General features: G+C 37.1%; 59 protein-coding genes (2 of these 59 cut by a window edge). 40 read left to right on the top strand and 19 right to left on the bottom strand.

Annotated elements, in window-relative coordinates:
• Positions 1-877, top strand: the 3' portion of a protein-coding gene (guaB, locus tag H3T46_RS01865) for an IMP dehydrogenase (RefSeq protein ID WP_198197252.1). 608 nt of this gene lie to the left of the window's left edge; only the last 877 of its 1,485 coding nucleotides appear in the window; its start codon lies beyond the left edge, outside the window; the stop codon is at positions 875-877.
• A 38-nt stretch (positions 878-915) separates the two neighbouring features.
• Positions 916-2,211: an RsmB/NOP family class I SAM-dependent RNA methyltransferase gene (locus H3T46_RS01860; RefSeq protein ID WP_198197251.1), complete on the top strand. Its 1,296-nt coding sequence runs from the start codon at positions 916-918 to the stop codon at positions 2,209-2,211.
• Here the strand turns inward: H3T46_RS01860 and H3T46_RS01855 are convergent.
• Entirely contained in the window at positions 2,208-3,452 is a 1,245-nt protein-coding gene (locus H3T46_RS01855; RefSeq protein ID WP_198197250.1) for a sodium:proton antiporter, read from the bottom strand. The two genes, H3T46_RS01860 and H3T46_RS01855, sit on opposite strands and share 4 nt — an antisense overlap.
• Positions 3,453-3,655: 203 nt before the next feature.
• Here H3T46_RS01855 and H3T46_RS01850 point away from each other — a divergent pair, with 203 nt between their 5' ends.
• Complete coding sequence (locus H3T46_RS01850) at positions 3,656-4,372, top strand: response regulator transcription factor (RefSeq protein ID WP_110438040.1); 717 nt, start codon at positions 3,656-3,658, stop codon at positions 4,370-4,372.
• A gap of 4 nt (positions 4,373-4,376) precedes the next feature.
• Here H3T46_RS01850 and xth read toward each other — a convergent pair whose 3' ends face one another.
• Complete coding sequence (xth, locus tag H3T46_RS01845; protein ID WP_155565496.1) at positions 4,377-5,171, bottom strand: exodeoxyribonuclease III; 795 nt, start codon at positions 5,169-5,171, stop codon at positions 4,377-4,379.
• A 449-nt stretch (positions 5,172-5,620) separates the two neighbouring features.
• On the opposite strand from xth, the gene uvrC reads away from it, so the two are divergent.
• The 3 genes from uvrC to H3T46_RS01830 all read left to right on the top strand — a co-directional run bounded on the left by uvrC (position 5,621) and on the right by H3T46_RS01830 (position 8,874).
• Positions 5,621-7,483 carry an excinuclease ABC subunit UvrC gene (uvrC, locus tag H3T46_RS01840; protein WP_198197249.1) on the top strand — a complete coding sequence of 621 codons (1,863 nt, stop codon included), beginning with the start codon at positions 5,621-5,623 and terminating at the stop codon, positions 7,481-7,483.
• Positions 7,484-7,577: 94 nt separating this feature from the next.
• Positions 7,578-8,156, top strand: coding sequence for a CDP-diacylglycerol--glycerol-3-phosphate 3-phosphatidyltransferase (gene pgsA, locus H3T46_RS01835; protein ID WP_110438037.1), 579 nt, complete (start codon positions 7,578-7,580; stop codon positions 8,154-8,156).
• Between the two features lie 85 nt (positions 8,157-8,241).
• Positions 8,242-8,874, top strand: coding sequence for a hypothetical protein (locus H3T46_RS01830; RefSeq protein WP_198197248.1), 633 nt, complete (start codon positions 8,242-8,244; stop codon positions 8,872-8,874).
• Here the strand turns inward: H3T46_RS01830 and H3T46_RS01825 are convergent.
• Entirely contained in the window at positions 8,871-10,121 is a 1,251-nt protein-coding gene (locus tag H3T46_RS01825) for an adenosylmethionine--8-amino-7-oxononanoate transaminase (RefSeq protein ID WP_198197247.1), read from the bottom strand. The genes H3T46_RS01830 and H3T46_RS01825 overlap by 4 nt on opposite strands.
• A 76-nt stretch (positions 10,122-10,197) precedes the next feature.
• Here H3T46_RS01825 and H3T46_RS01820 point away from each other — a divergent pair, with 76 nt between their 5' ends.
• The 4 genes from H3T46_RS01820 to rpmG all read left to right on the top strand — a co-directional run bounded on the left by H3T46_RS01820 (position 10,198) and on the right by rpmG (position 13,769).
• Positions 10,198-11,370, top strand: a complete 1,173-nt coding sequence (locus tag H3T46_RS01820) for a pyridoxal phosphate-dependent aminotransferase family protein (protein ID WP_155580438.1) — start codon at positions 10,198-10,200, stop codon at positions 11,368-11,370.
• Positions 11,371-11,372: 2 nt separating this feature from the next.
• Positions 11,373-12,038, top strand: coding sequence for an alpha/beta fold hydrolase (locus tag H3T46_RS01815; protein WP_198197246.1), 666 nt, complete (start codon positions 11,373-11,375; stop codon positions 12,036-12,038).
• On the top strand, positions 12,031-13,446 hold the full coding sequence (bioD, locus tag H3T46_RS01810; protein WP_198197245.1) for a dethiobiotin synthase: 1,416 nt from the start codon (positions 12,031-12,033) through the stop codon (positions 13,444-13,446). Before H3T46_RS01815 ends, bioD begins: the two co-directional genes overlap by 8 nt.
• Before the next feature lie 155 nt (positions 13,447-13,601).
• On the top strand, positions 13,602-13,769 hold the full coding sequence (rpmG, locus tag H3T46_RS01805) for a 50S ribosomal protein L33 (protein ID WP_008853818.1): 168 nt from the start codon (positions 13,602-13,604) through the stop codon (positions 13,767-13,769).
• 103 nt (positions 13,770-13,872) lie between these two features.
• Here rpmG and H3T46_RS01800 read toward each other — a convergent pair whose 3' ends face one another.
• Together H3T46_RS01800 and eno are read right to left on the bottom strand one after the other, a co-directional pair.
• Positions 13,873-14,202 (bottom strand): septum formation initiator family protein, encoded by a 330-nt coding sequence (locus H3T46_RS01800; protein ID WP_122123610.1) that lies wholly within the window; start codon positions 14,200-14,202, stop codon positions 13,873-13,875.
• A 35-nt stretch (positions 14,203-14,237) separates the two neighbouring features.
• Complete coding sequence (gene eno / locus H3T46_RS01795) at positions 14,238-15,527, bottom strand: phosphopyruvate hydratase (protein WP_155565487.1); 1,290 nt, start codon at positions 15,525-15,527, stop codon at positions 14,238-14,240.
• 208 nt (positions 15,528-15,735) lie between these two features.
• On the opposite strand from eno, the gene H3T46_RS01790 reads away from it, so the two are divergent.
• Positions 15,736-16,212: a DUF3429 domain-containing protein gene (locus H3T46_RS01790; RefSeq protein WP_196424247.1), complete on the top strand. Its 477-nt coding sequence runs from the start codon at positions 15,736-15,738 to the stop codon at positions 16,210-16,212.
• Here the strand turns inward: H3T46_RS01790 and kdsA are convergent.
• The 4 genes from kdsA to tpiA are packed head-to-tail and all read right to left on the bottom strand — an operon-like array spanning position 16,193 to position 19,806.
• Positions 16,193-17,029, bottom strand: a complete 837-nt coding sequence (kdsA, locus tag H3T46_RS01785; RefSeq protein WP_198197649.1) for a 3-deoxy-8-phosphooctulonate synthase — start codon at positions 17,027-17,029, stop codon at positions 16,193-16,195. The two genes, H3T46_RS01790 and kdsA, sit on opposite strands and share 20 nt — an antisense overlap.
• Positions 17,029-18,660, bottom strand: a complete 1,632-nt coding sequence (locus H3T46_RS01780) for a CTP synthase (RefSeq protein ID WP_155568129.1) — start codon at positions 18,658-18,660, stop codon at positions 17,029-17,031. The genes kdsA and H3T46_RS01780 overlap by 1 nt, the downstream gene beginning before the upstream one ends.
• Positions 18,661-18,716: 56 nt before the next feature.
• Complete coding sequence (secG, locus tag H3T46_RS01775) at positions 18,717-19,010, bottom strand: preprotein translocase subunit SecG (protein WP_155580432.1); 294 nt, start codon at positions 19,008-19,010, stop codon at positions 18,717-18,719.
• A gap of 40 nt (positions 19,011-19,050) precedes the next feature.
• Positions 19,051-19,806: a triose-phosphate isomerase gene (tpiA, locus tag H3T46_RS01770; RefSeq protein WP_198197244.1), complete on the bottom strand. Its 756-nt coding sequence runs from the start codon at positions 19,804-19,806 to the stop codon at positions 19,051-19,053.
• A 210-nt stretch (positions 19,807-20,016) separates the two neighbouring features.
• On the opposite strand from tpiA, the gene H3T46_RS01765 reads away from it, so the two are divergent.
• The 8 genes from H3T46_RS01765 to H3T46_RS01730 all read left to right on the top strand — a co-directional run bounded on the left by H3T46_RS01765 (position 20,017) and on the right by H3T46_RS01730 (position 28,164).
• Positions 20,017-21,939, top strand: a complete 1,923-nt coding sequence (locus tag H3T46_RS01765; protein WP_198197243.1) for a peptidylprolyl isomerase — start codon at positions 20,017-20,019, stop codon at positions 21,937-21,939.
• A 21-nt stretch (positions 21,940-21,960) separates the two neighbouring features.
• Positions 21,961-23,472 (top strand): anthranilate synthase component I, encoded by a 1,512-nt coding sequence (trpE, locus tag H3T46_RS01760; RefSeq protein ID WP_198185315.1) that lies wholly within the window; start codon positions 21,961-21,963, stop codon positions 23,470-23,472.
• 39 nt (positions 23,473-23,511) lie between these two features.
• Positions 23,512-24,114 (top strand): aminodeoxychorismate/anthranilate synthase component II, encoded by a 603-nt coding sequence (locus H3T46_RS01755; protein WP_198197242.1) that lies wholly within the window; start codon positions 23,512-23,514, stop codon positions 24,112-24,114.
• Positions 24,115-24,116: 2 nt separating this feature from the next.
• Positions 24,117-25,193 (top strand): anthranilate phosphoribosyltransferase, encoded by a 1,077-nt coding sequence (trpD, locus tag H3T46_RS01750; RefSeq protein ID WP_198197241.1) that lies wholly within the window; start codon positions 24,117-24,119, stop codon positions 25,191-25,193.
• 12 nt (positions 25,194-25,205) lie between these two features.
• On the top strand, positions 25,206-26,063 hold the full coding sequence (gene trpC / locus H3T46_RS01745; protein ID WP_122123602.1) for an indole-3-glycerol phosphate synthase TrpC: 858 nt from the start codon (positions 25,206-25,208) through the stop codon (positions 26,061-26,063).
• Positions 26,064-26,119: 56 nt separating this feature from the next.
• Positions 26,120-27,055 (top strand): lipoyl synthase, encoded by a 936-nt coding sequence (gene lipA, locus H3T46_RS01740; protein ID WP_155565478.1) that lies wholly within the window; start codon positions 26,120-26,122, stop codon positions 27,053-27,055.
• Between the two features lie 40 nt (positions 27,056-27,095).
• The gene (locus H3T46_RS01735; RefSeq protein ID WP_155565477.1) at positions 27,096-27,530 is read left to right on the top strand and encodes a type II toxin-antitoxin system RatA family toxin; all 435 of its coding nucleotides are present in this window, start codon (positions 27,096-27,098) and stop codon (positions 27,528-27,530) included.
• A gap of 187 nt (positions 27,531-27,717) precedes the next feature.
• On the top strand, positions 27,718-28,164 hold the full coding sequence (locus H3T46_RS01730) for a hypothetical protein (protein WP_198197240.1): 447 nt from the start codon (positions 27,718-27,720) through the stop codon (positions 28,162-28,164).
• Positions 28,165-28,232: 68 nt separating this feature from the next.
• Here H3T46_RS01730 and H3T46_RS01725 read toward each other — a convergent pair whose 3' ends face one another.
• The 3 genes from H3T46_RS01725 to H3T46_RS01715 are packed head-to-tail and all read right to left on the bottom strand — an operon-like array spanning position 28,233 to position 31,376.
• Positions 28,233-28,742: a CinA family protein gene (locus tag H3T46_RS01725; protein WP_198197239.1), complete on the bottom strand. Its 510-nt coding sequence runs from the start codon at positions 28,740-28,742 to the stop codon at positions 28,233-28,235.
• 34 nt (positions 28,743-28,776) lie between these two features.
• Positions 28,777-30,750 carry a lytic transglycosylase domain-containing protein gene (locus tag H3T46_RS01720; RefSeq protein WP_198197238.1) on the bottom strand — a complete coding sequence of 658 codons (1,974 nt, stop codon included), beginning with the start codon at positions 30,748-30,750 and terminating at the stop codon, positions 28,777-28,779.
• 26 nt (positions 30,751-30,776) lie between these two features.
• Positions 30,777-31,376 carry a YjbE family putative metal transport protein gene (locus tag H3T46_RS01715; protein WP_155565473.1) on the bottom strand — a complete coding sequence of 200 codons (600 nt, stop codon included), beginning with the start codon at positions 31,374-31,376 and terminating at the stop codon, positions 30,777-30,779.
• Between the two features lie 124 nt (positions 31,377-31,500).
• Here H3T46_RS01715 and purB point away from each other — a divergent pair, with 124 nt between their 5' ends.
• The 9 genes from purB to H3T46_RS01670 all read left to right on the top strand — a co-directional run bounded on the left by purB (position 31,501) and on the right by H3T46_RS01670 (position 38,376).
• Positions 31,501-32,853 (top strand): adenylosuccinate lyase, encoded by a 1,353-nt coding sequence (gene purB, locus H3T46_RS01710; protein WP_155565472.1) that lies wholly within the window; start codon positions 31,501-31,503, stop codon positions 32,851-32,853.
• 137 nt (positions 32,854-32,990) lie between these two features.
• Entirely contained in the window at positions 32,991-33,761 is a 771-nt protein-coding gene (purC, locus tag H3T46_RS01705; protein ID WP_198197647.1) for a phosphoribosylaminoimidazolesuccinocarboxamide synthase, read from the top strand.
• Positions 33,758-34,000: a phosphoribosylformylglycinamidine synthase subunit PurS gene (purS, locus tag H3T46_RS01700; RefSeq protein WP_155565471.1), complete on the top strand. Its 243-nt coding sequence runs from the start codon at positions 33,758-33,760 to the stop codon at positions 33,998-34,000. Before purC ends, purS begins: the two co-directional genes overlap by 4 nt.
• The gene (locus H3T46_RS01695; protein ID WP_110438010.1) at positions 33,997-34,398 is read left to right on the top strand and encodes a Rap1a/Tai family immunity protein; all 402 of its coding nucleotides are present in this window, start codon (positions 33,997-33,999) and stop codon (positions 34,396-34,398) included. Before purS ends, H3T46_RS01695 begins: the two co-directional genes overlap by 4 nt.
• A complete protein-coding gene (purQ, locus tag H3T46_RS01690; protein ID WP_155566818.1) occupies positions 34,398-35,096 on the top strand; it encodes a phosphoribosylformylglycinamidine synthase subunit PurQ in 699 nt (232 codons plus the stop codon). Before H3T46_RS01695 ends, purQ begins: the two co-directional genes overlap by 1 nt.
• Positions 35,096-37,306, top strand: a complete 2,211-nt coding sequence (purL, locus tag H3T46_RS01685; protein WP_198197237.1) for a phosphoribosylformylglycinamidine synthase subunit PurL — start codon at positions 35,096-35,098, stop codon at positions 37,304-37,306. Before purQ ends, purL begins: the two co-directional genes overlap by 1 nt.
• Positions 37,307-37,308: 2 nt before the next feature.
• Positions 37,309-37,536: a BolA/IbaG family iron-sulfur metabolism protein gene (locus H3T46_RS01680; RefSeq protein WP_110438007.1), complete on the top strand. Its 228-nt coding sequence runs from the start codon at positions 37,309-37,311 to the stop codon at positions 37,534-37,536.
• 24 nt (positions 37,537-37,560) lie between these two features.
• Complete coding sequence (gene grxD / locus H3T46_RS01675) at positions 37,561-37,890, top strand: Grx4 family monothiol glutaredoxin (protein WP_198197236.1); 330 nt, start codon at positions 37,561-37,563, stop codon at positions 37,888-37,890.
• Positions 37,891-38,010: 120 nt separating this feature from the next.
• Positions 38,011-38,376 carry a hypothetical protein gene (locus H3T46_RS01670; RefSeq protein ID WP_198197235.1) on the top strand — a complete coding sequence of 122 codons (366 nt, stop codon included), beginning with the start codon at positions 38,011-38,013 and terminating at the stop codon, positions 38,374-38,376.
• On the opposite strand, the gene H3T46_RS01665 is transcribed toward H3T46_RS01670, so the two are convergent.
• Complete coding sequence (locus H3T46_RS01665) at positions 38,373-38,768, bottom strand: YraN family protein (protein WP_198197234.1); 396 nt, start codon at positions 38,766-38,768, stop codon at positions 38,373-38,375. The genes H3T46_RS01670 and H3T46_RS01665 overlap by 4 nt on opposite strands.
• A 67-nt stretch (positions 38,769-38,835) precedes the next feature.
• Between H3T46_RS01665 and cls the strand changes: the two genes are divergently transcribed.
• Positions 38,836-40,272 carry a cardiolipin synthase gene (cls, locus tag H3T46_RS01660; protein ID WP_198197233.1) on the top strand — a complete coding sequence of 479 codons (1,437 nt, stop codon included), beginning with the start codon at positions 38,836-38,838 and terminating at the stop codon, positions 40,270-40,272.
• Here cls and H3T46_RS01655 read toward each other — a convergent pair.
• Complete coding sequence (locus H3T46_RS01655; protein ID WP_155569253.1) at positions 40,267-40,923, bottom strand: endonuclease/exonuclease/phosphatase family protein; 657 nt, start codon at positions 40,921-40,923, stop codon at positions 40,267-40,269. The two genes, cls and H3T46_RS01655, sit on opposite strands and share 6 nt — an antisense overlap.
• A 276-nt stretch (positions 40,924-41,199) precedes the next feature.
• Between H3T46_RS01655 and metC the strand changes: the two genes are divergently transcribed.
• Positions 41,200-42,423: a cystathionine beta-lyase gene (gene metC, locus H3T46_RS01650; protein WP_198197232.1), complete on the top strand. Its 1,224-nt coding sequence runs from the start codon at positions 41,200-41,202 to the stop codon at positions 42,421-42,423.
• Here the strand turns inward: metC and H3T46_RS01645 are convergent.
• The 4 genes from H3T46_RS01645 to H3T46_RS01630 form a co-directional block, all read right to left on the bottom strand.
• A complete protein-coding gene (locus H3T46_RS01645; protein ID WP_198197231.1) occupies positions 42,415-43,899 on the bottom strand; it encodes a YifB family Mg chelatase-like AAA ATPase in 1,485 nt (494 codons plus the stop codon). The genes metC and H3T46_RS01645 overlap by 9 nt on opposite strands.
• Positions 43,900-43,936: 37 nt before the next feature.
• Entirely contained in the window at positions 43,937-45,196 is a 1,260-nt protein-coding gene (serA, locus tag H3T46_RS01640) for a phosphoglycerate dehydrogenase (RefSeq protein WP_155568113.1), read from the bottom strand.
• 25 nt (positions 45,197-45,221) lie between these two features.
• Complete coding sequence (locus H3T46_RS01635; protein WP_347401001.1) at positions 45,222-46,007, bottom strand: inositol monophosphatase family protein; 786 nt, start codon at positions 46,005-46,007, stop codon at positions 45,222-45,224.
• Between the two features lie 210 nt (positions 46,008-46,217).
• Positions 46,218-46,715 carry a cytochrome c family protein gene (locus tag H3T46_RS01630; RefSeq protein ID WP_122123584.1) on the bottom strand — a complete coding sequence of 166 codons (498 nt, stop codon included), beginning with the start codon at positions 46,713-46,715 and terminating at the stop codon, positions 46,218-46,220.
• Positions 46,716-46,840: 125 nt separating this feature from the next.
• Between H3T46_RS01630 and H3T46_RS01625 the strand changes: the two genes are divergently transcribed.
• The 6 genes from H3T46_RS01625 (at position 46,841) to H3T46_RS01600 (ending at position 53,709) form a co-directional block, all read left to right on the top strand.
• The gene (locus H3T46_RS01625) at positions 46,841-47,572 is read left to right on the top strand and encodes a 3-deoxy-manno-octulosonate cytidylyltransferase (protein WP_198197230.1); all 732 of its coding nucleotides are present in this window, start codon (positions 46,841-46,843) and stop codon (positions 47,570-47,572) included.
• 12 nt (positions 47,573-47,584) lie between these two features.
• Positions 47,585-48,424 (top strand): prephenate dehydratase, encoded by an 840-nt coding sequence (locus tag H3T46_RS01620; protein WP_155565456.1) that lies wholly within the window; start codon positions 47,585-47,587, stop codon positions 48,422-48,424.
• An 82-nt stretch (positions 48,425-48,506) separates the two neighbouring features.
• The gene (gene dapA, locus H3T46_RS01615; RefSeq protein ID WP_122123581.1) at positions 48,507-49,394 is read left to right on the top strand and encodes a 4-hydroxy-tetrahydrodipicolinate synthase; all 888 of its coding nucleotides are present in this window, start codon (positions 48,507-48,509) and stop codon (positions 49,392-49,394) included.
• On the top strand, positions 49,395-49,877 hold the full coding sequence (gene smpB, locus H3T46_RS01610; protein ID WP_110437994.1) for an SsrA-binding protein SmpB: 483 nt from the start codon (positions 49,395-49,397) through the stop codon (positions 49,875-49,877).
• Between the two features lie 190 nt (positions 49,878-50,067).
• Positions 50,068-51,294 (top strand): acetate/propionate family kinase, encoded by a 1,227-nt coding sequence (locus tag H3T46_RS01605; RefSeq protein WP_155580413.1) that lies wholly within the window; start codon positions 50,068-50,070, stop codon positions 51,292-51,294.
• Between the two features lie 60 nt (positions 51,295-51,354).
• Complete coding sequence (locus tag H3T46_RS01600; RefSeq protein ID WP_198197229.1) at positions 51,355-53,709, top strand: phosphoketolase; 2,355 nt, start codon at positions 51,355-51,357, stop codon at positions 53,707-53,709.
• Between the two features lie 46 nt (positions 53,710-53,755).
• Here H3T46_RS01600 and H3T46_RS01595 read toward each other — a convergent pair whose 3' ends face one another.
• Positions 53,756-54,118 (bottom strand): hypothetical protein, encoded by a 363-nt coding sequence (locus H3T46_RS01595; protein WP_198195456.1) that lies wholly within the window; start codon positions 54,116-54,118, stop codon positions 53,756-53,758.
• Between the two features lie 285 nt (positions 54,119-54,403).
• On the opposite strand from H3T46_RS01595, the gene H3T46_RS01590 reads away from it, so the two are divergent.
• The 4 genes from H3T46_RS01590 to H3T46_RS01575 form a co-directional block, all read left to right on the top strand.
• Entirely contained in the window at positions 54,404-54,664 is a 261-nt protein-coding gene (locus H3T46_RS01590; protein ID WP_155580410.1) for a hypothetical protein, read from the top strand.
• Between the two features lie 115 nt (positions 54,665-54,779).
• Positions 54,780-56,048, top strand: coding sequence for a replication-associated recombination protein A (locus tag H3T46_RS01585; protein WP_232349991.1), 1,269 nt, complete (start codon positions 54,780-54,782; stop codon positions 56,046-56,048).
• Positions 56,049-56,053: 5 nt separating this feature from the next.
• On the top strand, positions 56,054-57,028 hold the full coding sequence (locus H3T46_RS01580; RefSeq protein WP_198197227.1) for an RluA family pseudouridine synthase: 975 nt from the start codon (positions 56,054-56,056) through the stop codon (positions 57,026-57,028).
• A gap of 128 nt (positions 57,029-57,156) precedes the next feature.
• On the top strand, positions 57,157-57,671 hold the beginning of the coding sequence (locus tag H3T46_RS01575) for an AsmA family protein (RefSeq protein WP_198197226.1). Its footprint extends 1,642 nt past the window's final position; the window shows 515 of its 2,157 coding nt (coding positions 1-515); the start codon lies at positions 57,157-57,159; the stop codon falls past the right edge of the window.

The raw sequence follows: 57,671 nt of genomic DNA, 5'->3' as shown, positions 1-57,671 counted from the left end.
TGTCAAGGATATGGAAAAATCAGTCGTTTATCCTTTGGCCAACAAGGATCAATATGGTCGCTTACGTTGTGCTGCTGCCACAGGTGTTGGTGAGGACGGATATAAACGGGCTGTCACGCTTATAGAGGCTGGTGTTGACGTTTTGGTCGTAGATACGGCACATGGACATTCCCAGGGTGTTTTGGACTCGATAGGGCGCCTCAAGAAAAATTATGCTGACGTTCAAATTATTGCGGGAAATATTGCGACACCAGAAGGTGCTCAAGCATTGATTGATGTTGGCGCTGATGCAGTAAAAGTTGGAATTGGTCCAGGTTCAATCTGTACAACCCGTGTTGTTGCAGGGGTAGGAGTTCCCCAATTTTCGGCAGTAATGGAAGTGTCTGAAATTTGTCATGCTGCCAATATTCCTTTAATAGCAGATGGTGGAATTCGCACGTCTGGCGATATTGTTAAAGCTATCGGTGCGGGTGCAGATGTTGTCATGATTGGATCTTTACTGGCAGGTACTGATGAAGCTCCTGGTGAAGTATTTCTATATCAGGGACGTTCCTATAAATCATACCGCGGAATGGGAAGTCTTGGTGCCATGGCTCGTGGATCTGCTGACCGTTATTTTCAACAGGATATCAAGGAAAGCCATAAGCTTGTTCCTGAAGGCATTGAAGGGCAGGTACCATACAAAGGGGCGGCAGAAGGAGTTATACATCAGATGGTTGGCGGCTTGAAAGCAGGTATGGGATATACTGGCAATGCGACGATTGAAGAAATGAAAAAAAATGTTCAGTTCCGTAAAATTACGGGAGCGGGATTGAGGGAAAGCCATGTTCATGATGTTGTAATTACGCGTGAAGCGCCTAACTATCATCATAATTAAATAATAAATTTGTCTATCAGATATTTAAGTAAAGACGTATGACCCCTTCAGCACAAATTTCGGCAGTGATTGAACTGCTTTTAGCTATTCAGAAAGAAAAATATATTCCGGCAGATTCAACAGCCAATCGGTTTTTCAGGCGGCGCCGTTATATTGGAGGAGGGGATCGTCGTTTTGTTTCAGGCAAAGTTTGGGAAATTTTACGTTGTTACCGAAAGTTGGAATGGTGGCTGAAAAGAATAGGTAGTCCGATCAATCCTCGTATGATGGTCGCAGCTTATTTGGTTTTGTCAGGAAATTCTATACCTAAAGTGCATAATTTTTATTCGGGTGAAAAATATGCTCCATTATTGTTGAATAGTAACGAAATTTTATATTTGCAATCTTTGGTAAACAAACCGTTTGTTTCCGATGAAATGTCCAAAGCGGTAATTTATGAAGTTCCAGATTGGGTATATCCTATCATAAATGGCCAATACGGGGATCAGACAGAAAAAGAACTTTCAACGTTGTTGGAACCAGCCACTCTTGATTTGCGCGTCAATTTTCTAAAAGTGGAAGATCGATATAAGGCTAGGGAGATTCTAGCATCTGAAAATATACAAACAGAATTAATGAATATTTCTCCATGGGGATTGAGAGCGCAAGGAAGACAATCCATAACATCCACAAATGCTTTCAAAAATGGTCTGGTTGAAATTCAAGACGAAGGTAGCCAATTAATTGCACTCATGACCGGTGTTAAATCGTCAATGCGTGTCCTGGATTATTGCGCGGGAGCCGGAGGTAAAACGTTGGCTATGGCGATGATGATGGAAAATAAGGGGCATATTATTGCATCAGATATTTTTCCCGCTCGGTTAAATGCCGCTCAAAGTCGTTTGCGAAGGGCAGGTGTTTTTAATTATGAAACCCATATTTTTGCTGAGGATGCAAAATGGTTAAAAAGGCGTGTTGAAAGTTTCGATCGTGTTTTGGTTGATGCACCTTGTAGCGGTACCGGAACTTGGAGACGTAATCCTGATGCGCGTTTAAGGTTTAAGGAAAATGATTTATTGGAACTTGTTGAAAAACAGGCCCACATTCTTGATTCTGCAGCGAGAATGGTAAAAAAAGGTGGAAGGTTGATATATGCAACCTGTTCAATATTACGTCAGGAAAATCAAGATCAAATCAATAATTTTCTGGAAAGAAATAACAATTTTTCACTCGTAGAGCCTGATACGATTCCAGAATTGTTACCCGAAGAATTTATGAAGAAAACAAGTTTTCAATTAACACCAGCGCAAAATCAAACGGATGGTTTCTTTTGCACGGTTATGGTGAAGAATTAATTTATTTCTTTTCTGTAAAAATAATTAACAACATATTCCATGGTTAATCCCTGAATTAAAACGGTTAACACTACGCACCCATAACAGATGAGCAGGATTTCATTTTTTGGAAATATATTGGGGAGAGATAAGGCTATTGCCAGGGAAATGCCTCCTCTTAGTCCTCCCCATGTTAGAATGGAAATCAAACCCTTCGGGTTTGAATCCTGATATAATAATACAAAACCACTTAGACTGAGGGCTATGAAACGTGTAATTGCCAGAAATGGAAAAGCCAGGAATGTGATAACCAGAATATGATAACTGAAAGGGATGATGACAATCTGCAACCCAATTATCAAAAATAGCATGGTGTTGAGGATTTCATCAATTACATGCCAGCAGTAAATAACCGAATCACTTTTTTCCGCAGGCTGTTTTTGAAGATGGTTACCGATCAATAAACCGCTTGCCACAACTGCAATGGGACCTGACATGTTAAGATCACTTGCGATAGAAAAGGTACCTGCCGCCAAAGCCAGTGAAAATAATATGGTAATTTCGTTGTGGGACAATCGTCTGATTATAAAAATAACAATGGTGGCGGTTATAATACCCAGAAGACCACTGCCAACAATCTCTTTTATGCTAATCAAGAATAGACTGGTTGTGGATGGGGTCTTTTGATGAATGATTACGGATAAAAATGTTGTAAAAGCAATTAAAGCTATACCATCATTGAAAAGACTTTCTCCAGCAAAAATTGCTTGTAACCGTTTGGAAAGGCCTAGTCTGCCGAACATACTGATAACTGAAACCGGATCTGTCGGGGCTATAATAGCGCCTAGGGTGAGACACCAGAGTAAAGAAATGGGAATAGAAAATAGATAAAACAGAACCCAAAAAACAAGACCGAGAAATAATATCGATAATAAAGTGCCAATAATTGATAAAGACGCGATATTATAGCGAGCTTTCCACAACTCATGTAATGAAATTTGCAAACTTCCTGCAAAAAGCAGGAATGCTAGAGCGCCATTGAGAAGCAAAGTGGGAAAATTGATTTGTGAGACAATTTTCTGTGCAAATGAATATCCGGAAACAAATGAAAGAAAATAATCCGAGATAAACAGGATTATTGAAAATATGAATGCGGCAATCATGATCCCTATGGTCATGGGAAGTTTGAGATATTTCAGGTTAATTGCCCCGCAAATTGCGGTAAGAAGAAACAATAAAGAAATAAGGGTCAGGATACTCATGTTAATTTCCCTTTATTATTTAGGTATAATTTTAGGGTAATTTGAGTTTAAGTAAATTATTTTTGAGCTATAAAATTGAAAATTTTTGTAATTTTTAGTTAAAAATTATTAAAAATTAACGTAATTTTGAGTATAAAGATACTAATCTCTAACTTCATCCTTATATGTAATAGGGATATGGTTTTAAAAGAAGGGTAAATTCAATGACAGGCATTCATCCTGTTTTAGTGGTTGATGATGATCCAAAGTTAATTGAAACGCTAACCGAACAATTGCAAGAAAATCAGGAATTTGAGGTTTCAAGTGCCTTAACGGTAAAAGAGGCTAAAAACAAAATTCTGGATTCTGATAAGCATTATGATGCAATCATATTGGATGTGATGCTTCCAGATGGCGATGGATGTGATCTATGTGCCTATTTACGTAAGGAAGGTTGCAGAACACCCATTATCATGCTGACAGGTTCAGATAATGAAGAGGATGTTGTAAGGGGGCTTGATGCAGGCGGTAATGATTATGTATCAAAACCATTTCGCATTGCCGAGTTACTGGCAAGATTAAGGGCACAGATGCGTATTTTTGCTAGTAGTGAGGATGCTGTTTTCACAATTGGCAATTATATTTTCCGTCCGTCTGCAAAGTCGTTGCAGGAACAGGATTCAAATCGTCGGATCCGTTTAACTGAAAAAGAGGCTGCCATACTCAAATTTTTATATCGGTCAGGATCAAGACCAGTACCAAGACAAGTTTTGTTGAATGAGGTTTGGGGATATAATTCAGCGGTGACAACCCATACACTTGAGACCCATATTTATCGTCTACGCCAAAAAATCGAGCCTGATCCTTCGAATGTAACCCTTCTGATAACTGAGGCTGGTGGATATCGGCTGAGCTCAATTTCTGATAAAAAAGAAGAATAGTTATTTATTTTAATTCAAGCATGATTGGGACATGATCAGAAGGTTTGTCCCAGTTTCTAGCCTCTTTAAAAACCTGAATTGTTTTTAGGTGTGATCGTAGATCTGGGGAAATCCATAAATGATCCAATCTTCTTCCCCGGTTTGACTTTTCCCAGTTACGGTTTCTATAAGACCACCAGGTATATAGTTTTTCGTGGGGAGGAATTATTTCACGCATTGCATCAATATAACCCGTATGTAACCATTGATTGAGTTTTTCAGTTTCAATGGGTGTATGACTGACAATTTTCAATAATTGTTTGTGGTTCCATACATCATTTTCCAAGGGTGCAATATTAAAATCTCCTACAAGAATTGAACTGGTCTCTTTATTTTGAGAAAACCATTCTTTTGTTTCTGTCAGGAAATCTAATTTATGTTTGAATTTTGGATTTATAGTTGGATCAGGTTCATCCCCACCTGCAGGAATATAGAAATTATGAAGGTTTATTTTTTTATTTTTATAATTGAATTGAACTGAAATATGTCTGCAGTCACTTTTACCGCACCATTGTCTGGTATTGGAAACATGATATCCTAATGGATGTTTTGATAAAATACAAACGCCGTTATAACTTTTCATTCCTTTAAAAAGACAATTGTGAAAACCGAGCAATTCTATTTCAGATCGGGGAAAAAGAGGATCAGGGACTTTTGTTTCCTGAAGGCATAAAATATCGGGATTTGCTAATTCTATCAGTTGTTTTAACAAGGGCAAGCGTAACCTTAATGAATTAATGTTCCAACTAATAATACGCATATAGAAATTTCAAATTTGAAAGGGGAAAATGATTATAATTTAAAATAAATTCAAATTAAGAGAAGAAGGTCAATTTAGGAATTTAATTAGAAAATGTCTAGTAAAAAATAAATAAATCTTAATATTGAAAATTGTGGATAATTACATTATTGAAATTAAAATTTTCATTTTGTCCACTATTGGACTTGACAGTGATTTTAGGGTTTGTGATAAATTAGTTAAAAATATTGAATAATTCCATGTAACAATAAAAATTATTAAAAATCAATGAGTTATATTAATTGCTTAAAAATTAGGCAAAACATATAAGGGCTTGATAAACTGCCTTTTACATCCATATATTAGATATTCATCCATAGAGTTATCCACAAAATCAGTGGAGAAGTAAGATAAGTCTTAGAAAATAAAAGGATAACAGAACTTATTTGTGATGATGGTAAAAAAATGCAATGAAACTTCATGATTACAAACCTTTGGATTCGTATAAGGGAACAAAAGCAATTAAGCATGCTTTGAAAACAATGCCTGAAACGGCAGGGGTTTATCGTATGCTTAATGAAAAAGGGGAAGTTTTATATGTTGGTAAAGCAAAAAATTTAAAAAAACGCGTATCTTCCTATACACGCTTGACACAATTGACCGAGCGTATACGTAAAATGATTTTGCAAACGACTTCCATGGAAATTATAACAACCTATACGGAAGCTGAGGCTCTACTACTTGAAGCCAATCTGATTAAAAGTCTTAAACCACGATATAATATTTTGTTGAGGGATGATAAATCATACCCCTGGTTAGTTATAACAAAAGAAAAATGGCCTAGAATTGATAAACATCGGGGAAAAATATCCAAGAGAAATTATTATTGGGGGCCGTTTGCTTCGGTTGGGGCAGTCAATCAGACTCTTGAGCTTTTACAGAAAATATTTCTGTTAAGAAGTTGTGAAGACAGTATTTTCAATTCCAGAAAGCGTCCATGTTTGCTTTATCAGATCAAACGATGTTCTGGTCCTTGTGATAATCGTGTTAGTAAAACAGATTATGATGATCTCATAAATCAAGCAAAATCATTTCTTTCTGGAGAAACAAACATTATTCAGCGGCAATTGGCTAACGAAATGGAAAAGGCGTCAGAACAATTGGATTTTGAACGTGCCGCGGTGATGCGTGATCGTATTCGGGCCTTTACCTATGTTCAAACAAATGGAGTAATTAATCCTGCTACAATTGACAACGCTGATATAATAGCATTTGCGCAAAAAGGTTATCTAACCTGTATTCAGGTGTTTTTTATTAGGGGGGGAAGAAATAATGGCAATCGTGCTTTATTCCCGATACAAACAGAGGATCAAAGCCCCGAAGAAATTTTGGACGCCTTTTTGGGACAATTCTATGAAAATAAGCCGCCGCCATCACAAATATACATGAATATTAAATTATCTGACCAAGCGCTGATGAGTAAGGCATTAAGTATGAGGGCATCGAAAAAGGTAAGCTTGTATGTACCAAAAATAGGGGAGAAAAGGGCAGTTGTTGATCATGCGGTACATAATGCCCATATGGCGCTTGATCGAAAATTGGCTGAAACTGCATCACAAACAAAATTATTAGAACAGGTTCGTGATATTTTTCATCTGTCTGATATTCCGAAAAGAATTGAGATTTACGATAATAGTCACATAATGGGTACCAATGCATATGGGGCAATGGTTGTGGCTGGACCTGAAGGTTTTATTAAGTCTGGTTATCGTAAATTTTCAATTAAATCTGATATCACCCCTGGAGATGACTTTGGTATGATGCGCGAGGTTTTATTCAGACGTTTTAACAAGGGTAAAATTGCTGATTGGCAGAATTTCCCTGATTTACTGTTAATAGATGGTGGTGCGGGACAGTTTTCGGCTGTTGATGCAATTTTGAAAGAGCTCGGGATTGAAAATGTCGCCTTGGTCAGTATTGCCAAAGGACCGGACCGGAATGCAGGGAGAGAGTGGTTTTTTACACGTGATCAAAATCCTTTTCAATTGTCTGAAAGAGATCCTGTTCTGTATTATCTGCAACGATTAAGAGATGAGGCGCATCGATTTGCTATTACTACTCATAGAGTGGGAAGATTAAAAAGCATAGAAAAATCCGAACTGGATTTAATTCCGGGTATAGGTAATAAGAGAAAACGTAATCTACTAAACCATTTTGGTTCTGCCAGCGCCGTTAAAGATGCCAGTGTTGCGGATTTAGAAAATATTCCAGGTATTAATAGAGTTTTGGCTGAATCAATATATGATTATTTTAGACCTGGTGTATATAAGTAACAAATATAAGAAAATATATATTTTTTATTCCATTTTTTTTATAAAATGTTAAATAACTATTTTGATAAATGTTCAGCCGTGATCCTAAATAGAAATGTTTTATAATTTACCTAATTGTCTTACCTTGTCCCGTATAATTATAATACCATTGGTGGCTGTTCTTGTAATGGTTCATAAGCCGGTAACAGATTTATTGGCTTGTATACTATTTATTATCGCTGGTATTACGGATTATTTAGACGGTAAGCTTGCCCGTGCATGGCAACAGCTTTCCGACTTTGGAAAAATGTTTGATCCTATTGCGGATAAATTACTGGTGGGTATCATATTGATTGTTATGGCTGGTTACGATCGTCTTCCATATGGTGGACTGATTCCTGCAATGATTATCTTGGCAAGAGAAATACTGGTCAGCGGATTAAGAGAATATCTTTCCTCTTTCGAGATCAGCCTACCAGTCACAAAACTGGCAAAATGGAAAACAACTTTTCAAATGGTGGCTATTGGTTTTTTACTTGCTGGAGATAGCAGTGCAGAATTATTGAACATTAACTGGTTTCCGGTTAATGTTATTGGATCGATATTATTATGGATTGCGGCAATTTTAACGATTATTACGGGTTGGGGTTATATTCATACGGGTATCAGATTTATTAATAAAACGGATTTTTAAAAAGCTTATATTTGAATTATCTTGTTGGATATGTATTTTTTTAAATTATGTATCATCAAATTTTTAAAACGGATGGAGAACAATCATGCGGAATTATGCTGCACTTATTACCACATTTTTGATATTAAGTGGGTGTTCCGGAATAGATAAATTTTTTGATGATACCGTTTCTTTACCAGGAAATAATCCCGAGGCTCCAGAAGGATATGCGGAAAATATGCAAAGGGTAAAAGGTAATATGTCGATAGCTACAACCCCTTTGTTACCTCAAAGTGAAAATATTTGGCCCTCTCGTCCTCCTGCATTACCTACGTTGAATGATGTTGCGAGTGATGATAAAAGTTTCTCCCTATCAGATTACAGTAGAGCGGCAGGTGGTGATGTAGACAGCGTAACGCATGATCAAATCAATAAGCAATCTGTTCCTGTTGATTTTCCAGAAGATGGTAATCTGAATCTTGGGGAACAATATCAGATCAAAAATGGAATGACGGATTTCATCAATGGAAGGCTGCCTGACTCAATTAAGGATCAGGGAGCGAAATATATTGAAAAAGGTAAGGATGCCCCAGTAATCGTTCCGAATGGGGATGGAACCAGTACCATTATCAATTCCAAGGGTGTTGTAAAGATTATTTCGGATAGCCAATTGCCGACATCTAAAAATGAAAATAAAAGAGGTAAAAATAAATCATCAAAAAATGATGGTAAAAATTAATATTCTTGTTTGATCACATTATATATTGAATTAGTTAACAAGGATAATTCTTCCGATGTTATGGTGAAAGAGGGTGTAAGATAAACGATATTTCTGAAGGGACGTATCCATACATTCTGTTGGATAAATTTTATCTTTAGACGGTTTAAGTTTGAAATATTGTATAACTCAACAACGGCAACGGCTCCTTTTACCCTAATATCCTTGACATTTTTTAAATTTTTACATTGTGTTAGTTCTTTTTTCATTTGTCTTTCAATGGAACTGACTGCATTCTTCCAATTGTATTGATCAAAAACTTCCAAGGATGCATTGGCAGCGGAACAGGCCAGGGGATTGGCCATAAATGTTGGTCCATGCATCAGGGCATGTTGATCACTATCAGATAAAAACCCGTTAAATATATATTCTTTTGCAATTGTTGCAGCTAATGCCATCGTGCCTCCACTTAATGCTTTTGAAAGTGTAATGATATCCGGAATGACATCTGCCTGTTCACAGGCAAAAAAACTTCCCGTTCTGCCAAACCCCGTAAAAATTTCATCAAATATCAATAAAATTTCAAAATGATCAGCTTGTTTTCGCAAAAATCTTAAAATTTCTGGAGAATGAAATAACATGCCTCCAGCTCCCTGTATCAAAGGTTCAATTAAAATTGCAGCAATGGTTTTATGATGCTTTTCTAGAAACTGAATGAAATCCTTTTGTTTCTCCGAGGTATCAGGCAAAGGAATGTTGTATTGGTGAGGAATAATATTCTTGAATAAATTATGCATTCCTTCTTCAGGATCACAAACCGCCATTGTCGCCATGGTATCACCATGATATCCACCATGAAAAGAAATGATTTTGTTTTTGATATTGTTATTTTGGTTTAACCAGAATTGGGCTGCAATTTTTAGTGCCACTTCCACAGATACGGAGCCTGATTCAGAAAAAAAAACTTTGTTTAAATCCCTAGGCAACAGGTTTGCCAGATGTTTTGCCAAATCAATTGCAGGTTGATGAATAATGCCACCAAACATAATATGAGGCATTAGTTCAAGTTGTTTTTTTACCGTTTTGATAATATGTGGGTGATTGTACCCATGACAGGCTGTCCACCATGAAGCAATACCATCAATCAATTTGGTGCCATCATTTAGGATAATTGTACTTCCATGCGTGGCTTTTGCAACAATTGGGGCATTACAATTATTCATTTGTGTATAGGGTAACCATATATTTTTTAAAGTTGAATGAAACATGAGATTTTGCCTATAATTGTTAAGGTAGAGTTTGCATAACTAAACAAAAATTTTAAAATTTGAAAAGACTAACTTAATGAATCGATTTGATATTTTTTTTTCTCGGGAATTAGACAAAAGAGCTAAAGAGGATTTAAAAAGAGAATTGCCAACATTTGAAATAATTGATTCATTACATATAAAAAATAAGGGTAAAAGTTATATAAATTTTTCCAGTAATGATTATCTGGGATTATCAAACAATGCAAATTTAAAAATTAAAGGTGAGGAGTTTTTAAGACAATATGGTACTGGAAGCGGGGCATCCAGATTAATTACGTCCAATGCTTCATATTATGGTAAAATCGAGGAGAAACTAGCTAATTTTCTAGGAACTGAAGCGGCATTAATATTTCCATCAGGTTGGCAGGCAAATGTTGGGGTTGTTGCTTCACTCATTGAAAATTTTCCAAAACCAGTATGGGTATTTACGGATAAATTGAATCATGCCAGTTTGCATTATGGATGCAAAGCTGGTCAAGTTAAACAGATCCGTTTCAATCACAATGATCTTGACCATCTACAAACACGGTTGAAAAAAATTGAGGGGGAAAAAGGTTCAAGAATAATTTTAACGGAAACCATATTTAGTATGGATGGCGATGTCTGTGACTTGAAAAGATTGAGATCAGTTGCCGACCAATTTAATGCCTTTTTATTTCTAGATGACGCACATGCAACCGGAATATTTGGAAGTAAGGGCGAGGGATTGGCCCCTGCCTTTGCTGATTTAACGATGGGAACATTTAGTAAAGCGTGGGGAAGTTTTGGGGCCTATATAGCTGGATCCAGAGATTTATGTGAATGGCTGGTGAATTTTTGTTCTGCTTTTATTCACACGACTGCATTGCCCGCCGCCGTAATGGGTAGCATCGAGGCAGCACTAGAATTAATGCCTTCATTAACAAACCAACGTGCCTTTTTGGTTAAACAGTCTGAAAAGGTTAGAAAACAATTAGAGTCACTGGGATATCAATGTGGTCAGTCTATTTCACATATAATTCCTGTTATTGTTGGATCACCAATAAAGGCCCAATTAATAGCAAATGCTTTGAAAGAAAAAAATATCTGGATTACCCCAATTCGTCCACCCACCGTTCCCTCTCATGGAAGTCGTTTACGATTGACTCTTAGTGCAGGTCATCGAGAGGATGAAATAGAGTATTTACTAAAATCTTTTCATTCAATTGATTTAATTTCAATTCATTGATCATGAAAAATAATTATCGTTTGCTATTTGTCCATGGATGGGGATATTCATCATCATTTTGGCAAAAATTACAAAATAATTTACAAGAATACCACTCGGAAACAATTGATTTGGGTTTTATGGGGAAAAACACGGATAAAAATTGTAATCTTAAATCAATTTTAAACTTACAAGAGAAATATATTGCAGTAGGACACTCTTTAGGTTTTTTATATCTCTTAAAAAATTTTTCTTTTCGTTTCAAATATTACGTGGCTATTAACAGTTTCGCCAGATTTTCCAGAGATCCTACATTTCCGAAAGGTGTGGCATTAAGGGTTCTGGATCGTATGTCCAGAGGATTATCCACTGATTCAAATCTTATAATGAAACAGTTTTATCAGCAATGTGGTCAAGTAGTAAATTTTTTGCCCAGCTTTAATATTGAAGAATTGCAAAAAGGACTTGAATTTCTTAAATTTGGGGATGTTCGAAGTATCATTCCACAGATCAGAAATAAACTTACAGTTATAGCTTCAAAAAAAGATCCTGTTGTTAATGAAACCATGACCATACAATCATTTCAAGAGTGCAACTATTTGTGGCTTGACGATGATACACATATATTGCCTTTATCAAAAACGAATGCCTGTGCGGAAATCATCAGAGAACTTATAAATAATGTCTAGAAATTATAAAGAAAAAATAATCAAAGCTTTTGATCAGGCGGATCAATATGAAAAATTTGCCTCAATACAAAAAATTGTTGCGAAAAAATTGTCAGATTTTATTCGGAAACAGTTCAGAACTTCAGTCGACCGTAAAGAAAAAATATCAATTCTTGAAATTGGTTGTGGAACTGGATTATTAACTCAATATCTTATCGACTTTTTTCCTGATGCACATTTTGTATTGACGGATATATCACCTGAAATGCTGAATCGTGCAAAAAATAAGTTCAAAAACCATAAATACGATTTAACATTTAAGCTTATGGATGGTGAATATCCAGAATTGGATGAAAAATATGATTTGATTTGTTCAAGCCTGACTTTCCAATGGTTTGATAATGTTGCAAGTGCAATCAGGACTCTTACAAATTATTTGAAACAAAATGGCTATTTGATTTGTTCTACCCTAACGTTTGAAACGTTTAAAGAATGGCGTTCTATCTATAACGACAATTATTTTAGCTGTAATTTACAGACTTATCCATCAATTGAATCTATTCAATCAGTTTGGCCAGAAACAGGAACCGGTCGTTGGGAAACTGATGAGATCATTGTTCAAATTGACACAGCAATTGATTTTTTCAAAGGACTTCGTTCTATAGGAGCTTCTGTTCCTCTCGAAACCTCAAAACCCTTGAAGTTATCTCAGTTTAAGAAAGTTCTTTCTGATTTTAGTAAAAATTACAATTATTGTTCTTATCATATAGCCTATGGTGTTTTCCGTAAATTTTCCGCTAAAGGTTTTTTTGTTACGGGAACTGATACAGATATTGGAAAAACACTAATTTCTGCATGTTTAACAAAATTGCTAAATGCGGTTTATTGGAAACCTATTCAAACAGGTTTAAATTGCGATATTGGAGATACAAATACAGTTTGCCATTTAGCCGAACTTTCCGAGACACAATATTTATCCCCAATTATAAAATTGCAAGCACCTTTATCTCCTGAAGATGCCGCAAGGCTGGAAAATCGTGAATTAAGCCTTGATCACGTGAATGTATCTGATTTGAAACAAGAAAAAAAATACATAGTTGAAGGGGCGGGTGGGATTTTTGTACCTATCAATGATCATCTGTTTATCATTGATCTTATTGAAAAGATTAATTTACCTGTTATAGTTGTAGCCCGGACTATTTTGGGAACATTGAATCATACCCTAATGACAATCGAGGCTTTAAGAAATAGAAATATAAAAATTTCAGGGGTAATTTTAAATGGCCCGTTGAACGAGGATTGTAAAAATTCTATAATAAATCATGGAAAAGTCAAGATTTTGGGACAAGTGCCTTTTCTATCAAATGTAAATCCAGATAATCTTTCCACGTTATGTGAATGTATTTCCATTCCTGAAGAAATGGTCTAAAATCCGTAAAATATTATGAACAAATAATATTTGACAAAATCTTAAAATTTTGTAAGTAAGTTGAATTAAAGAATAGACTTGCTTTTATATGTAAATATAACCCTAAAATATATAGTTATATTTTAGTAAATCAGCCTGATCAAAATGAGGACAGAATGGCGAAAAGTAACACAATACAAATTAAATTGCTTTCAACGGCGGAAACTGGTTTTTTCTATGTAACCAGAAAAAATGCAAGAGCCCATACCGGCAAGATGGAATTGAAAAAATACGATCCAGTTGTTCGTAAACACGTTGTTTTCCGTGAAGCAAAAATTAAGTAATTAATCTTAAATTAATTTATGGATCAAAAAGAAACTTTGGCTATTGATTTAGTCAGGGTTTTTTTTATTCAGATTTGTTTCAATAAATCATTAATCTTTTATATTAATAAAGATGTTCATTTGTTTTATAAGGAATAACAATTTCTTCCTGATTTGAATAACTTAACATAACCCGTGTTCGCTCATCTAAAAGGTCTGCATCAAGGGCATTTTCTTTTAACCCTTTAACTCTTCTTTCCCAAGCCGCTTGTTCGGAAATTGCATCTTGCTGACTTTGCTGTGCTCTTATCATCTGTTCCTGTTGAATATGATAACTTTTTAGGCCATGATCCCCATCAAAGGTATTTTTTACAAAATATGCTGTCAGTAACAAGAAGAAAAGGGGAGGAATCGTTGCTTTTACAAATCTTTTGATTGCATGTATGATATGCATTGATTTTCTCCCCATGTTTATCAATTGAAAAAGAATTACAAGGTTTCTAAAGCTCTAAAGGCGTTACGACCAGCATATTTGGCTGTATTTCCCAAATCTTCCTCAATTCTGATTAATTGATTATATTTTGCCATGCGGTCAGAACGGGAAAGGGAACCGGTTTTAATTTGTCCTGCATTGGTTGCAACAGCCAAATCAGCAATAGTAGCATCTTCAGTTTCACCAGAACGGTGGCTTACAACGGTTGTATAACCATGACGATGTGCCAATTCCATCGCCTTGAAAGTTTCAGATAATGTTCCGATTTGATTGACTTTAACCAACAATGAATTACCTACATGGGCTTTAATTCCCTTTGCAAGTCTTTCAGGATTGGTTACAAATAAATCATCGCCGACCAATTGGATTTTATTTCCCAGTTTTTGTGTTAATTCAGTCCATCCTTCCCAATCATCTTCAGCACATCCATCTTCTGCAGAAATAATCGGGAAACTGTTGCAAAGTTCGGCAATATAATCAACCATCTGACTGGAATTGAAAATTTTCCCTTCACCTGTCATATTATATTTACCGTCCTTGAAAAATTCTGAAGAGGCAAGATCTAGCGCCAAGGAAATCTCCTCACCAGCTTTGTATCCAGCTTTTTCAATAGCTTTTACGATATAGGACAATGCTTCATGTGCTGATTTGAGGTTAGGGGCAAATCCACCTTCATCACCAACATTCGTGTTTAGTCCCGCTGCTTTAAGGTCTTTTTTCAATGCATTGAAAACTTCAGAACCCATGCGCACAGCTTCAGCAATTGAAGATGCCCCGTGAGGAACAATCATGAATTCTTGAATGTCGATAGGATTGTCAGCATGCTTACCACCATTCAGGATGTTCATCATTGGAACTGGAAGAATATGTGAATATGGAGAACCTATATAACGATATAATGGAAGACCCAATTCCTCTGCTGACGCCTTGGCAGCAGCCATTGAAACACCCAAAAGTGCATTAGCGCCAAGACGTCCTTTATTCGGAGTACCATCGAGTTCAATCATGGTTTGATCAATTTGTAACTGATCCAAGGATTCAAGACCAACGATTGCTTCGAATATTTCGCTATTGACGTTTTTAACAGCTGTTTGAACACCCTTGCCATTATAACGGTTTTTATCATTATCACGAAGTTCAACGGCTTCATGAACGCCGGTAGAAGCGCCGGATGGAACAGCGGCACGTCCAATAACGCCTGTTTCCAGTTCTACATCGACTTCAATTGTTGGGGTTCCGCGACTATCGAGGATTTCCCGAGCATGAATATCAACAATTGTACTCATTATTTAATCCTTACATTTTTATTTTTAATAAGAGTAAAAATTTGTATTTTCAAATCTATTTAACTAGATTGATAACTTAGTAAAATGCCAAGAATATTGGACATTTTGTTAAACATTACCAAGTATAATCAAGAAATGGTCAAATTGCCAGCTATTTACAATATTCAGCTAATTTTAAAAAAAATAATTGATCATTATGGAGAAATCTATGAATCGTATTCCCTTTATATTTTTTATTACAGGAATACTGTCGCCTTTACCCTTGTTCTTAATGACAATTTTCATTCTATTTTATCCTGCTTCTGTTTCAATTCAAAAATTGATAATTTCTTTTGTCAGTTATGCGGTAATTCTTTTGTCTTTCACTGGGGGAATAAACTGGATACTTGCAATGCAAAAACCAATTCTCTATTTGCAATCAGAGAGTGAGGAAATAAATAAAAAAAGAATGTTGCTGGCCATATCACCCTGCATTATAGGTGAAATAACAATTGTACTGACAATTTATAAATATGATCTGATCGCAATTTTTCTTTTGATATCAAGTTATATGCTATTATTCTCTTATGAGAAAAAAATTTATCTTTCCAGCGAGTTGCCAGGTGGATATTATTCAATTCGCTGGATATTGACAATCATGATTGAAGTTTGTTTGATAAGCGCTTTTATTGCCCGTCTGATTTAACAATTTGATCAATTTTAATCAAGGTTTTCATTAATGGGGCAACATCTTTTAAATGTAACATGTTTGGTCCATCGCTCGGGGCCTGATCTGGATTCTCATGCGTTTCAATAAACAGACCTGCAACTCCCACAGCAACAGCGGCTCTGGATAAATATGGAACAAATTCTCTCTGACCACCAGATGATCCTCCCATTCCACCGGGTTGCTGAACAGAATGGGTAGCGTCAAATATAACTGGATAGCCTGTTTGCGCTATTATAGGCAATCCCCGCATATCGCTAACCAGCGTGTTATATCCAAAAGATGTGCCACGATCGCATAGCAAAATATTTTCATTGCCTGTAGATGCTATTTTTTGGGCTACATTTTTCATGTCCCATGGTGCAAGAAACTGACCTTTTTTGACGTTGACAACTTTTCCAGTTTTCGCCGCAGCTATCAACAAATCCGTTTGTCTGCATAAAAAAGCAGGTATTTGCAATATATCTACAACTGATGCCACTTCCGCACATTGTTCTGGTAGATGAATATCAGTCAAAACAGGAATTTTCAACTTTGACTTTACCTCTTCAAGAATGGATAGACCCTTATCCATTCCTGGCCCTCTTTTCGTTTCAATACTGGTGCGATTAGCTTTATCAAAAGAACTTTTATAAACCAGCCCAATATTTAATTCCCGACAAATATTTTTTAAAATACCAGCCGTTTCAAGTGTATGATCTAGAGATTCAATTTGACAAGGACCCGCAATTAATATGAAAGGCAAATTATTTGCCAGTGTCAGGGATTGAACATTGACTGGTTTATTCAGAATCATCATTTTGGAATGGCCTGTTCTGTTGCAGCTTTAATAAAGCTTGAAAAAAGAGGATGAGGTGAAAATGGTTTGGATTTGAGTTCGGGATGATACTGTACTGCAATAAACCAGGGATGGTCGGTATATTCTACGATTTCTGGCAAAACACCATCCGGAGAAAGTCCTGAAAATCTAAGGCCGGTTTTTTCAAGTTGATCTTTGTAATGAATGTTAACTTCATAACGATGACGATGCCGTTCTTGAATCTTGACATCTCCATAGATTTCGGCAACTTTTGAATCTGGGGTCAAAACAGCTTGATAAGATCCCAAACGCATTGTGCCCCCCATATTATTTCCTGAATATCGATGTTTGACCTGATCAGCATCAATCCATTCAGTTAAAATACCAATAAGAGGTTCATCCGTTGGTCCAAATTCAGAAGAGGAAGCATTTGTAAGATTTGCCAGATTACGGGCACATTCAATAACCGCCATTTGCATTCCAAAGCAAATACCAAGGAAAGGGATATTATGCTCCCTTGCATATTGTATGGCCTTGATTTTGCCTTCGCTGCCACGTTCACCAAATCCACCAGGAACCAGAATGGCATTTGCATTTTCAAAAAATCCGGAAAGATTATCCATTGTTTCAAGTTTTTGGGCTTCAATCCATTGAAAGTTGACTTTAACCTTATTGGCAATTCCACCGTGAATTAACGCTTCAATGAGGGATTTGTAACTATCGAGCAAGGCAGTATATTTACCCACGATTGCAACATTAACCTCTGAACGAGGATGACGAATGGCATCGACAATTTCCTGCCATTTGCTCAAATCAGGTTCAGTTTGATATGGTAAATTGAAATGTTTCAACACTTCCGTATCAAGTCCTTCTTGATGATAGGCAATTGGACAGTCATAAATAGTGTCAACGTTTAAGGCGGGGACGACAGCTTCAGGTTTTACATTACAAAAATTCGCAATTTTTTGTCGTTCATTTTTGGGAATAGGGCGATCGCAACGACATAATAAAATTTGGGGTTGTATTCCAACATTCTGCAATTCTTTGACAGAATGCTGGGTAGGTTTTGTCTTAAGTTCACCCGCTGAAGCAATCCATGGTACAAGAGTGAGATGAATGAATAATGTATGATCTGTTCCGAGTTCATTTTTTAATTGTCGTATGGCTTCAAGAAAAGGCAGACTTTCAATATCACCGACTGTTCCCCCAATTTCAACCAACATGAAATCCACATCTCCAGAATTGTTCAGGATAACGGACTTGATCGCATTAGTAATATGGGGAATTACCTGAACGGTTGCGCCTAGATAGTCTCCACGTCTTTCGCGCATGATTACATCAGAATATATACGACCGGTCGTTGCATTATCATTTTTAGTTGCATTGACTCCTGTAAAACGTTCGTAATGCCCCAAATCCAGGTCGGTTTCAGCTCCATCATCCGTAACAAACACTTCCCCATGTTGGTAAGGGCTCATGGTTCCCGGATCCACGTTCAAATAGGGATCAAGTTTTCTCAGTCGGACAGAATAACCACGAGATTGCAATAAACTTGCCAAAGCGGCAGAGGCAATGCCTTTGCCTAATGAGGATACAACACCACCAGTAATGAATATATATCGTGTCATGCAGCTTTCTTTACACGGAGTAGCTTTTATAAGAATTGAAGTAATTAAGGGAAAAACTATTTTTGGGGAATGTTTTTTTCATTGGGCACTGGTTGTGCAAGTATATCATTTGTTTTGGTCGAAGCCCCCTTGTTCATAACAGCCATTGTAATGCATAAGATCATAAAAATTGCTGCAAGAATCGCTGTAGTGCGAGTCAAAAGATTGGTTGTTCCTCGACCGGTCATAAATGCCCCCATGCCTTGACTGGTTCCAATACCTAATCCTCCACCTTCACTTCTTTGAATTAAAACAATTCCGATCAGTGCAAAGGTTACGATTATATGCAAAATTAATAGAGCAGTCATCATGGTGTATATATACTTTCACAATCGATAGGGATAATAAAGATTAAGACCTAATAAATTCTTGAGCTATGTCAATTAATTTTATGAAATCATCAGGAACAATGCTGACACCTCCAACTAGAACACCGCCCAGTTCAGGAGTGGCATAAATATCCCTAACATTACCAGGTTTTACAGAACCCCCATATAATATAGATATTTTTTTACCATTTTCTCCATATTGAGCAACAAGTTTTTTGCGAATGAATTGGATCATTTCAGAAATCTGATCATTATTGGCTGTTAATCCGGTACCAATGGCCCAAATAGGTTCATAAGCGACTAACCCATTAAAATCTTGAGGTAGGGAAGCTTTTAACTGTGCCTCTACAATTTTTTCTTGTTGGTTTGTTTCTCGTTCTTGTTTGGTTTCACCGATACATACAACAGGTAATAGCCCTTTGTTTTGTGCAGCGATTGTTTTTTTTAAAACCAGTTGATCACTCTCCTGATGATCTTTTCTCCGCTCAGAATGACCCAAAACAACGTATTCCACTCCAATATCCTGTAACATGGCAGGGGAAATATCACCCGTATGTGCACCTTTATCTTCAAAATGGCAATCCTGAGCACCAAGTACAAAAGGGCTGCTTTCGATCATTTCTTTAACAAGTTGTAACTGGGTGAACGGTGGGCACACGACTGTCTTTGCAATATTCTGATGATTTGTTGCATAGGTAAGCAAAGTTGAAACAATATGTTTTGCCTCTTGGGTTAATCCGTTCATTTTCCAATTACCAATAATAATCGGGCTGCTCATTTTAATATACTCCTTTGAATAAGGTAATGTTTGATAATCAGGATAGATAAGATATAAAGCTTATAGTATATAATGTGGATATGTTATGAAAGGATGTTTTTTAAAGCTGTTTATGAATAATATTTTCAAATGTTTTTGTGGATCAGTTTGGTCTTATCAATTATAGAATGATTCATTATCAATTAAAATAACGCGGTTGGGTTATATCACATGTTATCTCGGTTAAGGCATTTATTTATTGATTCCTGGTTTGGGCGAATTCTCGTCGCACTCATATTTATTGTATTTGTTGGATGGGGCGTCAGTGACATATTCATGAATGTCTGGAACAATGGCCTTAATGGTGATCCTAATGTTGTTGCCAAGGTTGGTGATAGAAAAATTTCTGTAATGGAATTGGATAACCTTTTCCAAAAGCAAATATACCAAGAGGCTATGAAAGAGGGATATTCGGATATTTCCCAAATTCCACCCATAGTTAAAAATATGACAATTAATCAAACGTTGCAGCAGCTGATCTTGCAAAATATTTTGATTAATAACGCTCATTCATTGGGGCTTAATGTTCCTGATACGGTGATTAGAGATACAGTCTGGAATATGCCTGAATATCAAACAGATGGAAAATTTGATCGTGAGAAATTCAATTTGCAGTTAAAAGCGGCAAATATATCCGAAAAATATTTTCTTTCCATGGTTCGGGATCAAATATCCATTCAAAACATGATTGATCCAATTGTATCGGGGGTTAAAATTTCTGATAGTTTTGTGCAGCCCTATTATCAATTTTTGAATCAGACGCGAAAATTATCCTTTGTTTCAGTGCCATATAGTCATTTTCATTCAGGAGAAACGCCAAAGGAAGAAATATTGAAGCGTTATTATGACAATCACTTATGGGAATTTAAAATCCCTGAATATAGAAGGGTAAAAATTGTCATTCTATCGCCTGACACAATAGCCAAAAGTCTGGAGATTGATGATAAAAGTTTACATCAAGCCTATGAAAACAAGAAAAAGCAATTTGTTCATTCTGAAGCCAGAAGTTTTCAAGTATTGACTTTTAACCAGCAAAGTCAGGCGCAGACAGCATCTGTATATTGGCGTCATCAAAACAACTGGGAAAAAATACAGGAGTATGCGCATAATAATCAAGGAACGGCTTTGGAAATGACAGGTTTAGAAAAAACGGCAATTCCTTTGCCCGAACTGGGTAATGGGGTTTTCAATGCAAATCCTGAAACAGTGACAGAACCATTCAAAACAACTTTGGGTTGGTCGGTAGTTAAAGTAACCCGGATACTACCTTCCAAAATTGTTAGTTTTGAACAGGCCAAATCACAATTGAAAGTTGAAATTGCAAATGAACAAGCCAAACAGGAATTGGGAAGTCGTGTTTCCAAATTACAGAACATTTTGGCAGAAGGAAGTAGTCTTGATAAAATTACATCTGATATAGGTGCTGATGCAGTGGAAGGAACAATTAATGAACAGGGATTGACCCTTAATGGAGAACAGGCACCTATACCAGCAAGTGGAAAATTCAGACAGAATATGTTGACCAAAATTTTCTCAACTGCCAAAAATACCTATCCTTCTGTGATAGATGGCGGAAATAATTCATATTATGCATTTTTAATTGAGGATATATTGCCTGCTCATGAGGAACCTTATGATAAAGCAAAAAACAAGGTTATAAAAGCCTGGCAAAATGCAGATATTTATCATCAGGCAAATATTGCCGCTACAGACATATATAAAGCTGTTTTTGTTCAGAAAAAGAAACTTGAAGAAGTAAAGTCAGGTTTTCCCTTACAGTTAAGTCAGGGATTTACTAGACAAAAGCCAGCCCAGAATCTATCGCCAGTATTGCAGAATGCAGCTTTTTCAATGAAACTTGGGGATGTCACTATGATTGAATCAAATGATGGTTTTGTGGTGGCAAGTTTGAATTTGATTGAAACACCGCAATCGAAAATTGATCAGGACAACTACCAAATTTTGAAAGATAAATTAGCTCAGTCTTTACAAAACGATATTGAGGCTAGTTATGCAATATCATTAGAACAATCAAGTAAACCCACAATCAATAAAAAAGCGCTTGATGCGTTAATTGATCAGCTGAGCCATTAACTCAAAAGGGATTAAGATTTCGTGTTGAATGAAGATTTTCAGATTAATCAACAAAAAACAGTAATATATTCAATTAAATCAGCTGATTTACTGACCCCTGTTGCTGCTTTTTTAAGATTATCCGAATTGGTTGGAAAGAATCTGACCAATATTTTTTTGCTGGAAAGCGTGCAAGGAGGAATAAACAAAGCACGTTATTCCATTATCGGTTTATTTCCCGATTTGATATGGAAATCTATAGATGGAATTGCCTATATTAATCGAAATCCATCAGACAATGCGGAAAATTACATTAAGGAAAATAAAAAGCCTCTGGAATCTCTGCGTGCATTGATTTCTGAAAGCCAATTAGAAATTGATATGGATATTCCACCCATGGTTGGTGGGATCTTTGGATATTTGGGATATGATATGGTCAGACAGATGGAAGATCTGCCCAATCCTCCGGCCAATGATCTTCATTTGCCTGAAGGAATCATGATCAGACCTTCTGTTTTTGCAATTTTTGATGCTGTTAAGGACGAACTGATTTTGGCGGCACCTCTAAGGGATACGTCAGACAAAACAGAATTTCAGGCAAAAAAAAACTTGCAAAAAATTCAAGAAGCATTGGCTGAGCCTTTTCCTTTAGAGCAAAAAACTTCGAATATCAATCCATTAACATTACCAAAACCGCAATCAACATTAACCAAAGATCAGTTTAGGGATATTGTTCAAAATATCAAAAAATATATTTATGATGGTGATGTCTTTCAGGTTGTCCCCAGTCAACGCTTTTCTGTTCCTTTTGCTTTATCACCAGTATCATTATATCGTGCGTTAAGACGAATCAATCCGGCACCTTTCTTGTTTTGTCTTCAACTTGAAAATTTTGCCCTGGTTGGCTCGTCACCTGAGATTCTTGTCAGGTTGAGAGGTGGAAAAGTAACGGTTCGCCCCTTGGCGGGTACTCGTCCAAGAGGTAAAAGTTATGAAGAAGACCTCAAGTTAGAAAAAGAATTGTTGGCTGATAAAAAAGAATTGGCCGAACATCTTATGCTGATTGATTTGGGTCGGAATGATGTTGGGCGTGTCAGTGAAATTGGAAGTGTAAAAGTAACAGAAAAATTTGTTATTGAACGATTTAGCCATGTAATGCATATTTCATCAAATGTTGAAGGTAAATTGCGTAAAGGGCTAACCGCTCTGGATGCTTTGATTGCCGGTTTTCCAGCTGGAACATTGACGGGAGCACCCAAAATAAGAGCGATGGAAATTCTTGATGAGGTAGAACCAACACGCAGAACAACCTATGCAGGATGTATTGGCTATTTTGGAGCGGATGGAAGTATGGATACCTGTATAGGATTGCGAACAGCTCTCATTAAAGATCAGCATATGTATGTTCAAGCAGGGTGTGGGGTGGTTGCTGACAGCGATCCGGAAGCGGAATACCAAGAGACAAAACATAAGGCAAAAGCATTATTTCGTGCCGCTGAAGAGGCTTGGCGTTATACGTTTACCAACAAGAATTTTTCTAAAAAAGCAAATTAGTCATATGCTTTAATCAAATTTTTGGAATTCGAAGAAATCATGATTTTACTTATCGATAATTATGACAGTTTTACATATAATCTCGTCCAATATCTTGGTGATTTGGGATGTGACTGTCAGGTTTACAGAAATGATTCAATCTCTGTAAGTGAAGCCATATCATTAAAACCTGAGGCAATTGTTATCTCACCTGGCCCTTGTACACCTTCTGATGCAGGGATATGTTGTGAATTGATTAAAAGTGCCGCATCAAGAATCCCCATTTTGGGTGTTTGTCTTGGACATCAGGCTATTGGGCAGGCATTTGGAGCCAAAATTATCAAGACAAATCCCATGCATGGAAAAATTTCTAAAATCAAACATGATGGAAAAGGAATATTTAAGAATTTGCACAATCCCCTAAAGGTAACTCGTTATCATTCTTTAATTATTGAAACGGAAAGTCTCCCTGATGATTTTAATTTAACGGCATTCACCGACGATCATATTTTAATGGCTTTGCAACATAAAAGATTTCCTTTATATGGTGTGCAATTTCATCCAGAAAGCATTGCTTCTGAACAAGGTCATGATTTATTGAAAAACTTCCTTTTTTTATCAAATGAATGGAATGAAAAAAAGTCATTGAAAAACAGGATTTAACTTTGTCTTTTACACATATTTTACAACAAGCCTTACAAGGACAAAAGTTTTCTACGGAAAAGTCCTATGAAATTTTCGAGCATATATTTTCTGGTAATGTTCCAAATGCTCAAATAGCGGCTTTTTTAATAATATTACGAATGCGGGGTGAAACGGTTGAAGAGCTTTTAGGGGCTGTTCAATCAATGCGTCAACGCATGCTGTCCATAAAACTGATTGATGATGAAACAATTGATGTATGTGGAACAGGCGGAGATGGACGTAGCACTTTGAATATTTCTACTGCTGTCAGTTTTGTTCTGGCCGCTCTTGGAATACCGGTTGCCAAACATGGAAATCGGGCACAGTCATCCAAAAGTGGTGGTGTTGATGTACTATCTGCTCTGGGTATTATGCCAGAGGATGATTTTGAAGTTATTGAAAATAATTTGCGTGATAATAAATTGGCTTTTTTATCGGCCTTTATTCATCATCCGGCTCTTAAAGAAATTAATATTGTACGTAAAGAACTTGGAATTCGGACTATATTTAATTTACTGGGTCCTTTATCCAATCCGGCAAATGTTTCATATCAAATGATTGGGGTATATCATGAAAAATGGTTGTATCCTCTAATCAAGGTCTTGCAAAAACTGGGTTCAAAACGGGTATGGGCTGTTCATGGGTTTATTGATCCCAATAAATCCGAACACGGTGTTGATGAAATTACGTTGGCAGGACCATCAACGATATTGGCCCTGGAAAATAACAGGATTGTACCGGTTGATTTAACATTGTCCACTATGGAAGCGGCCGGTCTGAGACATACCCCACTTACAGAGATACAGGGTGGAACACCTTCCGAAAATGCGAAGGCATTGCTGGATCTTCTTTGTGGTGAAAAAGGTGCCTATCGTGATACAGTCTTGATAAATACCGCTATTGCGCTACATATTGTAAAAGGTTATTCTTTGATAAATTCACATGGTGAAATTGATCCTTGTATCTTGAAGAGACTTATAAACCAAGCGTCTGAAGCGATCGATAGCGGTAAGGCTTTATCAGTTCTTCGGGCCATACAAAATGAAAACCATTTTTAATTAGACAATATCATGAATGACGAAGAAAAATCCAATTCCGTTTTGAATGCCATTTTGCAATCTGAAAATCATCCCTCTGATGTATTGGAGCGAATTTGTGCAAGAACAAGGGCCGAAGTTGCAAAAAGGGCAGAAATAAAATCCTTCAAGGATATTATTCGAGAAGCAAAAAATAAAAATACGCCAACTCGCGGTTTTGCTAAAATAATAAAAGACCAGGTGGCAAAAAAACAGATTGGATTAATTGCTGAATGTAAAAAAGCGTCTCCATCTGCAGGAATTATTCGTCCTGACTATGATCCGGCGATGATCGCGGTTCAATATGAAAATGCAGGAGCTTGTTGTTTATCCGTTTTGACAGAAAATGCATATTTTCATGGAAATAATGAGGATCTCAAAATTGCAAGAGATGCTTGTTCCCTTCCTGTTCTACGTAAAGATTTTATTCTTGAACCTTATCAAGTTTACGAAAGTCGCGTGATTGAAGCAGATTGTATCTTATTGATCATGGCCGCACTAAAAGATAAAGAAGCGGCCGCCTTACTGGAATTGGCTACATGTTTGGAGCTGGATGTGCTTGTAGAAGTACATGACAGGGAAGAATTGAACAGGGCGCTGGCATTGGATGTTTCTCTTATTGGCATCAATAATAGAAATTTGAAAACCCTGAAAACGGATATATCGATAACTCAACATCTTGCTCCATTGGTTCCTCCTGACCGTATTATTGTTTCAGAAAGTGGATTAAAAACGTTTGAGGATATTCAGGCTGTCCAGAAAGTTGGAGCTGGTGCAGTATTGGTGGGTGAAAGCCTATTATCACAAAAAAATGCAGGGGCAGCGGCCAGAAATCTATTAGGAATTAAATAAAATTGTTTTATGTTGTTTTGCGTATCTGTTTTTTACAATCGGGAATATGATCTAAAATGACTGTAAAACGTATTGTAGTTCGTCATCAGACAGTTTTATCTGGTGAGAATATTGCGAAACTTCCTAAACCGGCGTGGATTAAAACAAGGATTAAACATAGTTCCAGTTTTAATGAAACGGATACCTTGCTTCAGAATTATCAACTAAATACCGTTTGTGCAGAGGCTGCTTGTCCAAATATTGGTGAATGCTGGTCAGAGGGTCACGCAACAGTAATGATTTTGGGAAGCATTTGCACAAGAGCATGTAAGTTCTGTAATGTTGCAACGGGAAAACCTGACCCAATTGATCATGATGAACCATCAAAAATTGCTGATATGGTTCAAAAATTAAAATTGCGTCATGTTGTAATTACATCTGTTGATCGTGATGATTTAAAAGATGGTGGGGCCTCCCATTTTGCAAATGTTGTCAAGGCTATAAGAAATATTTCTTCAACTGTTACAATTGAGGTGTTGACACCTGATTTTCTTAGAAAAGATGGGGCGTTGGCTGTTATCAGCGCAGCCAAACCCGATGTTTTCAACCATAATATGGAAACAGTTCCACGTTTATATCCATCCATTCGTCCAGGTGCTCGTTATTTTCAATCAATGAGAATTTTGCATGAGGCAAAAATACTGAATCCGTCCATATTCACAAAATCGGGGTTAATGCTTGGTCTGGGAGAAACAAAGGAAGAAATCATTCAGGTTATGGATGATTTAAGATGTGCTGAGGTAGATTTTTTAACGTTGGGTCAATATTTACAACCTTCTTCCAAACATGCACCTGTTATGGAATATGTTCATCCTGATGAATTTAAAGAATTGGAAAAATTGGCTAAATCAAAAGGTTTCTTAATGGTAAGCGCTTCTCCTTTAACACGTTCATCCTATCATGCCGATGCAGATTTTACGGTGTTGAAACGTAAACGGTATGCATTGCATTAAACTGTTATGTTTATAATAAAATATTCTGGAGTGATGATTGATGCCTACGCATACCGAACAATGTTTAATTAACCATACACCCGAACAAATGTTTGATCTGGTTGCCGCGGTTGATTTATATCCAGAATTTTTGCCTTGGTGTAACGGAGCGTATATTCGATATAAGGATAGTGAACTTTTACTCGCTGATTTAAAAGTCGGTTTTGGACCTTTTACCGAGGTATTTGGTAGTCGTGTTGAGTTATATCGTCCTGATAAGATTGAAGTGACCTATGATCGGGGGCCCTTGAAATATTTAAGTAATCATTGGGTTTTCCTACCCGATGAAAGAGGGTGCACAATTGATTTTTTTGTCGATTTCGAGTTCAAGTCAAAGTTAATGCAAAAAGCTATGGGGTTGATCTTTCATGAAGCGGTCCAAAAAATGGTTTCCGCTTTTATCAAGCGTGCCGATGATATCTATGCAACAGCATAATAATTTTTTATTATGGATGCCAGTTTAAGCCCATAATGAGGGATTATTTACTTTACTGATTGTAGCTATTTAAATGATAATAAAGTATAATGAAATTGTGACTAATAACACAAATAAACATGAACTGATTTTTATTAATTAAAAATAAAAATTAAAATGTTGATTATATATATTAAAGGATAGAATCATGAATTCTACATTTAAATTATCTCTAATGGCTGCTGCTTTTGCCTATGCTTTACCTGCAACTACAATGGCGGCAACGCATGGTCATCGTGCTTCTCATGTTGCCAATCATAAAATAAGACATGGTAAGTCTCATAAATCGAGACATCATCATTCTGCCTATAATCAAGATAAAGACAGCCAAAATCAAGCCACGCGTGATTTGAATGCCCGTAGCTTGCAGACTGCACAATCAGTAAATCGTGATCCCAATACTGGTGTACTTGCTCCACAAAGTCCAGCGGGTCAACAACCCTCAACACCTGTTGTGGGACAACCTCCTATGCAGACCTCTCCCTCTGTAAATGGACCAATTAACGCTTCGGCACCTCCTACAATGGGGGCACCTGTTGGACCCGCGAATGCGCAGGGTGCAGTCAATCCAAATAATATGCCTCCTGCAAATTAATTTTATATAAAATTGGTTTGTCAGCAGATCTTTTTTAAAATGATCTGCTGATATAAGAAATAAAAAATCTATACCCAAGTAAAATGTTTTTTAATTAATACCAAAGCGTTTATGGTGGCCTGTAATCGAATTTCGTCTCGATTACCGTAAAAATTGTTTTTTTGCACAACAGGCTGATGACCTGATTGTTTAAATGCTATCCAGACTAATCCTACAGGTTTATTAAAAGAACCACCATCTGGACCTGCAATACCCGTTACTGAAACAGCACAATTGGCATTGGGTGTTTTTTTTAATGCTCCATGAACCATTTCTTTGGCAACTTGTTCACTGACTGCACCAAATTGGTTTAGGCTGTTTTCTGAAACGTCCAGAATATTTTTTTTCATTTCATTGGAGTAGGTGATCAGTCCACCCTCAATATAGTGCGAAGAACCTGCTAAATTGGTGAGACTTGAACAAATCAGGCCAGCTGTACAACTTTCAGCTGTGACAATTTTTAAAGGAAATTTTTGTGATAGCAAAGCGATATCCTGACAAAGCTTATCACATTTATTTTTCAATAATGTCATATTCATAAACAAATTCCCTTCATTGATAAACTAAGAGGCTCTATTTATTTATATTGGTTTGGTAAATCATTAGATTTTCCATTACATGTTGAACATAATTTCTTGTTTCGGTATATGGAATCATTTCAATCCAATCTATCATATCAGTATAAGTTTGTACTGAATTATTTTCTGATGAATTTAACCAGTTTTTCACACGGTTGGGTCCAGCGTTATAACTCGCGATTGTGAAAATGAGATTATTATCAAATCTTTCCATCAGTTTTGCTAGATAGGCGGTACCCAAACGAATATTGTTGTCAGCAACAATAAGATTGCCAGGGTTACCCATATTGAGGGGTATTTTTTTCTGATGACACAATTCACGAGCGGTTGAGGGAAGAAGCTGCATAAGACCATATGCATGGGCACGACTAACAATAACTGGATTAAAGCTACTTTCTTGGCGCATAATTGCCAAGGATAAACCCGATGGCAATCCTTCGTTTGCAAGTGATTCATAAGGTCTTGGCCAGCCATTTTTCAAAAATATATAACCTTTTGCTGCTGCTTGACGAGATATGGTTACAGCATTGTCCGGTAAATGTATCTGATTGGCATAATTTGCATTAATGATCTGATTTGCAATATCAAAATGTAATTTGTTATAGGCTGCTAAAAAAGGACGGGCATGATTATAATCACCCTGTTCAATCAAAATTTGAGTCGCTTGTATTAACTCATTGTTTTTAAAAAAAATATATTGAGAATTGGAAGAGGAAGCTTCCTTGATATTGGTAAGATATGTTTGAAGAATTTTTTGTAGGGAATTTGGATTTAATAGTAAATTTTGAACATTCAAATGGTGTAGTTGAGCAATGGAAAGCTGTCCATAGAATGTAACCGGATATTTAGAGGCCGCCCTCCATGCCTGGTTTGCCTCATCGTTATTATTATTGGCTTGATAGGCACGTCCAAGCCAATAATATCCACGAGACTTGATTGATATGTTATTGGATTGAATTAATTTTTTAAAATAATTTATTGATTTTAAAGCATTATTCAGTTTTCTTAATTGTATCCACCCCCCCAAGAATATTTCATCTTGTTGACATGAGGATGGATTGCAACTGGCATCCGTAATTAATGAAGCCGCCTGTTTAATATTATTATTTTTCAAAAAGTCACGAATAAGATTGTTTCGCTCAAACCAAAAACGTTTTTGGTTTGATTTCAATTCTTCATTTAATCCAGTAAACCGCCAATATTTCAAGGCTTCTTCTTGGCGGTTCTGTAAACGTAACCATCTTAGGCGATTGTATATTAGACTTGTATCATTTAAATCGGATTTTGAAAGTTTACTTAGATAATTTTCCGCATCTTGTTGTTTTTTTCTAAACGCAAGACGTGCCAAAGCCAAATTGCTTTGTTCTGAGGTAAGATACTTAACCTGACGGGACGCTGCAAGTGTTAAACCCGCGTTTTCCAGCCTATCAAATCGGTTCCAATTGTCTTGTTTGGTAAAATATTGATTATAAGCAGGTAAAATATCTTGTTCATCAGCAGGTAAATTGATGGAGAATATCCATGCTGATCGAGCTTTTTGAATTAATTCAGGTTTCACCTCAGTTTGTTGTGCACAAAATTTAAGAGCAGATGCCTTTTTTATGGGTTGGGTTTTACAAATGTTTGAAATGGCATTTTTATCTGTCTCATTTAAAAGTTGCTTTTGCATAAGGTCTAAGAGAACATTTTGATTGGGCCATGTCGGATTGTTGGTTATGAAATCAGCATAGGTTGTTGCTGAAAAGTTATTTGTCTGAAGTAATTGTAAGTATAGATTGAGCTTATCGTTTATTTTGAGATTTTTGCCGGTTTCGTGAGATAAAGAAACGGCCAGTTTTTGTGAAGGAGAGACATGACTGGATCTTGTTTGCACTGAATGACTCTGGCTGCAGCCAATAGATGATAAGGATATAAAAGTTAAAATTGAAATGAAAGGTATTTTACTTTTGTTAATAATCAAAAAACTCATTAAAATTATCCTTATAAGTCTAAAATTTAACCCAATAGATTATATAGCTGCACACCACCTTTATAGATAAGTTCGATAGCAACACTTAAAATAACCAATGCACCGATCCATGCAAGCCATTTATAACGGTTCAATAATTTTGCGATATAGGAAGCAGCCATTCCCATCAAAGTAACGGACAGGAAAATTCCTCCCGCCATTAACCATAAATTGTTTCCTGCAGCACCTGCAACACCCAAAACATTATCGAGACTCATTGAAATATCCGCAATAATGATACTTCTTATGGATTTTTTTAAAGTATTATGAATCGGTGGGGTGATATTGTGTTTATCATGACTGGAATTTTTTATTCCATCGACTATCTCCCAGCAGACCCATAAAAGAAGGAAACCACCGATCAAATTCAGTCCGGGGATCTTTAGGAGATACTGTACAACAAGGGCAAACATTATCCGGATAATTGCGGCCGCTCCCAATCCCCAGAATATTGCTTTCTTTTTCTGGCTTTCGGGCAATCCATTCACCGCCAGACCGATTGCGATGGCATTATCTGCGGCAAGCGTTATATCAAGCAGGATTATCCGAATAAGACCGATAAAAATGGAAAGGATATAATCAAGCATCGGGAATTAATTACTTTCATGATGATTTAACTTAATTTTATTCAAAATAAGGCTGGACGAATTATATAAAATCTATGATATAAACTTTTTTTAAGCTATCGGAAAGAAGAAAGGAAACCAGAGAATGATTCCACGTTATAGCCGTCCTGAAATGACTTCTATATGGGATGCTGAGAATCGTTATCGTATTTGGTTTGAAATTGAAGCTTTGGCTTGTGAAGCAATGTCGAATTATGGGTATATCCCGGCGAATTCAGCAAAAAAAATTCGACAGAATGGGGATCATGCAATGGCCACATTCAATAAAGAGGATGTTCAGGTTATTGATGCAATCGAAGCCAAGGTTCGTCATGATGTTATCGCTTTTTTAACATGGTTGGCAGGAAAAATAGGGGAAGATAGTCGTTTTGTTCACTTGGGAATGACATCTTCGGATGTGTTGGATACATGTCTCTCTGTTCAGTTGACACAAGCTGCTGACCTTTTGATAAAAGATCTTGACCGAGTTCTTGAAGCTCTAAAGATGCAGGCTTATGACCATAAATATACCATGACCATTGGTCGAAGTCATGGGATACATGCAGAACCACTAACCTTTGGTTTGAAATTGGCTGGATATTATGCGGAATTTAAACGGAACAAGGAACGTTTGACCGTTGCCCGTAAGGAAATTGCCATTTGCGCCATATCTGGTGCCGTCGGTACCTATGCGCATATTGATCCACGGATCGAGGCTTATGTCGCCGAACATTTGGGACTGCAAAAGGAACTCGTGTCAACACAGGTTATTCCTCGTGATCGGCATGCTGCCTTTTTTTCAACCTTGGCTATTATTGCAAGTTCTATTGAACGTCTAGCAATCGAGATAAGACATTTGCAACGCTCTGAAGTGCGTGAGGCGGAAGAATATTTCCATCCTGATCAAAAAGGGTCTTCCGCAATGCCTCATAAACGCAATCCCGTTTTATCAGAAAATTTAACAGGATTGGCAAGAATTGTAAGATCACATGTTATTCCAGCACTTGAAAATGTAGCATTGTGGCATGAAAGAGATATCAGTCATTCTTCAGTGGAAAGAATGATTTGTCCTGATGGAACCGTAACTCTTGATTTTGCCTTGAATAGATTGGCAGGAGTTATGGAAAAACTGGTTGTTTATCCTGACCAAATGAAGGCAAATCTTGAAAGTCTTGGAGGTGTTGTTCATTCTGGTGAGGTATTGCTGGTATTGGCCAAGGCAGGTTTATCACGAGAGGCGGCCTATCGTATCGTTCAACGGTGTGCCATGGCTACCTGGACAAAATTGAATACAGCAGATGGAAAAACATTCAGGGAAAATCTGGAAAATGATCCAGAAATCATGGGGAAAATCAGTCCTGAGGTTCTGGATAAAGCCATGGATGGTAGTATGCATACAAAAAATCTTGATTATATTTATGCGAATGTTTTTGGTGAAACCGGGCCTGTACCAGAATAAACATTCTTGAATAAAAGAGCTTGTAAATCCAGTAATTCTCGCAATATTATAGATTTAAGTTCATATAATATTTGCTTGCATTTCAAGTACTTATTATTTCAATTTATTTTAATCACATTGTAAAATTAAGGGACATGATGACCCGTCGGCGAAAAATTTATGAAGGTAAGGCAAAAATTCTTTACGAAGGACCTGAACCTGGAACAATTGTTCAATATTTTAAAGATGATGCAACGGCTGGTAACGGTGCAAAAAAGGGTACAATCACGGGGAAGGGTGTATTGAATAATCGCATAAGCGAATATTTGATGTTGCAGCTTGCTGAAATTAATATACCTACCCATTTTATCCGTCGTTTGAATATGCGGGAACAACTGGTAAAATCTGTTGAGATCATTCCCTTGGAAATTGTGGTCAGAAATGTTGCGGCGGGTAGTATTGTCAAACGTCTGGGATTGGATGAGGGGAAAAAACTTCCCCGTCCCATTGTCGAATATTATTTGAAAAATGATGAACTGAATGACCCACTGGTTCTGGAAGATCATATTACAACATTCAATTGGGCGACCTTGCAGGAAATGGATGAAATCGTAAGTTATACTTTACGTATCAATGATTTTCTCAGAGGATTGTTCGCGGGTATCGGAATCAAGCTGATCGATTTCAAGCTTGAATATGGACGTTTATGGAAAGATGATGAATTTCATATCGTTTTGGCAGATGAAATCTCACCTGATAATTGTCGTTTTTGGGATATGGCAAGTGGTGAAAAGCTTGACAAGGATCGCTTCCGTCGTGATCTTGGTAAAGTGGAAGAAGCCTATCAGGAAATCGCCAGGCGATTGAAAATTATTCCTGAAAAAAATTTTGAGGTTATAGAAAGTAGCAATCCGGAGCATATGGAATGAAATTACGTTTGATTATTCAGTTGAAACAGGGTGTTCTCGATCCACAAGGTAAGGCGATTAACCATGCATTGCATAATCTGTCTTTTAATGAAGTAAAAGATGTACGCGTTGGACGTGTAGTTGATCTTGAACTATCTGAAATGTCAGTAAGTGAAGCCAAAAAAAAGGCAACAGAAATGGCTCAAAATTTATTGGCCAATAATGTTATCGAAGATTTTGAAGTCGAGGTTTTATCATGAGTATAGGTAAGAAAATATTATTTACTGTATCCGGTATCGCTTTGTTAATGGCTTGCGCAAATACAACAGTGCAGGCGCAAAGAGTGAGTAAAGTTAAAGCTGCCGATTTTCTGCAATTATGTCAAAAATCACAGACGGTTAGGGCATGTAATATTTATATTAGCGGTATTGCTGATTCTGTCGCATTTTCAAAAGTCTATGCCAAAAATGAAGGCGATCCCAAGGCACCGGCCGGTTTTTGCATTGATCCTTCCGTATCTGGCAATGAAATGCGTCAAAAAGTTATTGATTATATGAAGGCACATCCAGATCAATTGAACCAGCCAGCAGGAGCGACTGTCTTTAGTGCTTTGCATGAATCTTATCCATGTAAAAACGCATCTGTTGGGGTAAGGTAATGAAAATAGGTATCGTTGTTTTTCCAGGTACCAATCGTGAGCGAGATGTTGTGATTGCCTTTGAACAGGTAACGGGTGTAACTCCCGTTATCGTTTGGCATCGTGAAACAACTTTACCTTCTTTGGATATGATCGTTTTGCCTGGTGGATTTAGTTATGGGGATTATTTGCGTTGTGGTGCAATGGCGGCGCATTCACCAATAATGAGAGAAATCTGTGATTTTGCGAATAAAGGGGGATATATTCTTGGAATTTGTAATGGTTTTCAGATTTTGACAGAGGCCAAATTACTTCCCGGTGCTTTGCTACCGAATGCAAGCCTGAGATTTTTATCTCGTGATTGTCATTTAAAGATTGAACGAAATGATACCGCTTTTACATGCGGGTGGAATAAAGGTGATGTTTTCAAGACAGCAACTGCGCATGGAGATGGAAATTATTTTTGTGATTCAGAAACATTAAGACAGCTTGAAGGAGAGGGACAGATTGCCTTCAGATATAGCTCAGCAAATGGAATTGTAAATCCGGAAGATAGACAGTTAAACCCAAATGGCAGCATTAATGCCATAGCTGGTATTGTAAGTTTGAATGGAAGAATCTGTGGAATGATGCCTCACCCTGAAGATATGGTGAATCCCTTAATGGGAAGTGAAGATGGAAAACCTTTATTCCAGGGTATTATGGAGACCTTGGCTTGATGAGTAAGATACAAAAATTGGTTGTAAATGAAGCTTTGGCAAAACAGTTCGGTTTATCTGCTGATGAATATCAGAAAGTCTTGTCTATCATGGGGCGTGTACCCAGCCTGACCGAATTGGGTATTTTTTCGGTCATGTGGTCAGAACATTGCTCTTATAAATCTTCCCGTGCATGGTTAAGAAATCTTCCGACAAAAGCTCCATGGGTTATTCACGGTCCAGGTGAGAATGCTGGTGTTGTCGATATTGGCGAGGGTTTGGCGGCGGTTTTTAAAATGGAAAGTCATAATCATCCCTCTTTTATTGAACCTTATCAAGGTGCGGCAACAGGTGTTGGTGGTATCTTGCGTGATGTGTTTACCATGGGTGCACGACCGATTGCCAACCTGAACGCTTTACGATTTGGTAGCCCCGATAACCCCCAGACTCGTCATATTGTGGATGGAGTGATTCGGGGTATTGGAGGATATGGAAATTGTGTAGGTGTTCCTACGGTCGGTGGAGAAGTCAATTTTCATGAAAGTTATAACGGCAATCCGCTTGTCAATGCAATGACGGTTGGAATTGCAAGAAAAGACCGTATATTTTTATCAGCTGCAGCTGGAGTAGGTAACCCTGTAATTTATGTTGGTTCCAAAACGGGTCGTGATGGCATTCATGGGGCAACAATGGCTTCTGCGGAATTTGATGAGGATTCAGCATCAAGGCGGCCTACCGTCCAGGTTGGAGATCCATTTGTTGAAAAATTGCTGATTGAGGCTTGTCTAGAATTAATGGCAACGGATGCCATTGTTGCCATCCAAGATATGGGCGCTGCTGGTCTGACCTCATCGGCTGTGGAAATGGCCGGAAAGGGTGGTGTCGGTATTGAGCTGGATTTGGATCACGTTCCGCAACGTGAAGACCAGATGACAGCATATGAAATGATGCTTTCCGAAAGTCAGGAAAGAATGCTTATGGTCTTGCGTTCAGATCGAACGGAGATTGCCAAGCAAATTTTCGAAAAATGGGAGTTGGATTTTGCCATTATTGGATATCTGACGGATACGGGACGTATTGTTATCAAACATCATAATCAGACAGAAGCTGATATTCCCCTTGCACCCCTGGCTGATGAGGCACCACTTTATAAACGACCATCCTCCAATTATCCTGCACCACAACCTATCGCGCCTTTAAATATTACTATCGATATTGAAAAATCCGTCATAAAGTTGCTGGGTTGTGCCGATTTGGCATCCCGTTCCTGGATATGGGATCAATATGACAGCACGATTGGTGGTCAGACAGTCTATCGTCCAGGACAAGGTGATGCAGCGGTGGTAAAGGTTGATGGTCATCATTTAGGTCTTGCGTTAACAACAGACTGTACACCTCGTTACTGTCAAGCCGATGCCTATCAGGGTGGAGCGCAGGCTGTTGCCGAAGCATGGCGCAACATTACCGCAGTAGGTGCCAAACCACTGGCAATAACCGATAATTTAAATTTTGGTAATCCGGAAAAACCTGAAATAATGGGACAGATTATTGCCGCTATTGAAGGTATGAAAGATGCCTGTAACGCACTAGATTTTCCTGTTGTCAGTGGAAATGTTTCACTTTACAATGAAACACGTAATGCACAAAATGAAAATGTATCGGTATTGCCTACACCTGCCATTGGTGGTTTAGGTGTTATTGAAGATGTTTCAAAATCAGTGGGTAGCGCTTTACAGAAAAATTACAAACTTGTTCTAATCGGTAAGACGGAAGGTCATTTGGGTCAAACGCTATGGCTCAGGGAAATTATGGGACAAGAGGCAGGTTACCCACCACCTGTTGATTTAAATATCGAACGTCTCAATGGTGATTTTGTTCGCACCATTATTAACCAGGGACTAGTTGCAGCTTGTCATGATGTATCTGATGGTGGTCTTCTTATTTCAATTGCTGAAATGGCAATGGCAGGAAATACCGGTTGCACGCTTGATGTTCCTGAAAGTGGTATGCGACCAGAAGCCTATTGGTTTGGTGAAGATCAGGGACGTTATATTGTCATGACTTCTGATGCTGATTTAATTATATCAAAAGCAAAAGAACAGGGTGTTGCCGCAAGATTAATAGGGTATACTGGTGGGGATAGCCTTGTCATGCCATCAGGTGCCATGATTACAATTGCAAGAATGAAAGCTGCGTCCAAGTCCTTCTTTGAAAATTTAATGAAAGTTTAAAGATGAATATTTCAGAAATTAAAGATCGCTTAGTCGAAGTATTTCCTGATGCTATTATTGATGTTGGTGCATTGAAAAATGATGGAAGACATTTCTATTGCAAGATCAGCGCTAAAGAATTTGATGGATTAAGCAAAGTTCAGCAACATCAGCTTGTCTATAAGGCATTGGAAAATTATATGGATAAAGATTTACATGCCTTGGCTTTACAAACGTCTGTATTAAAATAATTTAATCAAGGAATTATACAATAAATGAGTAATCCGTTATTTCAACAAATCCAAAAAGAAATCGATAACAATCCTATTGTTCTTTTCATGAAGGGTACAGCAGACTTTCCAAGTTGCGGTTTTTCTGCAAAAGTGGTTCATATTCTTTCTGATATGGGCGTTTCCTTCAAGGATGTAAATATTCTTGAAAATGATGAATTAAGGCAGGGATTAAAGGAGTTTTCCAGTTGGCCAACTTTTCCTCAGCTTTATGTCAAGGGAAAGCTTGTCGGTGGTTGTGATATTGTTCGCGAGATGTATGCCACTGGCGAATTGAAAAACCTTTTTCAGGATGAAAATATTATCAGCAAGTAAATAGTAGAATTTTTACAACGCAAGAATAAAAATTCTATTTTATTTCTTTTTATTCTTGCTAAATTATCCTTATAATGTGTTTCTTGATATCTAGGTTGGTATGTTTAAGGGTATGGGATAATGATAAAAAATGTAAAAAATACTTTTTATTGGGTTTTAGGGGTTACAATATTAGGATGTTCAACGCCTTCTTTTGTTAAGGCACAACATATTGTTACGGAATCGGAAGCCGGTAAGTTAACCCTTGCATCCCTTACGGCTGCACCTATAGTACATCATTACCGTCCTGTCAAACGTACCGTGAGAAAATCAAGACATCCAATGCTAAGGAATGTTGCCTATCACACGAGTTCAAAAAAAAGTTATTCATCATTGGTTCATAAAATTTCCTACAGACAAAAAAATCTAGGAAAAATGAGGGTAAGAAACGCTCTATATAATGTTTCATCCCATAAAAAGTCTAAAGGTCGTCGCCATCGCAGCTAATAAGCGGTAATATTTTCAAGATGTTCAATCCGATTTTGAGAATCTAGTATAATGTAATCAAATTGAACATTATTGATATTATTCATATTATATGTTTCAAGATAACAATTCGCTGAATTAATCAATCTTAGTTTTTGTCTATTGGTAAGAGCGAAAAGAGCTTTTCGCAAGGATTTTCTTTTTTTTACTTCCACAAACAATATATAGTCAGCACGTTGTGCAATTAAATCAATTTCTCCAAATGGACAGCGGTATCTTTGATTCAATATGTTCCAGTCAAGTTTTTTTAAATAGATCGCTACTTTTTCTTCAGCAAATAATCCAGCAGAATAATTTTTATTGGTGAAAGAATAAGAATTAAAATCGTTTTGACGATTACTAAATTTGATCATAATTAAAGCATAACATAATTAAAATAGAATAAAAATATATGTTGTTAAATATTTGGAATGGGATTTTATGACTGCCTTTTATACTTATCTGTTTTTTATTGATGTCAAGCAAGATTGGGTAATGGCGGTTCTAAGATTATTTTTATTAATAGTGGTTACATATCATGTTTTGAAACATGTGAGAGATACCAAAGCTGCGATAGGATGGATCGGATTCTCGTGGATAATGCCAATTACGGGTTTTATTCTGTATTTTATGTTTGGTATAAATCGTGTTACCCGAAAGGCACAAAAATTGGCCACACACAGGCCTTGGCATCATAAATTTACCAAAAGCAATTTTAATTATACAGTTCAAGGTCATTTTTATCCATTGGCTAAAGTTGTAGATAGCTTTACACAAAGGGCATTATTAAAGGGAAATAATATTGATATATATCATAATGGGGATGAAGCCTATCCCGTTATGCTGGAATCAATAAATTCTGCAAATAGTTGCGTTTTCTTATCCTCTTATATTCTTAAAAGTGATGATATTGGCAGGAAATTTGCCGATGCAATAATCAGGGCACATGAAAGGGGCGCTGTTGTCCGTGTACTTGTCGATGGAATAGGTAGCGGTTATTTCTATTGTCCCATTGCCAAATATTTAAAAGCTCATGGCGTTCGTATAGACAGGTTTATGCATACATTTCTTCCCTGGAAAATGGCGTTTATAAACCTAAGAACTCATAAGAAGATTTTGGTGGTAGATGGAAAGATTGGGTTTATAGGAGGTTTAAATATCGCTGCTGTAAATGTGTTATCAAAATGCCCTAAAAATCCGGTTTCAGACACTCATTTTAGGGTAAAAGGCGCCATTGTTCATGAATTAACCGAAGCTTTTTTGCAGGACTGGTTTTTTATTACATCGGAAAAGCTAGATGATGAAAAATTTTTTCCAGAAGTGAAAGAGGAAGGAGATATGGTATGTCGCATTATAACCGCTGGTCCTGATTCAGATATGGAAAAAATCAAATATACAATGATGCAGGCAATAAGTTTGGCGCGTAAATCAATAAGGATTATGACTCCTTACTTTTTGCCAGATGACCGTTTTCTATCATTGTTATGTATGGCTGCCATTCGAGGGGTGGAAATTGATATAATTACCCCTGAACAAAGCAATCAGTTTTTGGTTGATTGGGCCAGAAACATAAACAATAAATTACCCTTACGTTATGGATGTAAAATCTGGTTGGCCAAACCTCCTTTCAATCATTCCAAACTGATGGTTATTGACCGTTTATGGTCCTTTGTTGGTAGTTCAAATATTGATATGCGCAGTTTAAGATTGAATTTTGAAATCAATATGGAAGTTTATCATGAAAAATTTTCAGAAAAAATTGACGATTTCATTATATTGCATAAAAACAAGCCATTAAAATTAAAAGAGCTTGAAAAAAGATTCTTTTTGGTAAAATTAAGAGATGCTACCACTCGATTGCTGCTTCCATATTTATAAGACTGGACGTAGTATCACCATTATTGGATGATGATCGGATGTAAATCTGGATAAAACCTGACTTGCAATACATTCCATACCCTTGATCAAGCAACGATCGAGACGAATTGGCACAAGATTGGCCATTTTGTGTGTTGGTTCATTGGGCCCAACATCTCTGAATCCATGTAATAATGCGGGACCAATCTGGTTAAAGTCACCTAAAACTGCAGCGTGATCAGGTAGAATACCGGCAAGAGCCTGTAATTGTTTACGGTTCAATATCTGACCATGGGATAGGTGGACATTAGCTATCCAGAAATTTCCATAATCGATCAATTGGGCAACACGTTTGATTAACGTGCCTCGGGGTAAATCGCAAATCGTGGGTGGCGAAAAAAATGGGTAAGGACTCCAGCAAGCAACACCATGAATTCTGCCAGGTAATGGAAAACGACTGTAATAACCACCAACAAGATCGGGTAAAATATTAATTTCCTCTGTTGCTTCCTGCATTAACAATAAATCAGGTTTGTGATTATTGATCAAATAAGCAACGTCATATGGGGATGCTCCAATTTTTCTTAACAAATTCCAGCTGATAATTTTCATTTGAGAAAATATTTTAGGAATGTTAGGAATTTTGTAATGTGGCGTAATTGAAAGGATCATGAATTGATATTCTTGGATAGTTATCTGATAATATAGTTAATATTACTACCTATTTCTGATCCAACAAATTTAAGAATTAATCTTTGTTTTTCAATATATAAGAATTTTAGTAACATTTTTGTTATAATTAATTATAGATAACAATTACGAATTAGTAAATATTATAAAGTATGAGTTTCAATTATTGCTAACAGGATTTAAATATAAAAATATGACAAATCTTTATAAAATGATTTTTCAGTAAGTAAAAATTTTTTTTATCAAAAAGGTTAAAGCATGTCTCATATATCATCTGAAGAATGGGCCGTTTCATATGGATGGAAAATTTTGTCAACATTTTTGGTCCAAATAGGTAGACAGACATACTCATTACCCGAGAAAGGTGTGTTTGTAAATGATCCGCTCGCACGTGGATCGACAGTTATATATCCTTCAGTTGAGGCAATGCGTCGTTCGGAAAAAGGTAAGTATGAACATGAAACGCTTTATGGAGCAATGGGTTCACCAAATCAGCATCAGCTTGAGCAAGTTATTGCCCAAATTGAAGGAGGATCACATTGTCAAGTAGTATCATCGGGTTTGGCAGCTTGTACTATACCTCTATTAGGTTTTTTATCGTCAGGTGATCATTGTTTGATAATTGACAGTATCTATGGGCCAACCAAACGGTTTGCAGAGACTGTTTTGGAAAAATTTGGAGTTGAAATCAGCTACTACCCCGCTGATTGTAATCTTGGTGAAATTGAAACCTATATTCAAAACAATACGAAATTAATATTTACGGAAAGTCCCGGTAGTCATAGTTTTGAAATTCAGAATATTGCCGGTACGGCTGAAATAGCTCATAGATATGGAGCTAAACTAATATTAGACAATACATGGGGAATAGGTATATTTAAGCCTTTCGAGCATGGAGTGGATATATCTGTTCAGGCACTAACAAAATATGCCAATGGTCATTCAGATTTAGTACTTGGTGCCATTACAGTTAAATGTGATGATGACTGGCATATTTTAAGGGATTATGCTGTCGCCATGGGAGAGGTGGCAGCGCCAGATGTATGCTGGTTAACATTGCGTGGGTTGAGAACTATGGCAGCGCGACTCGAAAAACAATCAGTGACCGGATTAAAAATTGCACACTGGTGCAGTCGGCAACCTTATGTTGAACGGGTTCTTCATCCCGCATTGCCAAGTTGTTATGGGCATGAATTTTGGAAACGAGATTTTACAGGTGCAAGCAGTGTATTTGGAGTGGTTTTCAAAAAAAATATTATTTTGCAAAAAGTTATTGAAATGATTAATCATCTTAAAATTTTTTCAATTGGTGCTTCTTGGGGGGGATATGAAAGTCTGGTTTTACTCACTGATGGAGAGATAAGAAGGAAATATAAAAGCAGAACTTTAACTGGTTCGGCTTGTAGGTTTCATATCGGTTTAGAAAATGAAAATGATTTGATTGAAGATTTAAAACAAGCTTTTGATAAAACTTTAAAGTAGATTACGTTTTCGATAGGACAACGCTTCAGTAATACTGGAAACATCAATTTCATCCTTTTCTGAAAGATCTGCGATTGTAAGAGCCACCCTCAATAATCTTGTGATGCCTCGGGCAGAAAGGCGTAATTGCACTGAAGCTTTTTCTACTATTTCCGCCACCGAGGCAGATAATGATATTTGATTATTATTTAATTCACAATTTAAATTGTTCTGTCTTTCAAATTGTTTTTCTCTGGCTTTTTTTACACGTTTTGCAACTTTTACACTTTTTTCACCATTCGGTATGGAAACGATATCGCGTGGTGGTATCGGTTCAATATAGGTAACAATATCGATACGATCCAATAATGGACCAGAAATCTTACGAGTATATTCTTCACCACAGCGGGGGACACGATGACACTCACGTTCTGTATCGCCCATATATCCACATCGACAGGGATTCATTGCGGCAATTAATTGAAATTTCGCAGGGAAAGTTATATGATTCATCGCTCTGGCAATAGATATTTTACCATTTTCAAGCGGTTGTCTTAATGCTTCAAGACTGTTCCTCGTAAATTCAGGAAATTCATCCAAAAATAATATTCCATGATGAGCCAAGCTTATTTCACCCGGTTTCACTTTTATTCCTCCTCCAGTTAATGAAACTTGACTGGCAGAATGATGCGGGTTTCGAAAGGGAGGTTGTCTGATAGGGACAGAACCGTTTAATAATCCCGCAGCACTATAAATACGAGTAACCTCTAAAGATTGTTGTGCGGTTAAATCAGGTAAAATGCTGGGCAATCTTGTTGCAAGCATGGATTTGCCAGATCCTGGCGGCCCAATCATCAACATTGAATGCCCACCTGAAGCGGCAATTTCCAGAGCACGTTTTGCACTTTCCATACCTTTGATATCAAACAAATCATAATCATGGGAGGTTTTTGGAGACTGTAACATTTTAGGAGGCGTTAAAATCTGTTTTCCCAAAAAATGCTGGATGATTGAAAGCAGATCGGGAGCAGCAAGTATATCTATATCTCCACCCAATAGGGCTTCGCTTCCTTGTATGGCTGGACAAATCAAACCTTTTTCTTGAGAAACAGCTCCAATAGTTGCTGAAATTACATTGTTGACAGCACTAATTTTTCCATCAAGTGATAATTCGCCAACAGCTGCATAATTCAATAACATTTCTTCAGGAATAATATCCAAAGCGACCAACAGTCCCAATGCAATAGGCAAATCATAATGAGTGCCCTCTTTAATAATATCGGCTGGAGAAAGATTTATCAAAATCCGTTTCGGTGGTAAGGCTATGCCCATTGAGATAAGGGCGGCCTTAACCCGTTCACGGGATTCAGTCACGGCTTTATCAGCCAGGCCAACAATTGTAAATGCGGGTAAGCCTCGAGAAATTTGAACCTGAATTTCCACAGAAATAGGATCAATACCAGAAAAGGCAAAAGTTGATATTCTGGTTATTGCCATTATAGAATATGGATCCTGACTTTAAAATTTTAATTAATTACAACTCATTTGGACGATAAAGGATTCGAGCCCTGATCGTTCCCTCGAGATTGCGTAAGGCTCGCAAAATTTCGATATCAATTTCCTTATCTCCATCGGTTGTTGCCTCAATGACAACATAACCCACTTCACCATCCGTCTGTAAATATTGAGCGGAAATATTGGCGTTGACCTTGGTAAATATGTTGTTAATTTTTTGCATGATGCCAGGAATGTTTTGATGAACATGCATATATCGTGTGCCCTTTAAACGGATTGGCAACTGAACCTCTGGAAAATTTACGGCACTTAGGGTTGAACCGACATCCGAATATTCAATAAACTTATTTCCTACTTCCCGACCAATTCGTTCTTGCGCCTCGATTGTGGATCCACCGATATGAGGAGTTAGGATAACATTATCCAATCCGCGTAATGGTGAAGTGAATTCCTCACCTTTAACTTTGGGTTCTACAGGAAATACATCAATTGCCGCACCTAAAAGATGATTGGATTTCAATGCTTGTACAAGGGCATCAATATCAACAACCTGTCCTCTAGCGTTATTGATAAGAAATGAACCGGGTTTCATCAAGGCTATCTCTTTTTCGCCTATCAGATTGATAGTGCCTTTATTATGAGGCACATGTAGGCTAACAATATCACTTATCTGTAAAAGATCTTTCAATGATTGGACAGGACGCGCATTTCCATGACTTAACTTATCAATTATGTCATAATATATAACCTGTAATCCAAAAGATTCGGCTAAAATTGATAATTGTGATCCGATGGATCCATATCCCACAATTCCTAAAGTTTTGCCTCTTACTTCCCAGCTGTTTATACTGCTTTTGTCCCAGAGTCCTTTATGACATTCGGATGAGCGAACAAAAATGCGCCTTAACAGCATGACGATTTCACCCATTACCAATTCCGCCACCGAACGGGTATTGCTGAAGGGGGCATTAAAAACAGGAATACCCAGATTGCGTGCAGCATTAAGATCAACTTGATTTGTTCCGATGCAAAAACATCCAATAGCAATCAGTTTATCGGCTTCATCCAAGATTTCTTTGGTTAATTGTGTACGGGAGCGAATACCGATTAAATGTACACCTTTGATCGCTTTTTTTAAAGCATCACCCTCCAAGGCTGTCTTAAGATAGGTAATGTTGTTATACCCATTCTTTTTTAATAAATCGACGGCACTTTGATGAACACCTTCTAATAAAAGAATATGAATTTTGTCTTTGGGTAATGATAGATGTGAATTCATTAATTTTCTCTTTAATATATAGAAACTAAAAATTTATAATTTTTATAACGTCCTGTTTTAAGCCTGGATCACCCAAAGCTAGCACAGATTTATTATTGTTTTGAAGAGATAGGGAATTTCCATTCCAGTCGGTTATTGATCCTCCGGCTCCTTTTATGATTGGAACCAAGGCCGCCCAATCCCAAATTTTATTGCCATATTCAATTATGAGGTCAATTTGACCCAATGCCAATAAACCATACGCGTAACAATCTCCACCCCAGCTCATTCTCTTGATTTTTTTGCACAATGATTTCCAGCGGGTGTTTGGAGAATGATCAAGGATTTCTGGTGCAGTGCAAGAACCTTCGGCTATGGAAAGGTCAATACATTTTCTTGTACCTATATGACCACCAAATTCAGAAATAAATTGGCTTTCATACCCTTCAAGACCGATCCAGCGCTCTTTGAGTATCGGTTGGTCAATGATTCCCAATACAGGATTACCCTCATACAATAAGGCGATTAATATTCCAAATAAGGGACGGCCTGTTATAAAAGCCCTTGTTCCATCAATTGGATCTATAACCCATTGAAATTTGGAATTTATATTATCTGATCCATATTCCTCTCCAATAATTCCAAAATCGGGTGTTTCTTGTTTTAGGATTTGTCGGATTGTTTGTTCGGCTTCACGATCGGCTTTTGTTACAGGGGATTCATCATATTTGTCATCTGCATGAATTGAATGTCTAAAATAGGGACGAATAACTTTTTGTGCCTCTTGAAGGGCATGTTCAGCAATCTGAAGATAAGAATTTAAATTCTTCACTATATTTTCCTGATTAGACAATTAGGTGATAAGGGTAAAAAATTAATCGATTTATAATTTTAACATTAAAATTGTTGGAGCATAAAGATTATAAAACCTATTGTTTGAAATCAACAAAATTTAAAATATTATAATTTTTCAAAAATTATTTTTTGGGTTAAGCATAGTTAAATTTATTACATATGCAAATGGTTCTTTATTTTAGTTTTTTTATTTTTGTCCTGATGGAGGATTATTGCCTGTCAGAGAATTCAGATATGCAATAACATCCGCTCGATCCTTATTTGATGAAAGACCACCATAAGCCATTAGAGTAGCGGGAGCAAAAGCGAGTGGTTTGGCAAGCCATTTATTTAGATTTTCCACAGTCCAGTATTCGTTTTCATGTATTTTAAGCGAGGAAGAGTAATTAAAGTTTGGACTGGAGGCAATTTTTTTATTTTTGATATTAAAAAGTGAAGGCCCTATTTTATCAGGTTCACCCTGTCTGAAACTGTGGCATACTCCGCATTGTTGTGAGGCAATGATTTTTCCTTTGCCTATATCGGCGGTTTTGAGATCAATGGTTTCTTGATTTTCACTAGCATATACTGATGATGTAAGCGGTGAGTAAGGAATCAGGATCTTACTTATCAACCAGCTACCAAACAATATTCCACAGGATATGACACAAGCTGCAGCTATACGGTTCCAGTCAAAACTATCCATTTTATTTTTCTTTGGTTTCTTGAATAACAACTATGATTATTAAATTGATTATAGAATAAAAGCTTATTATTAATAATACAACATAAAGAAAAACTGATATATATATTATTTATAGAGAATTGTTGATGAAGCCTGCTTTGATCCTTATTCCAACACGATTGGCCTCAACTCGACTGCCACGAAAACCCCTGGTTGATATCGGTGGAAAACCTATGATAGTCAGGGTGATGGAACAGGCTTTAAAAACGAAAATCGGACCAGTGGTTGTAGCTTCAGGTGACAGGGAAATTTCGGAGATTGTCAGGGAGAACGGGGGCAGGGCAATTGATACGGATCCAAATCTTTTATCTGGTTCAGACCGAATTTATCAGGCGCTATCCTTACTGCGGGAATATGATCACATTGATACGATTATCAATGTTCAGGGCGATTTACCCCTCATTGATCCATCAGATATTTGTAAATCACTGATACCGCTGAAATATTCTGGAATAGATATCGGAACCTTAATAGCTCCCGTGAAAAATGAATTTGAAAAGACGGCTTTTTCCGTAGTAAAGGTGGCTTGCAGTTTTAGTGAGGATTTATTATTTGCGAAGGCTCTGTATTTTTCTCGTGCAACAATTCCATGGGGAAAGGGTCCATTATGGCATCATGTCGGTATTTATGCATATACGCGAAAATCTCTTAACCGTTTTATAAACTTGCCTCAATCTTTACTTGAGAAACGAGAAAAACTCGAGCAATTGAGAGCTTTGGAAGCTGGAATGAATATTGGTTGTGCTGTAATAGATGAAGCGCCATTGGGAATTGATACACCAGACGATCTTGAACGGATAAGAAAACGAATTATTTAATAGGATTATTTTATGACTGCCAAAATTATTGCCTTTCAGGGTCGACCAGGTGCCTATTCGGATATGGCCTGTCGTTCGGCAAGGCGGGGATGGGTAACGTTACCTTGTGAAAATTTTATTGAAACGATAAAAGCTGTGCAGTCTGGAAAGGCTGAACAAGCCATGTTGCCATGCGAAAATAATTTAGTTGGAAGAGTGCCTGATATTCATAATCTTTTGCCTTCTTCGGGACTTTTTATTGTTGGTGAGCATTTCCAAAGGATTGAACATTGTCTAATAGGTATCAAGAATGCCAAAATTTCTGATATCAAAAGGGTTCACACACATCCGGTGGCAATGGGGCAGGTTTCGGAAATAATCAATGATTTGTCGCTTGAACGGATAACAGAATTTGATACCGCAGGTGCTGCTGAAATTATAGCAAAAATGAATAACAGGGAAGATGCGGCAATTGCATCGGAACTTGCGGCAGAATTGAATGGGCTGGATGTATTAAGATACAATGTTGAAAATGAAAATTATAATACAACCCGCTTTTATATCGTTTCACGTGAGAAGAAAATTCCAACGCAACGTGAAAACATGATGACGACTGTTTTATTTAAAACGAAAAATATTCCATCCGCCCTTTATAAGGCATTGGGAGGTTTTGCGACAAATAATGTAAATATGACACGTTTGGAAAGCTGTATGGATAAAGGGGGGTTTGTTGCAACCAAATTTTTGGTTGATGTGGAAGGACATGTTCACAATGACCCGTTAAATCAGGCCTTGAATGAACTGAAATTTTATTCAGATGATTATGTTCTTTTGGGGGTGTATCCTGCTTCACAATATCGTCAGAGTGTATAGTCCATATATAATTTTATAAAATTTTGATACACTTATTTTATATATAATTGAATATCAATGATTGATAAGGAATAATGACAACATGAGTATATGGTTTGAAGGTTCAATCACGGCATTAATTACTCCGATGAAACAGGATGGTTCATTGGATATTCCTACTTTTGAAAAATTTGTGGATTGGCAGATCCAGGAGGGGACTTCTGTACTGGCTCCCGTTGGTACAACGGGGGAAAGTCCAACTTTATCTCATGAAGAACATCGGAAAATTGTTGAAGTGGCGGTTAAGGTTGCAAATGGTAGAGTCCCAGTTTTGGCAGGAGCCGGATCAAATAGTACATCTGAAGCAATTGAAATGGTTAAATTTGCAAAAGAAATTGGAGCGACAGCTGCTTTGGTCGTAACACCTTATTATAACAAACCAACTCAGGAAGGATTGTATTGTCATTATATGTCAATTGTAGAGGCGACGGAATTTCCTGTTTATATCTATAATATACCAGCCCGCTCTGTAATTGACATGTCTGTGGAGACTATGGCAAGACTTGCAGAAAATCCCTATATTGTTGGTGTCAAAGATGCGACGGCTAATCTTGTCCGACCCATTCAGGTAAGACGGGCGGTTAAAAAGAATTTTAACCAGTTGTCGGGGGAAGATGGTACCGCGATTTCATTTTTGGCCGCTGGTGGTGATGGTTGTATCAGTGTGACGGCTAATATTGCACCAAAATTATGCGCAGAAATGCAACAGGCCTGGAAGGATGGTCATATTGCCAATGCAATGGCTATGCAGGATCGTTTGTCTGTTTTACATGATGCCCTTTTTATTGAGAGCAATCCAGGCCCCGTTAAATTTGCAGCGTCCGTTTTGGGGTTGGCAGGAGAGACTTGCCGTTTACCGCTTGCGCCTGTTGCGGAGAAAACGCGGATTAGGGTTAAAGAGGCTTTGGAAAAAGTGGGATTATTGGGTTAAATGGCGGAAAAAAAGAAAAATTCTCTAATCTCTTTTGGAAACGTGGCAAAAAACCGTAAAGCCACGTTCAACTATTCCATTGTTGATAAGGTGGAAGCGGGTTTAATGTTAAAGGGTCCGGAAGTAAAAAGTTTGCGTTTAGGACGGGCCACGATTAACGAGGCCCATGCAGGGGAAAGGGAAGGGGAAATATGGCTTTTCAATAGCTACATTCCTGAATATCAGGGCGGGTTTTTTTCAAAATTTGATCCACGCGCCCCCAGGAAACTGCTACTTCATAAAAAACAAATTTTTAAATTGCTAGGAGCTATAAGTAGGAATGGTATGACACTGGTTCCACTGGATATTTTTTTTAACAGCCGGGGGATAGCCAAGGTAACACTAGGTCTAGGTCAGGGTAAGAAAAAAGCGGACAAACGTCAGGCAATAGCTGATCGTGACTGGAAACGTGATCAGGCAAGATTATTAAGGAATAAATTTTAACATTATCCTTTTGACAAAAAAAGAATTACGATTAATCATTAAGTATGTGAAAGGCTGAAGAGAAACTGAATATAAATTTATGAATTAATTGATTTATCCACAATTATTTATGCTATTGATTGATTAAAACAGTTTTTTAACTTTATGCTTTTCTAGATATATAGGTTATTTTTCTAGAAGGGTTTCGTGTATGGCATCGGTCGTATTAATCATTAATGCGGGTTCATCAAGTCTAAAATTTTCTCTGTATCGGGGTCAGAATAATTCAGATTTTGAATTATATTCCAAAGGATTACTAGAGGGGATTGGATCAGGACCCCATTTGAAAATAACCGATCGTCAAGATAAAATCATTCATGAAAAAAAATGGACAGATGGTCAATATGCAAAACTTGATGCCAGGGATGAATTGTTGGATCAGGTCTTGAAATGGCTTTTTGATTTTATAAAAAAAGATAGAATTCTGGCAATCGGTCACCGTGTGGTTCATGGTGGGATGAAATATTACCGTCCTGTTGTTATTGATCAAAAAATTTACAGTTATCTGGATTCATTGACACCATTTGTACCCTTGCATCAACCAGCCAGCCTTGCTCCCATGAAAGTCATAATGGATAAATATCCGGATATTACTCAGGTTGCTTGTTTTGATACCGCTTTTCATGCCACAATGCCAGATAAAGCTAAACGCTTTGCCCTTCCAAGAAAATATTATGATAGTGGATTGAGACGTTATGGGTTTCACGGTCTTTCCTATCATTATATCGTGCATTATTTGCAAAAAAATAAATCCCCCCTGATTAAGGGTAAAATAGTTGTTGCGCATCTTGGAAATGGTTCAAGCGTTGCGGCTATAAATAAGGGAAAATCCATTGATACGTCCATGAGTTTTACGCCCTTGGACGGTTTGGTGATGGGTACACGTACTGGACAGATCGATCCAAATGTCGTCTTATATATGACTCGTGAAGAAAAAAGGTCTCCCGATGAAATTGAGGATATAATCTGGAAACAATCTGGTTTGTTAGGTGTATCCGAGGTTTCAAGTGATATGCGAGGTCTTATTCATGAAATTGCCCAAAATGGACCAAAATCGAAATTTGCCAAACAGGCACTGGATTTGTTTATTTATAAACTGATTGGAGAGATAGGTCGGCTAATTGTTTGTCTAAAAGGGATTGACGGATTGATTTTTACAGCTGGTATCGGTGCACATGCCACATATGTCCGGTCTGTGGTCTGTCAGACTTTGTCCTGGCTAGGGATTGAAATTGATGAACAGGCAAATAAAGATGGAAATGAACTGATCAGTACTTCAGAAAGCAATATCAAGGTATATACAATCCCGACCAATGAGGAGTTCATCATATTGAAAGAAATACAACAGCTTTTATTAAATTCGAAACAGCGTGCATGAATCCGGGGTTTTAATAACTCTTATTGAGTTTAACAATAGCTATTTATCAAGGAGTAAAAAATGACTGATAAAAAGCTTTTATCTGAACATGAAGTGGACTTATTTAATAAATGGTGGCATGCCGCCAATTATCTATCCATCGGACAGATCTATCTAATGAATAACCCTTTATTGAGGGAACCATTGAAACTGGAACATACCAAACCACGATTGCTTGGACATTGGGGAACAACCCCGGGCCTCAATTTCATTTATCTTCATCTCAACCGTATTATCAGAGAACGAAATAACGATATTCTTTTTATAGCTGGGCCAGGTCATGGGGCTCCTGGGGTTGTGGCGTCAACCTATCTTGAAGGGACTTATACAGAACTTTTTCCCGAGATTACACAGGATGAAGTGGGAATGCAGAAATTGTTCAAACAATTTTCCTTTCCCGGCGGTATTCCAAGCCATACAGGTGCACCAACACCAGGATCCATTCATGAGGGTGGAGAACTTGGATATTCGCTTTCACATGCATATGGGGCAATATTTGACAATCCTGATCTGACCGTTGCATGTGTTATAGGTGATGGTGAGGCAGAAACAGGACCCTTGGCAACATCATGGCACAGTAATAAATTTGTTAATCCAAAAACAGATGGTGCTGTCTTACCCATTCTTCATTTGAATGGCTATAAAATTGCAAACCCAACTATATTGGCACGTATATCCCATCAGGAATTAATCAATTTAATCAAGGGGTACGGCTATGATCCAATTTTTGTTGAAGACAATGATCCAGATTCAATGCATCAGAAAATGGCTTCAGCCATGAATACTGCATTCAATCGTATTCATCGAATTCAACAGAATGCACGCAAAAATAATGATACCGATCGTCCATTATGGCCAGCCATTATTTTTAAAAGCCCAAAAGGTTGGACATGTCCGAAAACCATTGATGGAGAAAAAGTGGAAGATTATTGGCGTGCACATCAGGTTCCTTTTGGGGATTTGAGCAATCCAAAACATCTGAAATTATTAGAAAAATGGATGAGATCCTATCATCCTGATGCGTTATTTGATGAAAAAGGGGCAATATTTCCAGAAATTGCAGAATTGGCACCCAAGGGGGATAAACGTATGAGCGCCAATCCGAATGGGAATGGCGGGTTGCTCAGACGACCCTTGAAGTTACCTGATTATCGACAATATGCAGTAAAAATGACGAAACATGGTCATGTAATTGCTGAATCAACCAGGATAATGGGGGAGTTTTTAAGAGATGTCATTAAAAATAATCCTGAAAAATTTTTGCTTCTTTCCCCTGATGAAAATAATTCAAATCGTTTGAATAAGGTATTTGAAGTAACCGATCGGGTCTGGAATGCCGAAATATATGATTACGATGATCATTTGGCCCATAAGGGACAGGTGATGGAAATTTTAAGTGAACATACGGTTGAGGGTTGGCTTGAAGGATATTTATTGACTGGAAGACATGGATTGTTTTCCTGTTACGAGGCTTTTATCCATATTGTCGACTCAATGGTCAATCAATTTGCAAAGTGGTTGGACGAGGCGAGCAAGGTGGAGTGGCGGCGGCCAATTTCGTCTTTAAATATCCTTTTGACGTCTCATGTTTGGCGGCAGGATCATAATGGGTTCAGTCATCAAGATCCCGGTTTCATAGATCATGTTGTTTCGAAAAAACCTAAAATGAGCAGAGTTTATTTGCCACCAGATGCTAATACCCTGTTGCTAGTCACGAGTCACTGTTTAAAAAGTTCAGACCGTATCAATGTTATTGTTGCCGGCAAGCAACCAGAGCCCCAGTGGCTTACCATGGATGAGGCAATTAAACATTGTTATAAAGGCCTTGGCATTTGGGAATGGGCCAGTAACGATAAAGGAATAGAACCCGATGTTATTGTGGCATGCGCTGGTGATGTACCAACGCTTGAAGCATTGGCGGCGACCAAAATTCTTAACGAATATGTACCAGATCTCAAAATTCGTTTTATCAATGTTGTTGACCTGATGACTCTTATGACAGATGATCAGCATCCACATGGATTGTCAAATCAAGAATTTGATGCCTTGTTTACAATCAATAAACCAGTTATCTTTGCTTATCATGGTTTTCCAAGATTAATTCACTCGCTTATTTATAAACGAAGCAATGCAAGAAATTTTCATGTTCATGGTTTCAGAGAAGAAGGAACAACCACAACACCTTTTGATATGGTTGTATTGAACAATCTTGATCGTTATCACTTGGTATCAAACATCATGAACAGGGTTGATCGTTACAAATCAAAAATAGCTTATATAGATCAGTTTGTGAGAGACAAACTTGTTGAGCATGAATTATATATTCGCCAATATGGTGAAGATATGCCAGAAATCAAAAACTGGCGTTGGAAATAAAAAAAATGTAAATATATATTGATTTGGTTTTTCAGCGTATGGATTGTTAGTTTAAAAGTTTTCTACATTCCATGCGTATGGAAATGGGAACTTGGTGACTGCATATATTTCTCGCGTCCACTTTGCAAAATTCCAATGCATTGTTGTATAGGGATCTTAATATTTTACTGTTAACATCCCTGTCATTGTCAAATTTGTCATTGGCTTTTTGTTTTTTCAATTCATGTATATCTTTTAAGGTTTCAATACATGAGGGACTTATTGTTGTTGATTGGGTTCGTAAAATTTTGAAAATAGGTTGTAATTGTTCATATGAAAAACTGATTGATTTTTCATCACTTGATTGTCCATAAACAGTCAAGGGAAATAGGGTGATTATAAAAGTTAAAAATCTTGTTCTATTTTTCAATTTAGTCTCTAGTTAAGGCTTGATTTCATAATTGCAAAGTTTATGTTATCCAGCTGTTAAAGTTAGATAAAAACCTTTATATTATATATGTTTATAACATAAATGATATATTTATACAGTTTTTTAGCATATTATCCTATAATAACACACAAACTATTCCTCAAGTTTATCCCCCAAATTGTGGATAACTTTATGTCGGATAAAAATCAATCCTTGGATAGAAAATTATAATATTCAATCATAACGTTAATAAAAATAGTATTGAAGAACATGAATGGAAAGAAAATGGTAAATTTAAGAATAAATAATATCAAACATTTTTTTTGTATCGGTATTTGTTTAGTTTCATCCGCACTGTTTCTTAATGGATGTTCAGGAACAGCTGAAACACCAGTTCCGGCAGGAACACAATCATCTGTTGGTTATGGATCTGTTTGCAAGGCAGGAATTTATAGCTGTCATACTCCATATCAAGTTCCTTTGGGCTCTCCATGCAGTTGTCCTGGTGTAGGAGCGCCCTCCTACGGTAATGTTCACGCGAAATAAATAAAATTGACAAGTTAATTCGGAATTCCTCATGATCTTTTCCGCATCAAAGAATGATAAGGATCTTTTTGCCTCCGATCACACCTTTTTTAGTGAGAATTCAAATAAGAAGTCAATGATTGATAATAAGGTTCCTCTGGCTGATCAATTGCGGCCAGTGGAATTGGAGGAGGTTGTCGGACAAAATCATTTGGTTGGTAAAAAGGGCATTATTACCCGTATGATTAATCATGGTACTTTATCAAGTTTGATTTTGTGGGGTTATCCTGGAACAGGGAAGACGACGATTGCCCGGATTATTTCCCAGTATACAAATTTGAGATTTGTTCAAATATCCGCAATTTTTTCCGGGGTAGTAGAATTAAAAAAAATTTTTGACGAGGCAAGAAAATATAGACAACAAACCGGTAAGGGTACCCTATTATTTGTGGATGAAATTCACCGTTTCAACCGTACTCAACAAGACAGTTTTTTACCCGTTGTTGAAGATGGAACTATTATTCTGATAGGGGCAACCACTGAAAATCCATCTTTCGTGTTAAATGGTGCTTTGTTATCCCGTTGCCAATTGATGGTACTGAAACGTCTTGATGAAGAAGCGTTGAAACAACTCATTCAGCGTGTTGAAATTAATACTGAAAAGAAATTGCCTCTTACGGATAAAGCCTTACATGTTCTTATTGCCATGGCAGATGGAGATGGTCGCTATCTCTTGAATATGGTAGAACAATTAATCAAACAAAATTTTGATCATAAAATTGATGAAAATGCGTTAAATGAATTACTAAGCCAAAAAGCAGTATTGTATGATAAGGATAGGGATGGGCATTATAATTTGATTTCAGCTCTTCATAAATCACTTCGAGGTTCGGATCCCGATGCTGCCTTGTACTGGTTCGCGAGAATGTTGGAGGGTGGAGAGGATCCAAGATATATTGCAAGACGATTGACCCGTTTTGCATCGGAAGATATTGGATTAGCCTCACCTAATGCTCAAATACTGGCAATTTCAGCTTGGGAGAGTTATGAACGGTTAGGATCACCTGAAGGGGAAATCGCATTGGCTGAATTGGTAGTTTACTTGGCAACAGCACCAAAGTCCAATGCTGTTTATAAAGCCTATAACAAAGCGAGAGCGGTTGCAAAAAAAACGGGAAGCTTGATGCCACCAGCCCATATATTGAACGCGCCAACCAAAGTGATGAAAGAACTTGGTTATGGCAAGGGATATCAATATGATCATGATACAGAAGAGGGATTTTCTGGACAAAACTATTTTCCTGATCGTATGAAACGTGAACAGTTTTATTTTCCCACACATCGGGGAGCAGAAGAGATCATTTCAAAACGTCTTGAACAGTGGAATAAACTTAGAAATAAATAGATTATATGAAAATTTTAAATATTACGGTTAAAGATGAAGATGGTCAAGTGCGTCTTGATCGTTGGGTAAAAAGATATTATCCTCAATTTACGCAGGGCATGATTCAAAAATTGTGCAGAACCGGTCAAATAAGGGTTGATAAAAAAAGAATTCAGGCATCTACACATTTGAATACTGGAAATGTTGTTCGGCTTCCTCTTGTTGAAAAAGATGTTCTATCATCAAAAAAAAATCATGACATGGATCCCCATTTTTCAAAAAAAGTTAAAAGCTGGATTATTTATGAAGATAGCGATTTATTTGTTATAAATAAACCGTCCGGTATTGCTGTTCAGGGGGGTAGTAATGTAAGATTTCATATTGACGGAATGCTCGAAACATTGAGGGAAAATAGTAACTATCGTCCCTGTTTGGTTCATCGTTTGGATAAAGATACTTCCGGTATATTATTGATTGCTCGTCATCCAGCTGCTGCAGCAAAACTAACTGCTGCGTTCAGAGGCAGGGCAGTAAAAAAAATATACTGGGCCATTACAACAGGTCGTCCCGTTTCATCAAGTGGTAGGGTGACGCTTCCATTATTGAAAGTTGAACGTCCGGGCGAATCATATGTCGTTGTTTCAGAAGAAAATAAAAATGCGCAAAAAGCTGTAACGGAATATATGGTTAAAGATTATGCCGCCAGGAAATTTGCCTGGGTCGAATTATATCCCCTTACTGGACGCATGCATCAACTTCGTGTTCATTGTTCGGCCATGAACTGTCCTATATTGGGGGATAAAAAATATAATCAAGTGAATGGCTCACTCGAAGGTTTTCCAGAATTACTACATCTTCATGCCCGCGCAATAATCATTCCTCATCCCCAGGGTGGGTATCTGGAGGTTGAAGTTGAATTGTCATCCCATATGAAAGAAACATTTAAGAGATTGGGATTTGATATGCCATCCGGTAATTGTGTCAAAGTTAATAAAAGATAAAAAAATATAATTGAAAATGTTTCATTTGAAAAATTAATTTCGTTTTATGATTGCATAAAAAAACCATCATGTTATTTCTGATTAGTTTATATTTTTAACTTACCATTATTAAATGAATCCAAAGATTAATGATGCTAAAAAAGAAAAAGATATTTATTGGTGTTTTGGGAGCCTCTGTATTATTGATAGCGGGAAGTAACCTTGCAATCAATTACATGATTGACCGGCAAAAAATCAATGATCAATTATCAGAAATAATTGAAAAAAAAACAGGACGAAAAGTCCATTTAAATCATTTGTCTCTTCAATTGGTTCCCTGGCCTGAAATCAAAGCATCGGATATTGCTTTGGAAAATATAAAAGATGGCAAGGCTGATTATTTCATTCATGCAGGGAAATTTTCAGCGAAAATTAATTTATTGTCTTTGTTAAAAAAAAATATCAATATTCATGCATTGGAACTTTCAAATGTAAAATTAAATTTGGAAGAAAATCAAGAAGGTATAAAAAACTGGGAATTTCATCCCTATAAAAAATCAGATATTCCGTCTGAAAAAAATAAGAAAAAAAATAAGAAAAAATGGACAGTTAATTTCAGGACAATCAATTTCAGTCATGTTCAGACATGTTACGATAATTTTAG

This window comes from Commensalibacter sp. M0133 (assembly GCF_016101485.1).
GTDB classification, from domain to species: domain Bacteria; phylum Pseudomonadota; class Alphaproteobacteria; order Acetobacterales; family Acetobacteraceae; genus Commensalibacter; species Commensalibacter melissae.
The sequence above is the reverse complement of the archived record's forward strand: the minus strand, read 5'-3'. Positions and strand labels throughout refer to the sequence as shown.

Bases quoted from the DNA above. Each gene is read 5' to 3' on its own strand.
- H3T46_RS01860 (WP_198197251.1), top strand. From the start codon at position 916: ATGACCCCTTCAGCACAAATTTCGGCAGTGATTGAACTGCTTTTAGCT.
- H3T46_RS01855 (WP_198197250.1), bottom strand. From the start codon at position 3,452: ATGAGTATCCTGACCCTTATTTCTTTATTGTTTCTTCTTACCGCAATT.
- H3T46_RS01850 (WP_110438040.1), top strand. From the start codon at position 3,656: ATGACAGGCATTCATCCTGTTTTAGTGGTTGATGATGATCCAAAGTTA.
- xth (WP_155565496.1), bottom strand. From the start codon at position 5,171: ATGCGTATTATTAGTTGGAACATTAATTCATTAAGGTTACGCTTGCCC.
- uvrC (WP_198197249.1), top strand. From the start codon at position 5,621: ATGAAACTTCATGATTACAAACCTTTGGATTCGTATAAGGGAACAAAA.
- pgsA (WP_110438037.1), top strand. From the start codon at position 7,578: ATGTTTTATAATTTACCTAATTGTCTTACCTTGTCCCGTATAATTATA.
- H3T46_RS01830 (WP_198197248.1), top strand. From the start codon at position 8,242: ATGCGGAATTATGCTGCACTTATTACCACATTTTTGATATTAAGTGGG.
- H3T46_RS01825 (WP_198197247.1), bottom strand. From the start codon at position 10,121: ATGTTTCATTCAACTTTAAAAAATATATGGTTACCCTATACACAAATG.
- H3T46_RS01820 (WP_155580438.1), top strand. From the start codon at position 10,198: ATGAATCGATTTGATATTTTTTTTTCTCGGGAATTAGACAAAAGAGCT.
- H3T46_RS01815 (WP_198197246.1), top strand. From the start codon at position 11,373: ATGAAAAATAATTATCGTTTGCTATTTGTCCATGGATGGGGATATTCA.
- bioD (WP_198197245.1), top strand. From the start codon at position 12,031: ATGTCTAGAAATTATAAAGAAAAAATAATCAAAGCTTTTGATCAGGCG.
- rpmG (WP_008853818.1), top strand. From the start codon at position 13,602: ATGGCGAAAAGTAACACAATACAAATTAAATTGCTTTCAACGGCGGAA.
- H3T46_RS01800 (WP_122123610.1), bottom strand. From the start codon at position 14,202: ATGCATATCATACATGCAATCAAAAGATTTGTAAAAGCAACGATTCCT.
- eno (WP_155565487.1), bottom strand. From the start codon at position 15,527: ATGAGTACAATTGTTGATATTCATGCTCGGGAAATCCTCGATAGTCGC.
- H3T46_RS01790 (WP_196424247.1), top strand. From the start codon at position 15,736: ATGAATCGTATTCCCTTTATATTTTTTATTACAGGAATACTGTCGCCT.
- kdsA (WP_198197649.1), bottom strand. From the start codon at position 17,029: ATGATTCTGAATAAACCAGTCAATGTTCAATCCCTGACACTGGCAAAT.
- H3T46_RS01780 (WP_155568129.1), bottom strand. From the start codon at position 18,660: ATGACACGATATATATTCATTACTGGTGGTGTTGTATCCTCATTAGGC.
- secG (WP_155580432.1), bottom strand. From the start codon at position 19,010: ATGATGACTGCTCTATTAATTTTGCATATAATCGTAACCTTTGCACTG.
- tpiA (WP_198197244.1), bottom strand. From the start codon at position 19,806: ATGAGCAGCCCGATTATTATTGGTAATTGGAAAATGAACGGATTAACC.
- H3T46_RS01765 (WP_198197243.1), top strand. From the start codon at position 20,017: ATGTTATCTCGGTTAAGGCATTTATTTATTGATTCCTGGTTTGGGCGA.
- H3T46_RS01755 (WP_198197242.1), top strand. From the start codon at position 23,512: ATGATTTTACTTATCGATAATTATGACAGTTTTACATATAATCTCGTC.
- trpC (WP_122123602.1), top strand. From the start codon at position 25,206: ATGAATGACGAAGAAAAATCCAATTCCGTTTTGAATGCCATTTTGCAA.
- lipA (WP_155565478.1), top strand. From the start codon at position 26,120: ATGACTGTAAAACGTATTGTAGTTCGTCATCAGACAGTTTTATCTGGT.
- H3T46_RS01735 (WP_155565477.1), top strand. From the start codon at position 27,096: ATGCCTACGCATACCGAACAATGTTTAATTAACCATACACCCGAACAA.
- H3T46_RS01730 (WP_198197240.1), top strand. From the start codon at position 27,718: ATGAATTCTACATTTAAATTATCTCTAATGGCTGCTGCTTTTGCCTAT.
- H3T46_RS01725 (WP_198197239.1), bottom strand. From the start codon at position 28,742: ATGAATATGACATTATTGAAAAATAAATGTGATAAGCTTTGTCAGGAT.
- H3T46_RS01720 (WP_198197238.1), bottom strand. From the start codon at position 30,750: ATGAGTTTTTTGATTATTAACAAAAGTAAAATACCTTTCATTTCAATT.
- H3T46_RS01715 (WP_155565473.1), bottom strand. From the start codon at position 31,376: ATGCTTGATTATATCCTTTCCATTTTTATCGGTCTTATTCGGATAATC.
- purB (WP_155565472.1), top strand. From the start codon at position 31,501: ATGATTCCACGTTATAGCCGTCCTGAAATGACTTCTATATGGGATGCT.
- purC (WP_198197647.1), top strand. From the start codon at position 32,991: ATGACCCGTCGGCGAAAAATTTATGAAGGTAAGGCAAAAATTCTTTAC.
- purS (WP_155565471.1), top strand. From the start codon at position 33,758: ATGAAATTACGTTTGATTATTCAGTTGAAACAGGGTGTTCTCGATCCA.
- H3T46_RS01695 (WP_110438010.1), top strand. From the start codon at position 33,997: ATGAGTATAGGTAAGAAAATATTATTTACTGTATCCGGTATCGCTTTG.
- purQ (WP_155566818.1), top strand. From the start codon at position 34,398: ATGAAAATAGGTATCGTTGTTTTTCCAGGTACCAATCGTGAGCGAGAT.
- purL (WP_198197237.1), top strand. From the start codon at position 35,096: ATGAGTAAGATACAAAAATTGGTTGTAAATGAAGCTTTGGCAAAACAG.
- H3T46_RS01680 (WP_110438007.1), top strand. From the start codon at position 37,309: ATGAATATTTCAGAAATTAAAGATCGCTTAGTCGAAGTATTTCCTGAT.
- grxD (WP_198197236.1), top strand. From the start codon at position 37,561: ATGAGTAATCCGTTATTTCAACAAATCCAAAAAGAAATCGATAACAAT.
- H3T46_RS01670 (WP_198197235.1), top strand. From the start codon at position 38,011: ATGATAAAAAATGTAAAAAATACTTTTTATTGGGTTTTAGGGGTTACA.
- H3T46_RS01665 (WP_198197234.1), bottom strand. From the start codon at position 38,768: ATGATCAAATTTAGTAATCGTCAAAACGATTTTAATTCTTATTCTTTC.
- cls (WP_198197233.1), top strand. From the start codon at position 38,836: ATGACTGCCTTTTATACTTATCTGTTTTTTATTGATGTCAAGCAAGAT.
- H3T46_RS01655 (WP_155569253.1), bottom strand. From the start codon at position 40,923: ATGATCCTTTCAATTACGCCACATTACAAAATTCCTAACATTCCTAAA.
- metC (WP_198197232.1), top strand. From the start codon at position 41,200: ATGTCTCATATATCATCTGAAGAATGGGCCGTTTCATATGGATGGAAA.
- H3T46_RS01645 (WP_198197231.1), bottom strand. From the start codon at position 43,899: ATGGCAATAACCAGAATATCAACTTTTGCCTTTTCTGGTATTGATCCT.
- serA (WP_155568113.1), bottom strand. From the start codon at position 45,196: ATGAATTCACATCTATCATTACCCAAAGACAAAATTCATATTCTTTTA.
- H3T46_RS01630 (WP_122123584.1), bottom strand. From the start codon at position 46,715: ATGGATAGTTTTGACTGGAACCGTATAGCTGCAGCTTGTGTCATATCC.
- H3T46_RS01625 (WP_198197230.1), top strand. From the start codon at position 46,841: ATGAAGCCTGCTTTGATCCTTATTCCAACACGATTGGCCTCAACTCGA.
- H3T46_RS01620 (WP_155565456.1), top strand. From the start codon at position 47,585: ATGACTGCCAAAATTATTGCCTTTCAGGGTCGACCAGGTGCCTATTCG.
- dapA (WP_122123581.1), top strand. From the start codon at position 48,507: ATGAGTATATGGTTTGAAGGTTCAATCACGGCATTAATTACTCCGATG.
- smpB (WP_110437994.1), top strand. From the start codon at position 49,395: ATGGCGGAAAAAAAGAAAAATTCTCTAATCTCTTTTGGAAACGTGGCA.
- H3T46_RS01605 (WP_155580413.1), top strand. From the start codon at position 50,068: ATGGCATCGGTCGTATTAATCATTAATGCGGGTTCATCAAGTCTAAAA.
- H3T46_RS01600 (WP_198197229.1), top strand. From the start codon at position 51,355: ATGACTGATAAAAAGCTTTTATCTGAACATGAAGTGGACTTATTTAAT.
- H3T46_RS01590 (WP_155580410.1), top strand. From the start codon at position 54,404: ATGGTAAATTTAAGAATAAATAATATCAAACATTTTTTTTGTATCGGT.
- H3T46_RS01585 (WP_232349991.1), top strand. From the start codon at position 54,780: ATGATTGATAATAAGGTTCCTCTGGCTGATCAATTGCGGCCAGTGGAA.
- H3T46_RS01580 (WP_198197227.1), top strand. From the start codon at position 56,054: ATGAAAATTTTAAATATTACGGTTAAAGATGAAGATGGTCAAGTGCGT.